The 57,549-nt window shown below is 71.4% G+C and carries 51 protein-coding genes (2 of these 51 only partly in view); 35 read left to right on the top strand and 16 right to left on the bottom strand.

Annotated elements, in window-relative coordinates; all coding sequences use genetic code 11:
• From macS to ACYVAG_RS01050, 7 genes are all read left to right on the top strand, one after another.
• Positions 1-1,062, top strand: partial view of a MacS family sensor histidine kinase gene (macS, locus tag ACYVAG_RS01080; RefSeq protein ID WP_460765376.1) — the 3' portion only. It extends 147 nt beyond the left edge of the window; the window shows 1,062 of its 1,209 coding nt (coding positions 148-1,209); its start codon lies beyond the left edge, outside the window; the stop codon is at positions 1,060-1,062.
• 105 nt (positions 1,063-1,167) lie between these two features.
• Positions 1,168-1,803, top strand: coding sequence for a response regulator (locus tag ACYVAG_RS01075; protein WP_460766790.1), 636 nt, complete (start codon positions 1,168-1,170; stop codon positions 1,801-1,803).
• A 102-nt stretch (positions 1,804-1,905) separates the two neighbouring features.
• Positions 1,906-3,291: a class II 3-deoxy-7-phosphoheptulonate synthase gene (locus tag ACYVAG_RS01070; protein ID WP_460766788.1), complete on the top strand. Its 1,386-nt coding sequence runs from the start codon at positions 1,906-1,908 to the stop codon at positions 3,289-3,291.
• A 7-nt stretch (positions 3,292-3,298) separates the two neighbouring features.
• Positions 3,299-4,345 (top strand): threonine aldolase family protein, encoded by a 1,047-nt coding sequence (locus tag ACYVAG_RS01065; RefSeq protein WP_460765374.1) that lies wholly within the window; start codon positions 3,299-3,301, stop codon positions 4,343-4,345.
• A 102-nt stretch (positions 4,346-4,447) separates the two neighbouring features.
• Positions 4,448-5,242 carry a type IV toxin-antitoxin system AbiEi family antitoxin domain-containing protein gene (locus ACYVAG_RS01060; RefSeq protein WP_460765372.1) on the top strand — a complete coding sequence of 265 codons (795 nt, stop codon included), beginning with the start codon at positions 4,448-4,450 and terminating at the stop codon, positions 5,240-5,242.
• Positions 5,229-6,218: a nucleotidyl transferase AbiEii/AbiGii toxin family protein gene (locus tag ACYVAG_RS01055; protein ID WP_460765370.1), complete on the top strand. Its 990-nt coding sequence runs from the start codon at positions 5,229-5,231 to the stop codon at positions 6,216-6,218. Before ACYVAG_RS01060 ends, ACYVAG_RS01055 begins: the two co-directional genes overlap by 14 nt.
• A gap of 9 nt (positions 6,219-6,227) precedes the next feature.
• On the top strand, positions 6,228-6,866 hold the full coding sequence (locus ACYVAG_RS01050) for an MBL fold metallo-hydrolase (protein WP_460765368.1): 639 nt from the start codon (positions 6,228-6,230) through the stop codon (positions 6,864-6,866).
• A 7-nt stretch (positions 6,867-6,873) separates the two neighbouring features.
• Here the strand turns inward: ACYVAG_RS01050 and pknB are convergent, their stop codons facing one another.
• A complete protein-coding gene (pknB, locus tag ACYVAG_RS01045) occupies positions 6,874-9,069 on the bottom strand; it encodes a Stk1 family PASTA domain-containing Ser/Thr kinase (RefSeq protein ID WP_460765366.1) in 2,196 nt (731 codons plus the stop codon).
• Positions 9,070-9,269: 200 nt separating this feature from the next.
• On the opposite strand from pknB, the gene ACYVAG_RS01040 reads away from it, so the two are divergent.
• From ACYVAG_RS01040 to ACYVAG_RS01020, 5 genes are all read left to right on the top strand, one after another.
• Positions 9,270-10,148, top strand: a complete 879-nt coding sequence (locus ACYVAG_RS01040) for a thiamine phosphate synthase (RefSeq protein WP_460765364.1) — start codon at positions 9,270-9,272, stop codon at positions 10,146-10,148.
• Positions 10,149-10,153: 5 nt separating this feature from the next.
• Positions 10,154-10,645, top strand: coding sequence for a guanyl-specific ribonuclease (locus ACYVAG_RS01035; protein ID WP_460765362.1), 492 nt, complete (start codon positions 10,154-10,156; stop codon positions 10,643-10,645).
• Complete coding sequence (locus ACYVAG_RS01030; RefSeq protein ID WP_460765360.1) at positions 10,645-11,043, top strand: barstar family protein; 399 nt, start codon at positions 10,645-10,647, stop codon at positions 11,041-11,043. Before ACYVAG_RS01035 ends, ACYVAG_RS01030 begins: the two co-directional genes overlap by 1 nt.
• A complete protein-coding gene (locus tag ACYVAG_RS01025) occupies positions 11,036-11,674 on the top strand; it encodes an HAD family hydrolase (protein ID WP_460765358.1) in 639 nt (212 codons plus the stop codon). Before ACYVAG_RS01030 ends, ACYVAG_RS01025 begins: the two co-directional genes overlap by 8 nt.
• 206 nt (positions 11,675-11,880) lie before the next feature.
• A complete protein-coding gene (locus tag ACYVAG_RS01020; protein ID WP_460765356.1) occupies positions 11,881-12,402 on the top strand; it encodes an ATP-binding cassette domain-containing protein in 522 nt (173 codons plus the stop codon).
• Between the two features lie 174 nt (positions 12,403-12,576).
• On the opposite strand, the gene ACYVAG_RS01015 is transcribed toward ACYVAG_RS01020, so the two are convergent.
• The 8 genes from ACYVAG_RS01015 to ACYVAG_RS00980 all read right to left on the bottom strand — a co-directional run bounded on the left by ACYVAG_RS01015 (position 12,577) and on the right by ACYVAG_RS00980 (position 20,760).
• Positions 12,577-13,677: a polyprenyl synthetase family protein gene (locus ACYVAG_RS01015; RefSeq protein WP_460765354.1), complete on the bottom strand. Its 1,101-nt coding sequence runs from the start codon at positions 13,675-13,677 to the stop codon at positions 12,577-12,579.
• A complete protein-coding gene (locus tag ACYVAG_RS01010; protein ID WP_460765352.1) occupies positions 13,674-15,881 on the bottom strand; it encodes a HelD family protein in 2,208 nt (735 codons plus the stop codon). Before ACYVAG_RS01010 ends, ACYVAG_RS01015 begins: the two co-directional genes overlap by 4 nt.
• Positions 15,882-15,983: 102 nt before the next feature.
• Entirely contained in the window at positions 15,984-16,934 is a 951-nt protein-coding gene (locus ACYVAG_RS01005) for a hypothetical protein (protein ID WP_460765350.1), read from the bottom strand.
• Between the two features lie 100 nt (positions 16,935-17,034).
• Entirely contained in the window at positions 17,035-17,337 is a 303-nt protein-coding gene (locus ACYVAG_RS01000; protein WP_460765348.1) for a hypothetical protein, read from the bottom strand.
• A gap of 258 nt (positions 17,338-17,595) precedes the next feature.
• Positions 17,596-17,775, bottom strand: coding sequence for a hypothetical protein (locus tag ACYVAG_RS00995; RefSeq protein ID WP_460765346.1), 180 nt, complete (start codon positions 17,773-17,775; stop codon positions 17,596-17,598).
• Positions 17,776-17,849: 74 nt separating this feature from the next.
• Positions 17,850-18,449, bottom strand: coding sequence for a DUF4126 domain-containing protein (locus ACYVAG_RS00990; protein WP_460765344.1), 600 nt, complete (start codon positions 18,447-18,449; stop codon positions 17,850-17,852).
• A 106-nt stretch (positions 18,450-18,555) separates the two neighbouring features.
• Positions 18,556-19,134, bottom strand: coding sequence for a hypothetical protein (locus tag ACYVAG_RS00985; protein WP_460765342.1), 579 nt, complete (start codon positions 19,132-19,134; stop codon positions 18,556-18,558).
• A gap of 168 nt (positions 19,135-19,302) precedes the next feature.
• Positions 19,303-20,760: a helix-turn-helix domain-containing protein gene (locus tag ACYVAG_RS00980; RefSeq protein WP_460765340.1), complete on the bottom strand. Its 1,458-nt coding sequence runs from the start codon at positions 20,758-20,760 to the stop codon at positions 19,303-19,305.
• A 146-nt stretch (positions 20,761-20,906) separates the two neighbouring features.
• On the opposite strand from ACYVAG_RS00980, the gene aceA reads away from it, so the two are divergent.
• From aceA to ACYVAG_RS00940, 8 genes are all read left to right on the top strand, one after another.
• Positions 20,907-22,190, top strand: coding sequence for an isocitrate lyase (gene aceA / locus ACYVAG_RS00975; protein ID WP_460765338.1), 1,284 nt, complete (start codon positions 20,907-20,909; stop codon positions 22,188-22,190).
• Positions 22,191-22,244: 54 nt separating this feature from the next.
• Complete coding sequence (gene aceB / locus ACYVAG_RS00970) at positions 22,245-23,975, top strand: malate synthase A (RefSeq protein WP_460765336.1); 1,731 nt, start codon at positions 22,245-22,247, stop codon at positions 23,973-23,975.
• Between the two features lie 358 nt (positions 23,976-24,333).
• Positions 24,334-24,516, top strand: coding sequence for a toxin-antitoxin system, toxin protein, HicA family (locus tag ACYVAG_RS00965; RefSeq protein ID WP_460766785.1), 183 nt, complete (start codon positions 24,334-24,336; stop codon positions 24,514-24,516).
• Positions 24,513-24,851, top strand: coding sequence for a type II toxin-antitoxin system HicB family antitoxin (locus ACYVAG_RS00960; RefSeq protein ID WP_460765334.1), 339 nt, complete (start codon positions 24,513-24,515; stop codon positions 24,849-24,851). Before ACYVAG_RS00965 ends, ACYVAG_RS00960 begins: the two co-directional genes overlap by 4 nt.
• A 162-nt stretch (positions 24,852-25,013) precedes the next feature.
• Entirely contained in the window at positions 25,014-25,250 is a 237-nt protein-coding gene (locus ACYVAG_RS00955; RefSeq protein WP_460765332.1) for a hypothetical protein, read from the top strand.
• Between the two features lie 188 nt (positions 25,251-25,438).
• Positions 25,439-25,795, top strand: a complete 357-nt coding sequence (locus ACYVAG_RS00950) for a DUF6504 family protein (RefSeq protein WP_460765330.1) — start codon at positions 25,439-25,441, stop codon at positions 25,793-25,795.
• A 12-nt stretch (positions 25,796-25,807) separates the two neighbouring features.
• Complete coding sequence (locus ACYVAG_RS00945; protein ID WP_460765328.1) at positions 25,808-26,260, top strand: SAV_6107 family HEPN domain-containing protein; 453 nt, start codon at positions 25,808-25,810, stop codon at positions 26,258-26,260.
• Positions 26,257-29,946 carry a DNA polymerase III subunit alpha gene (locus tag ACYVAG_RS00940; RefSeq protein WP_460765326.1) on the top strand — a complete coding sequence of 1,230 codons (3,690 nt, stop codon included), beginning with the start codon at positions 26,257-26,259 and terminating at the stop codon, positions 29,944-29,946. The genes ACYVAG_RS00945 and ACYVAG_RS00940 overlap by 4 nt, the downstream gene beginning before the upstream one ends.
• A 35-nt stretch (positions 29,947-29,981) precedes the next feature.
• Here ACYVAG_RS00940 and ACYVAG_RS00935 read toward each other — a convergent pair whose 3' ends face one another.
• A complete protein-coding gene (locus tag ACYVAG_RS00935) occupies positions 29,982-30,839 on the bottom strand; it encodes a hypothetical protein (protein ID WP_460765324.1) in 858 nt (285 codons plus the stop codon).
• 168 nt (positions 30,840-31,007) lie between these two features.
• On the opposite strand from ACYVAG_RS00935, the gene ACYVAG_RS00930 reads away from it, so the two are divergent.
• From ACYVAG_RS00930 to ACYVAG_RS00920, 3 genes are all read left to right on the top strand, one after another.
• A complete protein-coding gene (locus ACYVAG_RS00930) occupies positions 31,008-31,754 on the top strand; it encodes a methyltransferase domain-containing protein (protein ID WP_460765322.1) in 747 nt (248 codons plus the stop codon).
• A 49-nt stretch (positions 31,755-31,803) separates the two neighbouring features.
• Complete coding sequence (gene dinB, locus ACYVAG_RS00925; protein WP_460765320.1) at positions 31,804-32,997, top strand: DNA polymerase IV; 1,194 nt, start codon at positions 31,804-31,806, stop codon at positions 32,995-32,997.
• An 89-nt stretch (positions 32,998-33,086) separates the two neighbouring features.
• The gene (locus tag ACYVAG_RS00920; protein WP_460765318.1) at positions 33,087-33,476 is read left to right on the top strand and encodes a DUF3040 domain-containing protein; all 390 of its coding nucleotides are present in this window, start codon (positions 33,087-33,089) and stop codon (positions 33,474-33,476) included.
• Positions 33,477-33,495: 19 nt separating this feature from the next.
• On the opposite strand, the gene ACYVAG_RS00915 is transcribed toward ACYVAG_RS00920, so the two are convergent.
• Genes ACYVAG_RS00915 through metH form a run of 3 tightly spaced genes read right to left on the bottom strand, consistent with a single transcriptional unit; the run spans position 33,496 to position 38,776 of the window.
• Positions 33,496-34,482 (bottom strand): aldo/keto reductase, encoded by a 987-nt coding sequence (locus ACYVAG_RS00915; protein ID WP_460765316.1) that lies wholly within the window; start codon positions 34,480-34,482, stop codon positions 33,496-33,498.
• 17 nt (positions 34,483-34,499) lie between these two features.
• Complete coding sequence (locus tag ACYVAG_RS00910; RefSeq protein WP_460765314.1) at positions 34,500-35,189, bottom strand: DUF3253 domain-containing protein; 690 nt, start codon at positions 35,187-35,189, stop codon at positions 34,500-34,502.
• A 14-nt stretch (positions 35,190-35,203) separates the two neighbouring features.
• A complete protein-coding gene (metH, locus tag ACYVAG_RS00905; RefSeq protein WP_460765312.1) occupies positions 35,204-38,776 on the bottom strand; it encodes a methionine synthase in 3,573 nt (1,190 codons plus the stop codon).
• Between the two features lie 94 nt (positions 38,777-38,870).
• Here metH and ACYVAG_RS00900 point away from each other — a divergent pair, with 94 nt between their 5' ends.
• A complete protein-coding gene (locus ACYVAG_RS00900; protein WP_460765310.1) occupies positions 38,871-39,767 on the top strand; it encodes a methylenetetrahydrofolate reductase in 897 nt (298 codons plus the stop codon).
• A gap of 169 nt (positions 39,768-39,936) precedes the next feature.
• Positions 39,937-40,260 (top strand): hypothetical protein, encoded by a 324-nt coding sequence (locus ACYVAG_RS00895; protein WP_460765308.1) that lies wholly within the window; start codon positions 39,937-39,939, stop codon positions 40,258-40,260.
• 91 nt (positions 40,261-40,351) lie between these two features.
• Here ACYVAG_RS00895 and ACYVAG_RS00890 read toward each other — a convergent pair whose 3' ends face one another.
• The 3 genes from ACYVAG_RS00890 to ACYVAG_RS00880 are packed head-to-tail and all read right to left on the bottom strand — an operon-like array spanning position 40,352 to position 44,773.
• A complete protein-coding gene (locus ACYVAG_RS00890; protein WP_460765306.1) occupies positions 40,352-42,580 on the bottom strand; it encodes a transglutaminase family protein in 2,229 nt (742 codons plus the stop codon).
• A complete protein-coding gene (locus ACYVAG_RS00885) occupies positions 42,580-43,848 on the bottom strand; it encodes a DUF58 domain-containing protein (protein WP_460765304.1) in 1,269 nt (422 codons plus the stop codon). The genes ACYVAG_RS00890 and ACYVAG_RS00885 overlap by 1 nt, the downstream gene beginning before the upstream one ends.
• 7 nt (positions 43,849-43,855) lie before the next feature.
• Positions 43,856-44,773 carry an AAA family ATPase gene (locus ACYVAG_RS00880; RefSeq protein WP_460766783.1) on the bottom strand — a complete coding sequence of 306 codons (918 nt, stop codon included), beginning with the start codon at positions 44,771-44,773 and terminating at the stop codon, positions 43,856-43,858.
• Between the two features lie 548 nt (positions 44,774-45,321).
• Between ACYVAG_RS00880 and mraZ the strand changes: the two genes are divergently transcribed.
• The 10 genes from mraZ to murG form a co-directional block, all read left to right on the top strand.
• The gene (gene mraZ, locus ACYVAG_RS00875) at positions 45,322-45,762 is read left to right on the top strand and encodes a division/cell wall cluster transcriptional repressor MraZ (protein ID WP_460766781.1); all 441 of its coding nucleotides are present in this window, start codon (positions 45,322-45,324) and stop codon (positions 45,760-45,762) included.
• Between the two features lie 210 nt (positions 45,763-45,972).
• Positions 45,973-46,938, top strand: coding sequence for a 16S rRNA (cytosine(1402)-N(4))-methyltransferase RsmH (gene rsmH / locus ACYVAG_RS00870; protein WP_460765302.1), 966 nt, complete (start codon positions 45,973-45,975; stop codon positions 46,936-46,938).
• Positions 46,935-47,630 carry a hypothetical protein gene (locus ACYVAG_RS00865; RefSeq protein ID WP_460765300.1) on the top strand — a complete coding sequence of 232 codons (696 nt, stop codon included), beginning with the start codon at positions 46,935-46,937 and terminating at the stop codon, positions 47,628-47,630. The genes rsmH and ACYVAG_RS00865 overlap by 4 nt, the downstream gene beginning before the upstream one ends.
• Positions 47,630-49,579: a peptidoglycan D,D-transpeptidase FtsI family protein gene (locus ACYVAG_RS00860; protein ID WP_460765298.1), complete on the top strand. Its 1,950-nt coding sequence runs from the start codon at positions 47,630-47,632 to the stop codon at positions 49,577-49,579. Before ACYVAG_RS00865 ends, ACYVAG_RS00860 begins: the two co-directional genes overlap by 1 nt.
• A gap of 30 nt (positions 49,580-49,609) precedes the next feature.
• The gene (locus ACYVAG_RS00855; RefSeq protein ID WP_460765296.1) at positions 49,610-51,169 is read left to right on the top strand and encodes a UDP-N-acetylmuramoyl-L-alanyl-D-glutamate--2,6-diaminopimelate ligase; all 1,560 of its coding nucleotides are present in this window, start codon (positions 49,610-49,612) and stop codon (positions 51,167-51,169) included.
• A complete protein-coding gene (locus ACYVAG_RS00850; protein WP_460765294.1) occupies positions 51,157-52,671 on the top strand; it encodes a UDP-N-acetylmuramoyl-tripeptide--D-alanyl-D-alanine ligase in 1,515 nt (504 codons plus the stop codon). The genes ACYVAG_RS00855 and ACYVAG_RS00850 overlap by 13 nt, the downstream gene beginning before the upstream one ends.
• Positions 52,668-53,738, top strand: coding sequence for a phospho-N-acetylmuramoyl-pentapeptide-transferase (gene mraY / locus ACYVAG_RS00845; protein WP_460765292.1), 1,071 nt, complete (start codon positions 52,668-52,670; stop codon positions 53,736-53,738). Before ACYVAG_RS00850 ends, mraY begins: the two co-directional genes overlap by 4 nt.
• A gap of 35 nt (positions 53,739-53,773) precedes the next feature.
• A complete protein-coding gene (murD, locus tag ACYVAG_RS00840) occupies positions 53,774-55,258 on the top strand; it encodes a UDP-N-acetylmuramoyl-L-alanine--D-glutamate ligase (RefSeq protein WP_460766778.1) in 1,485 nt (494 codons plus the stop codon).
• A gap of 9 nt (positions 55,259-55,267) precedes the next feature.
• Positions 55,268-56,551 carry a putative lipid II flippase FtsW gene (ftsW, locus tag ACYVAG_RS00835; RefSeq protein ID WP_460765290.1) on the top strand — a complete coding sequence of 428 codons (1,284 nt, stop codon included), beginning with the start codon at positions 55,268-55,270 and terminating at the stop codon, positions 56,549-56,551.
• Positions 56,552-56,564: 13 nt separating this feature from the next.
• Positions 56,565-57,549, top strand: the 5' portion of a protein-coding gene (murG, locus tag ACYVAG_RS00830) for an undecaprenyldiphospho-muramoylpentapeptide beta-N-acetylglucosaminyltransferase (protein WP_460765288.1). It continues 134 nt past the right edge of the window; only the first 985 of its 1,119 coding nucleotides appear in the window; its start codon is at positions 56,565-56,567; its stop codon lies off the right edge, out of view.

Raw genomic sequence — 57,549 nt, 5'->3', positions numbered from 1 at the left:
CTGGGCCTCACGATCACGATGGACGTCTCGCGCCTCCACCGGGCGCTCCACCCGCCGCTGGTGATCGCGGTCTGCGTCGCCATGACCGTCACGACGGTCGTGCTGACCGTGGTCTCCGCCCGCAAGCCCCATCGCCGCCGCTGGCTGGCATGGGCCGAGGTCGCCATCGGGTTCGCGCTGGCGTTCACGACCCTCGTCGCCATGCCCCCGGACCTGCGCGTCCCCCCGATCACCGCGTTCTGGCTCGCCGCCGGCGGCCTCGCGGTCGTGCTCGCCTGCGGCTGGGTCCAGGGCATGATCGCGGCCACGCTGCTCAGCGTCGCCCTGCTGGTCGTCGCCCCGACCCCCGCCGTCGACCGCTGGGGGCTCGCCCTCGTGCTCATCGCGGCCGCCGGAGGACTCGGCTGGACCATCGACGTGATCCGCGCCTCGATCCTCGAGCGCATGCAGGTGCAGGCCACCAACGCCGCCCTCGCCGAGCGCCAGCGCCTGGCCCGCATCGTCCACGACGGCGTCCTCCAGGTGCTCGCCATGGTCGAGCGCGAGGGACGCCACCTCGGCCCGCGCGGGGCGATGCTCGCCCGCAGCGCCCACCAGCAGGAGGTCGCCCTGCGCGCGCTCATCCAGGAGACCGACATCGACCCGAACTCGCGCGACCCGCGCGATGTCACCCACCGCAACTTCGCGGTGCTGCTCGACCGCCACGCCTCCCACAACGTCTCGGTGGCCACGCCGGTCGAGCCCCTGCTGATGGAGTCGGCCCGCGCCACCGAGCTCGACGCGGCGGTGGCGGAGGCCCTGAACAACGTGGCGAAGCACGCCGGCCCGCAGGCGAAGGCCTGGGTGTTCCTCGAGATCGACGGCAACGAGGCGACGGTCTCTGTGCGCGACAACGGCGTCGGGGGCGACCCGAATCAGTTCGCGCTGGCCATGCAGAGTGGCCGCATGGGCATGAAACACTCCATCTACGGTCGCATCCACGAGCTCGGCGGCACCGCGACACTGCGGGCCGCGCCGGGCCGGGGCGTCGAGTGGGAGTTCCGCGTACCGATCGAGTTGTGACTCGACCGGGCGTACAGGCACGACATCGGGAGGAACACGGCAGTGGCGTCATATGGCAACGGGGCGTACAGCAATGGCAACGGCACGACCCGCGCTCGTCGTGTGATGCTGGTCGACGACCACCCCATGTGGATCGAGGCCATGAGCGGTGACCTCGAGGACGACGGCTTCGAGATCGTCGCCACCGCCCGCAACGGCGAGGAATGCCTGACCCGCGCCCGCGCCACGCGTCCCGAGGTCGTGATCATGGACCTCCAGATCCCCGAGCCCGACGGCGCGACCTGCACCGAGATCCTCCTCTCGGAGTTCCCCGACCTCCTCGTGCTTGTCGTGTCGGCCTCCGGCGAGCGCGGCGATGTCCTGCGCGCGGTCAAGGCCGGCGCCCGCGGCTACCTGCTGAAGTCGGCGTCGCCGGAGGAGATGATCGAGGGCGTACGCCAGACCGCCGAGGGCGAGGCGGTCTTCACCCCGAGCCTCGCGGGGCTGGTGCTGGGCGAGTTCCGCCGCATGGTCTCCAACGCCGAGGCCCACAACGACACCGGCCCGTCGCTGACCGGGCGCGAGGTCGAGGTGCTGCGCTACGTGGCGAAGGGGCTGGCCTACCGCGAGATCGCCGACCAGCTCTATGTCTCCCACCGCACGGTGCAGAACCATGTTCAGAACGTGCTGCGCAAGCTCAAGCTCCACAATCGCGTCGAGCTCGCGCTCTATGCGGTCGAGCAGGGCTACCACGAGGGCTGAGAGGCTCTGGCGAGTCCGCCCGGTGGGAGCGGCTGGGGTGATGGGGCGCGTACGCCTATCCTTGCCGTCGTGTCCGACACCACCTGGAACGAGCTCCCCACCCTGGGCTCCCTGCCCTCGCTGAGCGCGCTGCACGCGCTCAACCCGGTGCAGCAGCCGACCTATCCCGACCCCGTCGCGGTCTCCGACGTCGTGGACGGGCTGCGCTCCCGCCCGCCGCTGGTGTATGCGGGGGAGTGCGACGACCTGCGCGAGAAGCTCGCGGCGGTGTCGCGCGGTGAGGGCTTCCTGCTCCAGGGTGGCGACTGCGCCGAGACGTTCGCCGGCGTGACGGCCCAGAACGTGAAGAACAAGCTGCGGGTCATGCTCGCGATGGCCGTCGTCATGACGTACGCGGCCCAGGTCCCCGTCGTGAAGCTCGGCCGCATCGCCGGCCAGTATGCCAAGCCGCGCTCGAAGGACACCGAGACCCGCGACGGCGTGACCCTGCCGGCGTTCCGCGGCGACGCCGTGAACGGCTTCGACTTCACCCCGGAGTCCCGCATCCCCGACCCGCAGCGCCTGCTGTCGGTCTACAACGCCTCGGCCGCGACGCTGAACCTGACCCGCGCGTTCGCGGGCGGCGGCTTCGCCGACCTGCGCTCGGTCCATTCGTGGAACGCGAACTTCGTGCGCGACTCGGCGGTCGACGAGCGCTTCGAGACCGTGGCGGGCGAGATCGAGCGCGCGCTCGCGTTCATGGTCGCCTGTGGCATCGACGACGAGTCGATCCGCACCGTCGACTTCTATTCCTCCCACGAGGCGCTGCTGCTCGAATACGAGCACGCGCTGACGCGCATCGACTCGCGCTCGCAGCAGCCCTACAACACCTCGGGCCACTTCATCTGGATCGGCGAGCGTACGCGTCAGCTCGACGGCGCCCACGTCGAGCTGCTGCGCCACGTGCGCAACCCGCTCGGCATCAAGCTCGGCCCCACCACCACCGGCGCCGACGCGCTGGCGCTGGCCGACCGGCTCGACCCCGAGCGCCAGCCGGGCCGCATCACCTTCATCACCCGCATGGGCGCCGGCAAGGTCCGCGAGATCCTGCCGCAGGTCATCGAGACCGTCGAGGCCTCGGGCCGCGAGGTCGTGTGGGTGTGCGACCCGATGCACGGCAACACGTTCGAGGCCGCCAACGGCTACAAGACCCGCGCGTTCTCGCAGGTCGCCGAGGAGGTCAACGGCTGGTTCGACGTCCACGACCAGCTCGGCACCTGGCCGGGCGGCCTCCACGTCGAGCTCACCGGCGACGACGTCACCGAGTGCGTCGGCGGCGTCGGCGAGCTGGCCGAGGCCGACCTCGGCACGCGCTATGAGACCGCCTGCGACCCGCGCCTGAACCGCAACCAGTCGCTCGAACTCGCGTTCCTCGTCGCCGAGCGACTCACCAGCGGGCGCATCAACCGCCACAACCCCATCCAGCAGTTCACCCCGCTGGACTTCTGAGGCGCCCGTGACCTCGAACGAGTACGCGGACGTCGACCTCCGCTCGGACACCCTGACCAGGCCGACCCCGGCGATGCTCGAGGCGATGGCCGCGGCGCCCGTCGGCGACGACGTGTACGCCGAGGACCCGACGATCGCCGCCCTCGAGCGCCGCACGGCCGAGCTGCTCGGCCACGAGGCGGGGCTCTATTGCGTGACGGGGTCGATGACGAACCTGCTCGGCGTACGCGCGCTCGTGGCGCCGGGCCAGGAGGTCCTCTGCGACCGCGACGCCCACATCGCGCGTGCGGAGATGGGCGCCCATGGCGCGCTGCACGGCGTGACGATGCGTACGTGGCCGTCGCGCCGCGGCATCGCCGAGGTCGACGACATCGCGTCGATGCTCGCGCCCGACGCCGGGCCCTATCTGGTGTCGACCGCTGCGGTCGCGCTGGAGAACACCCACAACTTCGGCGGCGGCACGATCCAGCCACTCGACCACCTGCAGGCGGTGCACGACCTGTGCCGCGACGCCGGCGTACGCCTCCACCTGGACGGCGCGCGGCTGTGGAACGCCCACGTCGCTACGGGGGTGCCGCTGGCGGTGTATGGCGGCCTGTTCGACACCGTCAGCGTGTGCTTCTCGAAGGGCCTCGGGGCGCCCGTGGGGTCGGTGCTCGTGGGCTCGGCCGAGGCGATCGCCGGCGCGCGGGTCCAGCGCAAGCGGCTGGGCGGCGGCTGGCGGCAGGCCGGTGGGCTCGCGGCGGCCTGCCTGTTCGCGCTCGACCACCACGTCGAGCGGCTCGCCGACGACCACGCGGCGGCGCGTGTGTTCGCCGAGGCCGTGGCGGCGAAGGCACCCGGCGCGATCGACCCGGCGACGGTCGAGACCAACATCGTGGTGCTCGACACCGGCGAGCGCCGCGGCAGCGACGTGGCGATGGCGGCCGCGGAGGCCGGCGTACTGATCTCGGGGTTGGGGCCGCGCATGGTGCGCGCGGTGACGCATCTGGGCGTCGACGCGGAGGCGTGCCGCCGGGCGGGGGCGATCGTGGGGGACCTGCTGGCGCAGTGAGCGCCATGGCGGTTTCTGCAAGTGACATCACTTCTATAGACAGTTGCAGTTGCAGGTGTATAGTCAGTGCTGCGAATGTCTCTTTCAGAGGGGATGGTTCGGATGAGCGGACTCGCCATCGTCCGAGAGTTGGCAGCGGGGCAGTGGGGGATGGTGACCGCCCAGCAGGCGGCGGCCGTGGGCGTGAGTCGGCAGAGTTTGTTCCGTTGGGTCACACAGGGGGCTCTTGGCCTGGCGGGTCATGGTCTTTACAGGGTGTCCGATGCCCCCGAGACGGCTCATGAAGAACTCAAAGCTGCATGGCTCCATCTCGACCGAGGCCGTCTGGCGTGGGACCGCATCGACGGCGAGCAGGTGGAGGTCGTCTCACACGAAGCCGCCGCGGTCGTCCATGACCTCGGCACTGTCTCTGCCGACCAGGCCGTGTTCACCACCGCTCGGCGCCGCCAGTCTCGCGACCCTCGCGTCCGGTTCCATCGTGGAGAAGTCCCCGAGCGGGACCAGATGCTCGTTGACGGACTCCCCGTAACCACGCCGGCCCGCACCCTCATCGACCTCGTCGGTCGGGGCAAGGGCTGGGACGAGACCCATCTGGCCGAGGTCGCCCGCGATGTCGTCGTCGAGCACCGCGTCCGCCCCGCCGCGATCGCCGTCAGGCTTGACCCCGTCGCTGATCGGTTCGGCGCCTCCTCCGGCCAGGAACTCCTCGAGCGCTGGCTCCAGGACTCCGGTGCGAATGACGAGCTGATTGGGCTCCTGCCTGCCCCCGCGTTGCGCTCGGCGGTGGAGTCCGCGCTGGCCGATCTCACCCTGGCGCACGCTGTCCCCCAGCTGAACCGGGTCCCGCAGGGCCGGCACCATGAGGAGACAGGTGGTGGGGACGGTGGCGAAGCCTGAGCGGTACGTGACGGGGAAGGGCTTCTACGATGCGGTCAAGGACCACGCCAACAACATCAGCCAACGCACCGGGCGGAGCGCTGCCAACGTGCGGACAGAGTTCTTCCTGAAGGAGGTCCTTGCACTCCTCGCCGCCGCCGACGACGGCTGGGTCCTCAAGGGCGGCATGAGCCTGCGCTGCCGCCTTCCCGAGACCCGGACCACCGAAGACGTCGACCTCCACCTGACACACCGGACCCTCGAAGCCACCATCGACCGATTTCGCGAAGCCGTGCACCGCAAGAAGCGCGGCGAGCACCTGTCGTTCAGGGTCGACGACCGCGTCGAACGCAAGGGGTCACGCTCGGCCCGCATGAAGGTCCACGTCGAGGTTCGCGGCGTGCGTGTGCAGGAGCGGGTCGTCGTCGACCTGGCCGCTCCTGTCCAGATCACCGGTCGTACCGAGCAGATACAGCTGGCGTCACCCATTCAGGTTGCTGGTCACCCCGAGTTGCCGGCCTTCGCCCTGTACCCGCTGGCCGACCAGATAGCCGACAAGCTCTGCGCGATGTACGAGTGGCACGGGCGAGGCGGACGTACCGCAACCACCCGCTACCACGACCTGTGGGACCTCGGCGCCATCGTGCTGAATTTTCCCTTGGAGGCCGCTGCGCTCGCCGGGGCGATAGCCACCGAGACCAGCACCCGCGGACTCGACCTGCCTCACCCTCTGAGACTCCCCGAGCCCGACTCCTGCGGCCACGTACGCCAATATCTGCGCCGGCTATCCGCCACTGGACGACCGACTCCTCGACGCCCACCAGACACTGAAGATCGTCGCCCGTTGTGTGGAGCCCGTCGTAGCGGGCGGTCAGGACGGAATCTGGGAACCGAGCATCGGGGATTGGGTGTCGGACTCGCGGGCAGACGATCCGAACACAGAGAGGATGGATGCGACACCGGGGGACCTGCTCGCCTGACGCTCAGCCTGTTCTAGCGTGGACCCATGGAGATCACGCACCTGGGCCACGCTTCCGTCCTCGTCGAACTCGCCGGGAAGCGCATCCTCATCGATCCCGGCAACTTCTCCGATCGCTGGCACGGGCTGACCGACCTGGACGCCGTCGTCGTCACCCACCTGCACCCCGACCACGTCGATCCCGAGCATGTTCCGGCGCTTCTTGCCGCGAACCCGGACGCGCAAGTGTTCGTGGAGCCGGGCGTACCCAAGACCCTGGAGATCGCCGGCGCCACGCCGATCGGGCCCGATGCGACCCACCGGCTCGGCGAGGTCACCCTGTCGACCGTCGGCGGCCGGCACGCGGTGATCCATCGCGACATCCCGATGATCGGCAACGTCGGCGTCATCCTCGAGGCCGAGGGCGAGCCCCGCTTCTTCCACCCCGGCGACTCGCTCGCGACGTGCCCGCGGGGCATCGACGTGCTGGCGCTGCCGGCCATGGGTCCCTGGGCCGCGATGAAGGAGCATGTCGACTTCTGCCGCGAGGTGGGGGCGCCGAAGGCGTTCCCGGTCCACGACGGGCTGATCAACGAGCGCGGCTTCGGGTTGGTGGTGGGCCGCATGAACGAGCTCACCGACACCGAGGTCGTCGACTTCCGGGAGAAGGGCGCGCAGACGATATGAGCGGCGCTCAGACCAGGAACAGCGTGATCGTCGACCCCTCGGGGGCCTTCGACCCGGCGGCGACCTCCGAATAGGCCACGTAGCCGAGCCCGAGATAGGTGCCCGACTGCTTCGTCGCGACCTGGAAGCCGGCCTTCTTTAGCGCGTCGGTGGCCTCGGCCACGCCCATCGCGCGGGTCTGCGGCACTGCGACCATGACCGGGCCGAGCGAGCGGACCAGCGTGATGGTGTCGCCCTTCTTGGCCTGGCCCTTGTCGGGGGTCTGGGAGATGACGCGCCCGACCGGCACCTGCTTGTGGTTCTCGGTCTTCACGTCGACCTTGAGGCCCAACTTCTCGAGCGCGGCCTTCGCCTCGTCGGCCGACTTGCCGGTGAACGTCGGCACGTCGATCGGGCGGGGACCCTTCGAGACCACGAGGTCAACGCGGTCGTCGCGCTTCAGCTTGGTGCCGGGTTCCACCGACGACCGCAGCACGACGCCCGGCGCCGCCGCGTCGTCGTAGTCCTCGGTCTGGGAGCCCACGGCGAGCTTGTTCTCATCCAGCACGCGGCGCGCGTCATCGACCTTCAGGCCCACGACCTTCGGCATGTCGAACCGCTCCGGGCCCTTCGACACCACGACGGTCATCGATCCGTTGCGGGGGATGTCGGTGCCGGGCGCGGGGTCGCTCGAGATGACCGACCCGGCGGGCACGGTCTCGGAGAAGGACTCGACCCAGGCGACGCCCATCTTCTGGTCGGTCGCCACCTGCGCGGCCACGGCGCGCGGGCGGCCGACCACGTCGGGCGCGGCGACGTACTGGCCCGCGGTGAACCACCAGCCCGCCCCCGCCAGCGAGCCCAGCACGAGCAGGGTCGCCAGCACGACGACGGCGATACGGCCGCGGTGGGGCCTTCGTACGCCCGTCGCGCTCGAGCCGTGGCGCTTCGGCTTCTTCGGCCTGGCCGGCCGCGCCGGCACCGGGATCGCGGAGACGGTCTCGCGTTCGCCGGAGGGGAAGGTCTCGTACGCGTCCATCATCGACGGGCTCATCGGCGTCGCGCTCTGGGCCGAACCGGAGTGGAGCCGGCGTACACGGGTCATCGACGAGGCGGAGACGCCGGACATTCCGGACACCCCCGAGCGGGCCGAGCGCGCCGACCCCTGGACCGACTGGTTCTGGGGCGACGCGGCGATGCGGCGGCTGACGTGGAGCGCGTCGTGGGCCGGGTCGGACGAGACCGAGGGGGACAGCGGCGTGTGCCAGTCCATGGGCTCGGTCTGCTCGAGGTCGGCGAAGCCGCGGCTGAACTCGATCGTGAGGGCGGGGTCGTTCATGATGCCGGCGTCGAGCGCGGTCAGGGCCTTGCGGACCATCTGCTGCATCGCCCGCGCGTTCGCGGGGCGGCGCAGTGGGTCGCGCTGGGTCGCGGCGCGCACGAGGGCGTCGACATAGGGCGGGACGCCGTCGCGGGACGTCCGCCACGACGTCGTGAGCCGCGTCGACGGGGCCGGGATCTCGTTGTGGACGTGCGCGTACGCGACCTGGATCGGCGTCTCGCCGGTGTGGGGCTTGGAGCCGGTCAACATCTCGAACAGCACGACGCCAGCCGAATAGACGTCGGAGCGCGCGTCGGCGCGGCCGGTCGTGACGAGTTCGGGAGGGAGATAGGAGACCGTGCCGATCAGCATGCCCTGCGTCGCCGTCGCCGTCTGGGCCGTGATCGCGCGGGCGAGGCCGAAGTCGGCGACCTTCAGCTGGCCGCGGTCGGAGATCAGGATGTTCTCGGGCTTCACGTCGCGGTGGACGAGTCCGGAGTCGTGCGCGGCAGCGAGGGCCGACAGCACGTGGTCGATCATTTCGAGGCACGCGACCGGTGTCAGGGGTGCGTCGCGCGAGATCACGTTGCGCATCGTGCAGCCCGACACGAACTCCATGACGATGTAGGGCCGGTCGAGGTCGTGGCCCTGGTCGAACACCGAGACGACGTTGGGGTGGGACAGCTTGGCGGCGGCTCGGGCCTCGCGGTCGAACTTGGCCGCGAAGTCCTGGTCGTCGCCGAGGCCCTGGTGCATGACCTTGACCGCCACCTGGCGGGTCAGTCGGGTGTCGGTCGCCTCATAGACGGTCGCCATGCCGCCGCGCGCGAGTTTGCGTACGACCTCATAGCGACCGTCGAGCACGGTGCCGACCAAAGGGTCGCGGGTGCTGGTCGTGGTCACGTTCGGCGCTCCAAAACACGGGTTGGGGAAGATGGACTCGTGTCAAGCCTTGGGCGCGAGTCTAGGAGCCCCGATCCAGAATCCGGCCGCGCCGGGCCGGGGTGTCGGCAGTCCGGTGAGGAAAATGTCGGGCGGGTGTGCTAGAAGCGGCGTACGCGTCCCCTGCCCGATCGTCGGACTCCTCCACTACGCTGAGCGACGTGACTGCACTCATGGGACTCGACGTGCGCCTCAAGATGGCGCGGCTCTACCTCACCACCGACACCCGCGGGTCGCTGGACGCGTTCGCTGAGTTCGTCGAGGCCGTGTTCTCGGGGGGCGTCGACGTCGTCCAGTTGCGCCAGCCGGGGCTGTCGGTCGACGACGAGGTCGAGGCGCTCGACCTCGCCCGCACGATCTCCTATCACTATCAGGGCCTCGTCGTCGTGAGCGACCGGCCGGAGGTGGCGAAGCAGTTCGCCGCGGACGTGCTCCACCTGGGTGGCGACATGGAGGGGCGTACCGCCCGCGCGTCGCTCCACCAGTGGGGGCTGATCGGCCGGGCGGCGCAGGACGAGTCGCTGGTGAAGACGGCGCTGGCCGATCCCGAGGTCAACTTCGTGACCGTGGGCCCGGTGTTCGGGCCGGGGTCCGCCGGGCTGGGGCTGGTCGAGGCGACCGCCGCGCTGCAGGCGCCGTCCGAGCCGGCGTCGAAGCCGTGGTTCGCCGCGGGCGGCATCGATCGCGCGAACCTCGACGACGTCATCGCCGCCGGCGCGCGCCGCGCGGTGGTGGGCCGTGCCATCACGGCGGCCAAGGACCCCCAGGCGGCGGCGCGCGAGCTGAGCGACCGCCTGCGCCAGTCGTGGGACGACGACAAAGCCATGGACGCGTACGCGTGGTCGATCGTGAAGTCCGGCAACGCGAGCTTCCAGACCAACCCGGACGGCTCGATCACGCCCGACGGGACGACCAACGCGCCGGCGGCGATGCCGACGGGCGAGCAGGACGCGGTCGACCCGACGCCGGGATTCGGCTCGTCGCGCCACGAGTCGCGGGGCGACCGTAACAATGACCGCGGCTATGGCCGCGACCGCTGACCCGGGTGAAGAACAAGAAGTACGCGGCGCTCCTCGCGCTGGCGCTCGTCGCGGCGCTGATCGGGGTGGGGTGGTGGCTGAACCGGGGGACAGACGCAGGTCAGGGCTCGAGCGCGACCACGAGCCGGGCCACGTCTTCGAAGGGCGCGACGAGAGCTCCCACGCGGCAGAGCGCGCCCCCGGCGACGAGGGGCGGCGCGACCGATCCCGAGTCGGGGCTGCCGTGGATCGAACCGGCGGCGTTGCCGAAGGAGGCCCAGGACGTTCTGGCGCGCATCGACCGCGGCGGCCCCTATCAGTATGAGAAGGACGGTTCGACGTTCGGCAACCTCGAGGGCCGGCTGCCGAAGAAGGCGCGGGGGTTCTACAAGGAATACACCGTGCGTACGCCGGGGGAGTCCGACCGCGGCGCCCGCCGCATCGTCACCGGCGACAACGACAAGGTCTTCTATTGGACCGCGGACCACTATGCGAGCTTCTCGCGCGTGAGGCGATGATGGTCGGGCGTTCTGATCATGAGGCCGGCGAGGGCCTGTTCGACCTCGAACCGGGGGTCTATCGGGTGACGGCCGACCCCGGAGGCTCCCTCGTCGCGGCCTTGGAGGACGCGGGGTGGCGTACGGGGGTGGTCGAGGGGGCTGGCACCAAGCCGGAGGTGTTGGCGGCGATCGGGCGCGCGCTGTCCTTCCCTGACTACTACGGCCGCAACCTCGACGCGCTGTGGGACTGCCTCACCGACCTGGCCGAGCCCACCGCGCTGGTCTGGCGCGACTGGTCCGTGCTCGCGCTGGAACATCCCGCCGACTTCGCGGCGATCCGCGAGGTCCTTGCCGACCGCACCCGCGAGGAGCCGGTCTTCGCCCTCGTGCTCGACCAGGAGGATGACGATGAGTGACGTACGCCTGCGCGCGGTCGTGCTGGACATGGACGGCACGCTGATCGACTCGGAGCCGCTGTGCGCCGAGACGTGGACGGCGATGCTGGCCGACCACGGCTATGCGACGACGCCCGACGACCTCGCCTGGACCGTCGGGAAGACGTTCGCGCAGGGGCGCGACCACTACGCGGAGCGGCTGGCTGAATCGGGCCGTACGCTGCCCGACGCGATGGCGCTGCACGACGACTACTGGGCGCGGCTCCGGGGCGTGTTCGCCGAGCGGCTGCGGGCGTTCCCCGACGCGGTGGCGCTGGTGGAGGCGCTGCGGGAGCGGCACGTGCCGATGGCGATCGCGTCGAACTCGGTGCGCGAGCGGGTGTCGGAGTCGCTGAGCGTGGTGGGCCATGAGCTGGCGTCGATCCCGTCGGTGGCGGGCGACGAGGTGACGCGGCCCAAGCCGGCCCCCGACCTGGTGGTGGCGGCGTCGGGCCGGCTGGGCGTGCAGGCGTACGAGTGCGTGGTCGTGGAGGACTCCGACTCGGGCGAGGAGGCGGCGCGTACGGCGGGGGCGACGGTGGTGCGGGTCGACCGCGTGCGGGCCGAGGGCGGCGACCTCGTGGCCGAGGTGCTGGGGCTGTTGAGCCTCTGAGCCGTCTCCCCGGCCCCGTATTAGCGACCGTTACACACACTCAGCACGCCGTGCACGGCGTGCTGAGTGTGATCACGGGTCGCTAATTCGTGCGTACGCGGCGACCCGCAGGGGATCACCCCTAGTCCCGGGGTCGCTGACCCAGGGTCGAGTTCCGGCCCGTCGGACGATCCGATCGGACGCCTGCGCCGCCTAGCGTTGCCTGCATGACGATCACCTCCCACTCCCTGGCCCATGACACCGGTTCGGTCCCCGTCATCGCCTGCTCCGCCTTCAACGCCACGGTCGATTCCACGACCCAGTCCCGCGAGGGGCACGCCCACCCGTTGGTCGACGGCGTCAGCGTCAACCTCGAGCGCGGTTCGTTCACCGCGGTGACCGGCCGTCCGCGCTCGGGCGCCCGCGAACTCGTCCACGCGATCGCCGGCCAGCGCGCCCTCGACGCCGGCCGCATCTTCCGGACCGTCGACCGCGTCGCGTTCGTCCCGGCCCAGCTCGACGCGGCGCGCCTGTCCGACGCCGTCGCCCGCGCGCTGGCCACGGATCCCGAGATGGTCGTCGTCGACACGTTCGGCTGGGCCAACAGCCCCCACGTGCTGTCGAGCCTGCGCGCGGTCGCCCGCCAGCGCGGCATCACCGTCGTGCTCGCGACCGACGATCTCGGAACCGCGATCCAGGCCGAGCGCGTGCTCGTCATGCAGGAAGGCCGGCTGGTCGACGACCTGTGAGGCTCGAGACCGCGTACGCGCACGTGAACCAGCGAGGTCTGGACTCCGCGTACGGGGCCCGAGTCCGAGCCGGGCGTCCGCGTGGTGGTGATCCCAGCCGTCGCGTGTGCACGAGTTGGGAAACGGGCCCGGCGTGTCGACGCAACTTGTGCGGACGTGTGCACAAGTTGGGTCCTAGCGGTCTCGTCGCACCGCCGCGTACGCCAGGGCCGTCAGAGCCTCCCGGCCCTCCGGCCGCATCGGCGCCTCCAGGGCGGCCAGCGCCTCGGCCAGGCCTCGGTCGATCGTGGCCTCGACCCGCTCCAACGCACCTGACGCGCGGATGAGCCCCCGCGCCTGTTCGACCTCGTCGGGCGACAGGTCGCGACCGAGTAGCCCCTGCAGCCGCGTACGCCCGGCCTCGTCGGACCCCGCCATGGCCTCGGCCACCAGTACGGTCCGCTTGCCCTCGCGCAGGTCGTCGCCCGCGGGCTTGCCGGTGGTCGCCTCGTCGCCGAACACCCCGAGCACGTCGTCGCGGAACTGGAAGGCCCGGCCCAGCGGCGACCCGTACGCGGCCAGTGCCGCCAGCAGCTCGTCGGACGCGCCGCCGAGGGCCGCCCCGAACTGGCACGGCCGCTGCACGGTGTAGCGCGCGGTCTTGTGCTCCACCACCTGGTGGGCCCGCGCGACCAGGGCGGCCGGGTCGTCCCACGGCAGGTGCTGGGCCAGCACGTCGAGGTATTGCCCGCACGTGACCTCGGTACGCATCGCCTCGACGACCGCCCGGCCCCGCGCGAGCGCGTCGGCCGGGAGCCCCGAGCGCTCCAACATCTCGACCGACCACATCACCAGCAGGTCGCCCAGCAGGATCGCCCCGGCGTGGCCGAACTTCTCGCCCGACCCGAGCAGCGCGCGCTCGGCGTGCTGGGCCTCGAACTGGCGGTGTGCCGCGGGCACGCCGCGGCGGGTGTCGGACCCGTCCATCACGTCGTCGTGGACCAGCGCCGACACGTGCAGCACGTCGAGGCTGGCGCAGGCGCCGACCAGCGCGTCCAACTCAGAACCCTCCGGCAGGCCCGCCGCCGCCGCGTACCCCCACAGCCCGAACGCCGGCCGCAGCCTCTTGCCGCCGTCGGTGAACAGGGCCGCGAGGTCGGCCATCGTCGCCAGCTCGTCGCCCATGGCCGCGAGGACGGGCCGCTGGCCGTCGATGAACGCGGCGATGGATGCGGACACCGCCGAGCGGACCGATCCCGACAGGGGGTCGCGCGGGTCGAGCACGGGGGTGCTCACGGCCGCCACGCCTCGCCCACGACGTCGAGCGTCACGAGCCGCTGCGTGGGACGCGTCAGCGCGACATAGAGCACGCTCACCCCACCGGGCGATTCGCGCACGATCTCGTCGGGTGACACGACGAGCGCCGCGTCATATTCCAGGCCCTTGCACTCCAGCGGGTTGACCAGCGCGATGCGCTCGGCGAGCGGGCCGAGGTCGGCCGATTCCAGCGCCCGCGAGACCTGACCCATGCGGCTGGGTGGGCAGATGATGCCGACCGAGCCGGCCACCTCGGCGCCCAGACGCCGCGCCTCGGCGACGACATCGGCGTCCAGCGCCTCGACGGAGGAGCGCTCCAGCCGCGGCTCGACGCCGACCGAGCGTACGGCCTGGGGCAGGTCGGCCTCGGGGAAGGCCGCGACCACGACCTTGGCCGCGAGGTTGAACACTTCGGCGGGGGAGCGATAGTTCGTCGACATGCGGAACGTACGCCGCGGCGCCGACCCGATCAGGTCCTCGAGCGCGCGCTCGGTCTCCGAGCGGTCGGGCCACGACGACTGGGCCGGGTCGCCCACGATCGTCCACGAGGCCTGCGAGCCGCGCCGCCGCAGCATGCGCCACTGCATCGGCGTGATGTCCTGCGCCTCGTCGACCAGCACGTGGGTGTAGGTCTCGTGCTGGTCGGCGTCCGGGTCGACCTCGGGCCGCAGCCGGTCGCGGTCATAGGTCGTGACGACCTCCGACACGTTCGACCCCTCGGTGAGGAACAGCGTCGGGTCGGTGTCCTCCTCCTCGACCACGCGGCCGAGCAAGTGGGCGAGCTCGTCGAGCAGCGCGGTGTCGGCGACCGACCAGCCCTGGCTCTCCGCGTACGACGCCGACAGCGACGCGATCTCCGACTCGCTCAGCAGGTCACCGGCGATGCGGGCGGTGAGCCGGGGGTCGGCGAGGCGCCCCAGCACGTCGGTCGCCCGCAGCGACGGCCACCAGGCCGCCAGGAACACCTTGTACGCCGCCTGGTCGGTCACCCGCTCGTCGAACTCGTCGCGCTCGATCTCGACCTCGTCGGACAGTCGGTCCCACAGCGCGTCCAGCAGGGCGCGCGCGGCCGCGGGGCGGCCGGCGTTGACCTTCGTGTGGCGCAGCACGCCCTGGCGGATGCGCAGCAGCGTGGGTCCGTCGAGCGTCAGGACCTCGCCCTTGATCGACACGCGGAGGCGGGCGGCGTCCATTTCTTCCACGCTCTCCGAGCCAGCGTCAGCGAGTCGAGGAGGGAACGGTTCGTTCACCAGCCGCCGCAGCAGCGGCACCATGCGCGTCGACCCCTTGATCACGTGGGTGCGCGCGGAGTCGACCCGCTCGGCCCGGAACCCCAGCACGTCGGAGGCGATCGAGCCGACCGCGCGCAGCGTCACCGAGTCCTCACCCAGGCTCGGCAGCACCCGCTCGATGTAGTTCATGAACACCCGGCTCGGCCCGCAGACCAGCACACCGCCGGCCTCGAAGCGCTTGCGGTGGGAATAGAGGAGGTAGGCGGCCCGGTGCAGCGCCACGACGGTCTTGCCGGTGCCGGGGCCGCCGCTGATCATGGTCACGCCCTGGTAGGGCGCGCGGATCGCCTCGTCCTGTTCGGCCTGGATCGTTGCGACGATGTCGCGCATCTGCGGCCCGCGGGCGCGCGCGAGCGCTGCCATCAGCGCGCCCTCGCCGACCACGACGATGTCGTCGGGGGCCTGCTCGCCGTCGAGGAGGTCGTCCTCGATGCCGATCACGCGGTCACCGCGGCACCGGAGTACGCGGCGGCGTACGACCTCCATCGGGCTCGTCGGCGTCGCGCGATAGAACGGCTCGGCGGCGCGGGCGCGCCAGTCGATCACCAGCGGCTCGTAGTCGTCGTCGCGTACGCCGATGCGCCCGATGTAGCGGATCTCCCCGTCGGTGCGGTCGAGCCGTCCGAAGACCAGCCCCTCATGTTCGGAGTCGAGGACCGCGAGGCGCTTGGCGGCCTGGAACGCGAACACGTCGCGCTCGAACAGGCCGGTGCCGTCCTCCTCGCGCGCCCAGCTCATGCGGTCGCCCTGATAGAGGGAACGCCCCTCGGTGGCGACCTGCTGGGCCGACCGGGTGGCCTCGGCCAGCCGGTCATACACGGCGTCGACGTGGGCCTGCTCGATCGCGATCTCGCGCTCGACGGTCGAACCCGTGGAGTCCTGTGCGCTCAAACCATCAGTCCTAACCTGCGGAAACGGACCCTTGAGTGTACGCCGCCGCGCGGGCCACGGCTCGCCGGGCCGAATCCGCGGGCGGATCTGTTCGCCCGATGTTCACCGGCGGCGACGGTTGAGGTCCTTGTTGGTGGGGTGGATGTCCTCGCCGGTGAGGTCGGCGTGGACCGCGTACGCCGCCAGCGCGGCCGACAGCAGCTGCCCCTGCACCGAGGTTCCGGCCGCGGTGTGGGCGCCGCAGGTGAAACGGCGCTCGCCGGTGCGCGACCCGGTGCGGCGCCACCAGGGACGCGGACGCCCGAGCAGGGTCGTGGGGAGGGTCCCGGTGGCCTCGACGGTGGCGTCGGCCCGGTCGGGCGGGCTGTCGGCGAGGGTGACCCCCCGCGTACGCAGGCGCTCGCGGAGGACGTCGACGAGGGCTCCGGTGCCGGCGGGCTCCTCGGATGTGTCGACCACGCGCCACAGCCCGAACGTGCGCTCGACCGACAGCCAGACGCAGTCGGTGGCGGGGGACCGGCGCGGGTCGCCCTCGGCGGCGGCGCGGATCACCGCCGACAGCACCGGGTGGTCGAACCGCCGCGCGACCTGCTCGACGGTGCGGTCGGCCCAGAGGTCGCGGCGGTGGGACCTCGCGTACGCGGGGTCGTGCTCGAACTCGAGGCCGAGGCGGCGGCGGTGCTGCCAGACGTCGTCGAGCCTGTCGAGGAGGTCGCGCCAGCGGGCGGCGACGTCGGCGCCGAAGGCCGACTCGAGGACGGTCCACTGGGCGCCGCGCTCGCTGGGGAGGTCGAGGGGGCCGTCGGAGGTGGCGATGGGACGCGTGACGACGGGTGCGAGGGCGAGGCCGGCGCGGGTCAGCTCGGCGTCGAACGCGCGGCCGGACTTCTTGAGGAGGTCGCGCCACGGGGCGGGGAAGGTGAAGACCTCGGGGAGGTTGGCGGGGGCGGCGCCGGGCACGGTGACCAGCGCGACGTCGTGGCCGGCCTTGGCGAGCCGGGCGGCGACGGCCATGCCGGCGAGGGAGTCGCCGAGGACCGTCACGAGGGGCATGGGAGCAATCTAGTGCGACACATCGCACGCGATCGGCGACCTCGAGGCCGTGAGCCCCGAGACCGCCGATCGGGTGAGATTCGTCGCGGTCAGCGGCAGGTCAGAAATCGCCGCCGAGATCTCCGCCGAAGTCGCCACAGCCGAAGTCGCCGCCGCCGAAGTCGCCCCCGCCGAAGTCGCCGCCACCGAAGTCGCCGCCACCGAAGTCGCCGCCCTGGTCGGCGAAGCCCTGCTCGCCGCCCTGGTCCATGCCGCCCTGGTCCATGGCCTGGTCGCCGCCGAAGTCGTTGTTGTCGCCGAACCCGTTGCCGTCACCGTCGAACATGTCGCCCATCGAGTGGGCGATGGAGGTGCCGATGAACGCGCCCGCGACGCCGGCGAGCAGTCCGCCGCCGATGCCCATGCCATGCCGCCCATGCCGCCTCCGCCGAACGCGCGGTTCAGCGAGCCGGGCTGCTGGACCTCCATGCGCGTGGCGCTGCGGGCCAGCGTCTGGGGCGAGTCGTCGGGGATCTGCTCGCCCGACTGCGCGCTCAGCTTCTGCAGCACCTGCGAGCGCTGCTCCGGGGTGAGCTTGGCGAACGCCTCGGCGTGGGCCTGCTCGATCTTGTCCGGCGGGGCGGTTTTGAGGAGGTACTGGTAGCGCTCGATGGCCTGCTGGTCACCGGCGGCCGGCTGCCCTGCGGCCGGCTGTCCGCCCGGTGCCGGCTGCCCGGCGGCCAGCTGGGCCTGCGGGGGGCTGGGCGTACTGCTGTTGGGGGGCCGGCTGCTGCGCGTACTGCTGCTGCCCCGCGTCGGGCTGGGGGGTGGTGCGTCCCAGGAGTCGATCGAGGAATCCCATGGTCCATCCTTCGGTTCGCTGGCAGGTGGTCACCTCCATGGTGGCAGGCGCCCCCAACGCCGCGGTCAGCGCGGTCAGGCCGGAGCTGCGGATCGCCGGGCGTCCCACCAGGCGCGCACGCGCCGCAGGCCCCTGCGTACGCGGGCGGCGAGATAGATCGCGAGCACGATGCCGGCCAGCAGGATCACGCCGGTGAGGATCGCGATCGGGACGGGGTAGGCGGCCGCGAGGGTGAGCAGGCCGACGACCGCCACGTTCTCGGTCGACGACACCGCGATGTTGGTGAAGGGCTCCGGCGAGGTGTTCACCGCGAGCCGTGTGGACGCCTTGGTGAGGTGGGCGAGCAGGGCGGTCACGCCGCCGACGGCCGCGAGGGTGATGGTCGCCAGGTCGCCGTGGGCGCCGGCCATCAGGGCGCCGATCGTCGCCCCGGCGATGGGTCTCACGATGGTCGACGGCGTGTCCCACAGCGAGTCGACGTAGGGGATCTTGTCGGCCACGAGCTCGATGGCGGCGAGGATGGCGGCGATGACGAGCACGTCGGTGCGCTGGAGCCCCGCCGGGATCTGCTCGAGCCCGGCGAAGCGGCCGAGCAGGCCGAGGACCAGCACGGTGGCGTACGCGTTGAGGCCCGAGGCCCAGCCCGAGGTGAACGCCAGCGGCAGCATCTCCATGGGCGACAGCGTAGGGGCGTGACGGGGTAAGGGTGCGGGGCCGCGCCGGTGGCGCGGCCCCGCGGGGGGTGGGTGGGTCTGGGGCGGCCCGCTCAGGCCGGCTGGCTCACTTGCTGTCGTTCAGCGCCGACTGCGCCAGGTCCTTGAGCTGCTGAGGGGTGGAGCCGTGCTTCGACTCGACGAGGAGGTTGAACGAGTGGACGCCGTTGTGGCCGGTGATACGCGCGCCGGCGGGCGTGCCCTGACCGTCGGGGCGGACGCGGATCGTGGCCTCGCCGCCGTTGGTGCCGCGGACGACCCAGCCGTTCTGGTAGCCCGGCCACCCCTCGGCGCCCTGCTCTCCGCGCTCGAGCTCGGCGTCGATGCGCCGGTAGTCGGCGGTCGCCTGCTCAGCGGTGGCCGCCTTGGCCTGGTAGTAGGTCCCGGTGTCGCCGTCGCGACCGGGGAAGGCCTTGGCCGCCGACACGTTCGGCACCAGGTCGATCATCTTCGCGTTGCTGGCCTCGCTGACGGTGATCTCCGAAGAGATGGTGGAGCTGGAGTGTCCCTCCATGTGGAAGCCCGCCTGGCGGAAGGACTCCTGCTGGAGATAGTCGGTGGCGGCGTTGGCCTGCGTGGCCGCGGCGCCTCCGGCGAGGGCGGCGGCGGTGCCGATGGCGGCGATCGTGCGGGTGAAGTTCCTCATGTCGTTCCTCTCATCGGTTCGGTGCGTCAGTCGTCCTGACACCTACTCGATTCCGGCGGGCGGTCAGATGTTCCCGATGAGGCGAAGAGATGTCACGAAATGACCACTCGACCGCCCCGAACGGCCGAAATCGGCCTCACGGGCCGTCGAGTGGCCATTTCGTGACACTCACCCGTGGGCGGCGAGGAACGCGTAGACCTCGGTCTCGTCGACGCCCGGGAACGCGCCCGGCGGGAGGGCCGCGAGGAGGTGCGAATGGGCGCGGGCCGACGGCCAGGCCTTGCCGGACCACTCCCGAGCGAGCTCGACCGGCGGGCGGCGGCAGCACGTCGGGTCGGGGCACTGCGACTTCGAGCGCTCCTTGGTGCCGCGCCCGCGGAACCACTTGGCCTGCACGTAGGGGACGCCGATGCAGGTCGAGAAGTCCTTCTCGACGCGCGCGGTGCACCAGAACGTGCCGGCGGGGGTGTCGGTGTATTGGTCGAAGGCGTTGAACTTGTCCTCGGCGTCGAACACCTGGCGGCTGGTCCAGTAGCGGCACACCGGCTGGCCCTCGATCGCGCCGGTGTGGTCGGCGGGGAAGCTCACGCCGTCGTTCTCGTAGGCCTTGTAGATGATCCCCGACTCGTGGACCTTCTGGAAGTGCACGGGGATGTCGAGGTGGTGGGTGATCAGGTTGGTGATGCGGTGGCTGGCAGCCTCGTAGGACACCGCGTAGGCGTCGCGCAGGTCCTCGACGGCGAGCTGTTTCTCCTTCTTGGCCAGCGAAAGGAACTCCACGGTCGTCGACTCCGGCATCAGCAGGGCGGCCGCGAAATAGTTCGTCTCGATGCGCTGGCGCAGGAACTCGCCATAGCTGTCGGGGGTCTTGTGGCCGAGCACGTGATGGCCCAACGCCTGCAGCAGAACCGATCGCGGGTCGTGGTCGCCGCCCGAGGAGCGTGGAAGGTAGATGCGCATCTGCTTGAGGTCGGTCACCGAGCGCGTCGAGTGGGGGAGGTCGCCGACGTGGTGGAGGGTGAACCCGAGGTGTTCGGTGATCGCGCCGATCTCGTGCTGGGACAGGGGTCCGCGGCGATAGCCGGCCTTCGCGAGCAGGGCGGCGGCCTGCTGCTCGAGCTCGGGGAAGTAGTTGTTATGGGCCTTCATCTCCAGCCGCAGGGCGGTGTTCGCGCGGCGGGCCTCTTCCGGCGTCGCGACCTGCTCCTCGGCCTGGCGCGCGAGCTCGCGGTGGAGGGCGACGAGACCTTCGAGGACGTCCATCGGCATGCGGGGGGAGATGCGTACGCGGGGCAGGCTGCGCTGTTGGGCCAGCGGTGAGCGCATCGCCTTCTCCAGCTCGATCTCGAGCATCGTGCGGCGGCTCGGCACCTCGTTGAGGAAGTCGTCGATCGTGACGTCGTAGGCCTTCGCCAGCTTCTGCAGCACCGAGACCTTGCCCTCGCGCTTGCCGTTCTCCAGCATGGACAGGTGGGACGTGGCGATGCCCGTGGCCTCGGTCACCTGGGCGAGGGTCAGTTCGCGCTCCTTGCGGAGCTCCCGCAGGCGTCGGCCCAGTGAAAACGGGTCGAAAACCGACTCGGCCTCGGGGGCCTTGCGGCGGCGCTGCCAATCGGATCCGGTCACTCTTCCAGTCTAGTGAAAATCTTCACTTCTTTCACCTAGAAACCTCTCCCAACCGCTCGAAACTTCCCGGACAGTTGTCTCAACGGCCGGCGGAGACCCCGCCGTGAGGTCGAGAAGAAGACTCAACGTAGAGAAGGAGCCGAACCATGACCGCGAACATCCCGATGAGCGCCGAGCAGCTGCAGCAGGACTGGAAGGACAGCCCCCGCTGGAAGGGCGTCCGCCGCGACTACTCCGCAGGCGACATCGTCCGGCTGCGCGGTCGTGTCCAGGAGGAGCACACGCTCGCCCGCCGCGGGTCCGAGCAGCTGTGGGACAAGCTCCACACCGAGGACTTCGTGAACTCGCTCGGCGCGCTGACCGGCAACCAGGCCGTCCAGCAGGTCAAGGCCGGCCTCAAGGCCATCTATCTCTCTGGCTGGCAGGTCGCCGCCGACGCGAACCTGTCGGGCCACACCTACCCCGACCAGTCGCTCTATCCGGCCAACTCGGTGCCGCAGGTCGTGCGCCGCATCAACAACGCGCTGCTGCGCGCCGACCAGATCGAGTGCGCCGAGGGCATCTCGACCGTCGACGAGTGGCTCGTGCCGATCGTCGCCGACGCCGAGGCCGGCTTCGGCGGCCCGCTGAACGCCTACGAGCTGATGAAGGCCATGATCGCCGCCGGCGCCTCGGGCGTGCACTGGGAGGACCAGCTGGCCAGCGAGAAGAAGTGCGGCCACCTCGGCGGCAAGGTGCTCATCCCCACCAAGCAGCACGAGCGCACGCTCAACGCCGCCCGCCTCGCGGCCGACGTCGCCGGCGTCCCGTCGCTGATCATCGCCCGCACCGACGCCGAGGCCGCCACGCTGATCACGTCCGACGTCGACGAGCGCGACCAGGAGTTCATCACCGGTGAGCGCACCGGCGAGGGCTTCTACAAGGTCCGCAACGGCATCGAGCCCTGCATCGCCCGCGGCCGTGCGTACGCCGACTATGCGGACCTGCTGTGGATGGAGACCGGTACGCCGGACCTCGAGCTCGCCAAGCAGTTCGCCGACGCCATCCACGAGACCCACCCCGACCAGATGCTCGCGTACAACTGCTCGCCGTCGTTCAACTGGAAGAAGCACCTCGACGACGCGACGATCGCGAAGTTCCAGCGCGAGCTGGGCGCGATGGGCTACAAGTTCCAGTTCATCACCCTGGCAGGGTTCCACGCCCTCAACCACTCGATGTTCGACCTGGCCCACGGCTATGCCCGCGAGCAGATGACGGCGTACGTCGAGCTGCAGGAGGCCGAGTTCGCGTCGGAGGCGCGCGGCTACACCGCGACCAAGCACCAGCGCGAGGTCGGCACGGGCTACTTCGACCAGATCGCCCAGGCCGTCAACCCGACCAGCTCGACGACCGCGCTCGCGGGGTCGACCGAGTCGGCGCAGTTCCACTGAGCCGGCACCGAACCCCGACACGAACGACAAGCCAATCCAGGAAGGGATTGCACGATGACTGACACCCTGCAGGCCGACAGCCCGCGCGCGGCCACGACGGATCGCATCAAGGTCCGTGCCGCCCACCCCCACCCGCAGCAGGACGAGATCCTCACCCCCGAGGCGCTCGACTTCCTCGTCACGCTGCACAACATCGCCCACGACCGTCGCCAGGAGCTTCTCCACGCGCGACGCGAACGCCGCAACGAGATCGCGTCGGGTCGTGACCCGCGGTTCCTCGAGGAGACGCGCCACATCCGCGAGGACGACTCGTGGCGCGTGGCGCCGATCGGACCGGGACTGGAGGACCGTCGCGTCGAGATCACGGGCCCGACCGACCGCAAGATGACCATCAACGCGATGAACTCGGGCGCTAAGGTCTGGCTCGCCGACCAGGAGGACGCGAACACGCCGTCGTGGCGCAACATGATCGGCGGGCAGGTCAACCTGCGCGACGCGATCCGCGGAGAGTGCGAGTTCACCTCGCCGGAAGGCAAGGAATACAAGGTTTCGGCGGAGCGTACGCCGACGATCGTGATGCGCCCGCGCGGCTGGCACCTGGCCGAGAAACACATCCTGGTCGACGGCCACGCGATGGCCGGCGGCGTGGTCGACTTCGGCCTGTATTTCTTCCACAACGCCCGCGAACTCATCGAGCGCGGCAGGGGGCCGTACTTCTATCTGCCGAAGACGGAGTCCCACCAGGAGGCGCGCCTGTGGAACGACCTGTTCGTTGCGGCGCAGGACGCGCTCGGCATCCCGCAGGGCACGATCCGTGCCACGGTGCTGATCGAGACGATCACGGCCGCGTTCGAGATGGAGGAGATCCTCTATGAGCTGCGCGACCACTCGGGCGGCCTGAACGCCGGTCGCTGGGACTACATCTTCTCGGTGATCAAGAACTTCCGGAAGCGCGGGCCGCGGTTCGTGCTGCCGGACCGGTCGCAGGTCACGATGACGACGCCGTTCATGCGGGCCTACACCGAGCAGCTCGTGCGGGCGTGCCACCGGCGCGGCGCGCACGCGATCGGCGGCATGAGCGCGTTCATCCCGAACCGCCGCGATCCCGAGGCCACGAAGGAAGCGCTCGAGGCGGTGCGCGCCGACAAGACGCGCGAGGCCGGCGACGGCTTCGACGGCTCGTGGGTGGCCCACCCCGACCTGGTGCCGGTGTGCCAGGAGGTCTTCGACGGCGTGCTCGGCGAGAAGCCGAACCAGATCGACCGCCTGCGCGAGGACGTCGTGCCGGACGATCGCGCGCTGATCGACCTGGAGATCCCCGGGTCGTCGATCACCGAGAAGGGCGTGCGGACGAACGTCGACGTCGGCATCCGCTACATCGAGTCGTGGTTGCGCGGCAACGGCGCGGCGGCGCTGAACAACCTGATGGAGGACGCCGCCACCGCCGAGATCTCGCGCTCGCAGATCTGGCAGTGGATCTATGCGGAGTCGAAGACCGACGACGGCCGCCTGATCACCGCCGAGTGGGTCAGCGACGTCATCGGCGAGGAGTTCGCCAAGCTCGAGCGCTTCGACGGTGACAAGTTCGACCTGGCGCGCCGCCTGTTCGAGGAGGTCGCGCTGGAGGAGGACTATCCGACGTTCCTGACGATCCCCGCGTACGTCCGCTATCTGTGCGAGACCCACGCGCCGGATCGCGACGAGACGAAGGACGAGGCGGAGTCGTCGGACGCGATGACGCCGAAGCGCATCCCGACGCCGACGAGCCCGCACAGCCCGATCTGATTCTCGGGCCCGGCCTGTGGAAAGTGCACACGTGTGCTCGACACGCGGGTGTGGGGGTCGTTCGGCCTGTGGAATGGGCACACGTGTGCTCGACACGCGGGTTTGGGGGGCGTTCGGCCTGCCAAAACTGCGCACCTGTGCACTTTTCACCCCTCTCAGGCCCCGAACAGGGTATGGCTCGCCCCGTTCGGTCGCAGGCACGGACCCCTGGTCGCTCACCCGCGACCAGGGGTCTTGTGCGTACGAAGGCGAAGGCCATTCCAAGGCGGTACTGTCAGTGGTACCATAAAGCGTGCCGTCCATCGCGAAGATCCTGGACTCGACGCGGACCAATCCTCGCAATGTGCGGTACGAGGACCTGGCCAAGGTCTGCGAGCACCACTTCGGTCCTGCGCGAACTCGCGGCGGGTCGCACGCGGTGTTCAAGACTCCTTGGCCCGGTGACCCCCGCGTGAACATCCAGAACGACCACGGCAAGGCCAAGACCTATCAGGTCCGTCAAGTCTTGGCGGCGATCGACAAGAAGGAGGCGCAGCGATGACCACCATTGACATCACCCACTACGGCTATCGCGTCACCTGGTCCGCCGAAGACCAAGAGTTTGTTGCCACCTGCTTGGAAATGCCGTCGCTCTCCTGGCTGGCCGACACCCAGGAGGGAGCGTTGTCGGGGCTCCGTGATCTGGTGGGTGAGGTCGTTGATGACCTGACCCGGGCGGGCGAGTCGGTCCCTGAGCCGTTTGCGACTCGCGCCTACTCGGGCAAGTTCAACGTCCGCGTCGGCGAGCACCTCCACCGCCAGTTGTCCATGAACGCTGCCCAGGAGCACCTCAGCCTCAACCAATACCTCGTACGCCGCCTCTCAGACGCTTCCTGAATCAGCTCGCGGCGAGGTCGACGGCGTACGCGATGCTCGACATGCTTGCCTGGTCCGCCAGATTCAGGTCCGGAAGCTCGACGGGCAGGAACCAACGCAGGTCGTCGTGCTCCTCGGCGCGGCGTTGACCGGCTCTCCCTCCCGCCGAGTGACGAGGAGTGCATGCATGGAGAGTGTTGGGTCGCTGAACGTCATCGGGATGGGCGTGGAGGTCGTTCGGCCTGCGGAAAGTGCACACGTGTGCCCAACACGCGGGCGTGGAGGTCGTTCGGCCTGCGGAAAGTGCACACGTGTGCCCAACACGCGGGCGTGGAGGTCGTTCGGCCTGCGGAAAGTGCACACGTGTGGGGTCTTGTGCGTCTCGACGCCTCCGCCGCGGGCGACACGCCCTTCCCTTGACTTCCTGTCGGAGGGCATGGCTATAGTTCTTCTTGTTCGAACACCTGTTCGATCGGCGCTTGGGGAAGAGCCGGTCCGCGACGGGGTCCGGACAGCAGGGCCAGTCCGGCGGGAGACCTCGACCCCTCCCGCCGGGCTTCCCGGGTCGAATCTGTGTCTGTGTCCGGCGGTGACCACGGGGAGTGTCCATGCGTGTCTATGAAGAACCCATCGCTGTCTCTCGGGGGCTGATCGGCGCCCTCGAGGGGCCGGCCGAGTTCCGCTGGCGGGGCCGGATCTGGCGGGTCACCGAGATCGAGTCACGCTGGGTGACCACGGGCGCCTGGTGGGACTCGCCAGCTGCTCGGGCCGTGCGTACCGGCGGCCTCGAGGCCGACCCGACCGCCGACATCCTCGACGAGGAAGAGGTCTGGCGCGTGATGGCCGGGCGTCGTGTCTCCGTCCCCGCGGGTGCCGACGCCGAACTCGGCGAGCGGTCGGGCGTCTTCGAGCTCACCCATCGGCTGGCGTCGGGCGACTGGCGCCTGACCCGCGTGCTGGACTGAGGGGAGCGGGCGATGCAGCGCACCGACCTGGTGTTCACCGATCTTGCGACGGCCGAGCTGGCCGACCATCCCGCCGACCGCTACCTCGCGGCCCACCGGGCCGCCCTACGCGCGACCAGCGTCGTGCTGGGCGTGCGGGCGCCGCGGCACACGGGCCGGCGCAACGCGTGGCAGCTCGTGGCCGAGGTCGCCCCCGAACTCGCCGAGTGGGCGGGGTTCTTCCTCGCCACCCAGACGAAACGCGAGGCCGTCGAGGCCGGCGTACGCATGGTCGTGACCGAGCGCGAGGCCGACGACATGCTGCGCGATGCGCAGCACTTCTGCGCGGTGGTGGAGGCGTGGTGTGTGCGGCAGGCTCCTCGACTCGCTGGCGCTCGCTCGGAGAACGTGGGGGAGCGGGCTCGCTCGGCTCCTCGACTCGCTGGCGCTCGCTCGGAGAACGTGGGGGAGGCGCGCAGCTCATGAGCGATCCCTTCGTCCATCTGAGGGTCGCCTCGGGCTATTCGCTGCGCTATGGCGCGTCCCAGCCCGCCGCCCTGGTCGCCGCCGCGGCCGATGCCGACATGGACACCCTCGCCCTCACCGACCGCGACGGTCTCTATGGCGCGGTGCGGTTCGCGAAGGCCTGCGCCAAGGCGGGCGTCGCGCCCGTCCTCGGCGTCGACCTCGCGGTGCTGCCCTCCCCGTCCCATCGCAGCGTCCATCGCTCCGAGAACGCCTCCGCCGACCGCGCACGCCGCGCGGCCCGCGGCGGCGAGGTGCGCGACCTGCGGCTGCCGCGGGTGGTGGTGTACGCGACCTCCCGCCCGGGCTGGGCCGCGCTGTGCCGGCTGACCTCGGAGGTCCACCTGACCGGCGAGCGGGGCGTACCCGTGGCGACCGAGCAACAGGTCGTCGCGGCCGCGGCGTCCGGAGAGCTCGTGGTGATGCTGGGCGCCGACTCCGAGCTCGGCGTCCACGCGGCGAGTGGTCGGCGCGACCTCGCCGAGGAGACCCTCCTGCGCTGGCGCTCGGCTGTCCCCGACCTGGTGGTGGGGGTGACCGACCACCAGGTGCCGGGGTCGGGCGCGGGCTCGCTCGACCAGGCGGGCCGCCTGCTGGCGCTGGCCGACGCCCACCGCGTGCCCGTCGTGCTGACCAACGCCGTACGCATGGCCGAGCCCGGCCTCGCCCCGACCGTCGACGTGCTCGACGCGTCGCGGCGGCTGGTGCCGCTCGACCATCGCAACGTCGACCGCCGCAACGCCGAGGCCTGGCTCAAGCCCGGCAAGCAGATGCTCGAGATCGCCGACCTCGTCGCGCGGCGCGGCGGACGCGGTCCCGGCGGCGCGGAGCGGCTGCTCGGCGAGACCCGCGCGCTGGCGATCCGCTGCCGGCTCGACCCGCGGGCCGACCTCGGGCTCGGCGAGATCCACCTGCCCGAGCTCGACGTGCTGTCGGGGGAGGGCGCGAGCGCCCAGGAGGTGCTCGAGAAGCGTTGTGAGGCAGGGATCGCGTGGCGCTACGGCGCGGGCGACGATCGCGTACGCCGGCGCCTGGCCGACGAGCTCGACGTCATCGCCCAGCTGGGTTTCGCGTCCTATTTCCTGACCGTCGCCGATGTGGTCGACACCGTGCGGGAGATGGGAATCCGTTGCGCCGCACGCGGTTCCGGGGCGGGGTCGCTGGTGAACTTCCTGCTCGGGGTGTCCGGGGTCGACCCGATCCGCTACGGCCTGATCATGGAGCGTTTCCTGTCCCCGTTGAGAAAGGCGCTGCCCGACATCGACCTCGACGTCGAGTCGGCACGTCGCACCGAGATCTATGAGCGCGTCCTCGCGGACTTCGGCGGCGAGCGCGTGGCGTGCGTGGCGATGCTCGAGACCTACCGTGTGCGCCACGCGGTGCGCGATGTCGGGGCCGCCCTGAGCCTGCCGCCCGCCGAGGTCGACGCCATCGCGAAGGCATTCCCCCACATCCGGGCGCGCGACGCCCGCGCCGCGCTGCGCGACCTGCCGGAGCTGCGTGCCGCCGGGCTCGCCGAACGCCGCCTCGACCTGCTGTTCGAGCTCGTCGAGTCGCTCGACGGGCTGCCGCGCCACGTCGCGCTCCACCCGTGCGGCGTGATCCTGTCCGACCGCACGCTGCTCGACCGCACCCCGGTGGAGGCGAGCTTCGGCGGCTTCCCGATGAGCCAGTTCGACAAGGACGACGTGGAAGACATCGGGCTGCTCAAGCTCGACGTGCTCGGCATCCGCATGCAGTCGTCCATGGCCCACGCGGTCGCCGAGATCCACCGCACCACAGGGGAATCCGTCGATCTTGACGCGCTCGCCGACGACCACTTCTCCGACGCCGACACCTACGACCTGATCGCCAGCGCCCACACGCTCGGCTGCTTCCAGATCGAGTCGCCGGGCCAGCGCGAGCTGATCGGCAAGTTCGGCCCGGCCGACTTCACCGACATCATCATCGACATCTCGCTGTTCCGCCCGGGTCCGGTGAAGTCCGACATGATCCGTCCGTTCCTCAACGCCCGCCAGGGATATGCCCCGCCGATCCGCATCCACCCCGACCTCGAGCCGTTCCTCGCCGAGACCGAGGGCGTCGTGGTCTTCCACGAGCAGATCATCCAGATCATCGCGACCATGACGGGCTGCTCGCTGGCGCAGGGCGACGAGGCCCGCCGCGCGCTCGGCGACCTCGACGGCCGGGCCGACGTGAAGGCGTGGTTCCACGCCCGCACGCGCGACCGCGGCTATGCCGAGCACGTCATCGCGAAGGCGTGGGACGTCCTGGAATCCTTTGCCTCGTTCGGTTTCTGCAAGGCCCACGCCGCCGCGTTCGCGTTGCCGACCTACCAGTCGGCGTGGCTGAAGACCCACTGGCCGGCCCACTTCCTGTCCGGCATCCTCACCCACGACCCCGGCATGTATCCGAAACGCCTCATCCTCGAAGAGGCCCGCCGCTGCGAGATCGCGGTGCTCGGGCTCGACGTGAACCGCTCGGGGAAGGCGTACGCGGTGGAGCGGCTCGACGACGCGCCGGCCTGGGGCATCCGCCTCTCGCTCGCCGACGTGAAAGGCATCAGCGAGGCCGAGGTCGACCGCCTGGTCGCCGGCCAGCCCTACCGCTCGCTGTCCGACCTGTGGTCGCGCGCGGGCGTCAGCGCCCCCGTCGTCGAGCGGCTCATCCTCGCGGGCGGGTTCGACGCGGTCCACGGCATCGGCCGCTCCGAACACATCCAGCGCCGCGGCCGGCTCACCCGCCGCGACCTGCTGCTCGCGCTGGCCGACCTGCAGCGCGACGAGCGCGCCGACCGACGTGCGGCCTCACGCGCCCGGGGGCTGCGGCGGCCGCGTACGCACACAGCGGCCGCGCAGGGCGACCCCCGCGACCGCGCCGCCGCCCAGGCCCGCACCGCGGCGCCGGTCGCGGCCCAGGAGGTGCAGCTGCCCCTCGACCTCGGCGACCGCGACGAGCTCGTCGCCTCGGGGCTGCCCGAGATGTCCGACGGCGAACGCGTCCGCGCCGAGCTCAGCGTGCTCGGGCTCGACGTGAGCCGCCACGTCGCCGACTTCTATCGGCCGCTGCTCGAGGCGCTGGGCGTCACGTGGTCGAAGGACCTGCTGGAGACCCGCACGCGCAGCGACCTGCTCGTCGCCGGTGTGAAGGTCGCCACCCAGACCCCGCCGATCCGCTCGGGCCGCCGCGTCGTCTTCCTCACCCTCGACGACACCACCGGCCCGGTCGACGCGACGTTCTTCGAGGACGTCCAGGGGCCCTACGCGAAGACGCTGTTCGACTCGTGGATGCTGCTCGTGCGCGGCGACCTGCGCCGCACCGGCCCGCGCGGCGTCTCCCTGCTGGCCAAGGGATGCTGGGACCTCGGCTCGCTGTTCCAGGTGTGGTCGCGCGAACTCGAGCTCACCGGTTCGGCCGACCGCGCGATCGCCGCGGTCCACGACGTCCTCGCCGTCGAACCCGAGGGGTACGCGTCCACCGAGCCCCAGCGCGTCCTCGTCCACCCGACGGGGTTCCGCCAGTCGCCGTACGCCGACATCAAGCCCGGCGGCGTGGGCGCGCTGGGCCAGGGGCCGCTGCCGAACGCGAGCGGGCAGGACGCGCCGCGCAAGCTGTGGCACTCCAGCCCGGGGAGCTCGGGCCGATGAGCGCGGCATTGAGGAGCAGGAGCCGTACGCAGCCCTCAGGCCACGGCGACCTTCGCGGTCGCCGGAGCCCGGTCGGCCGTGCCCGCGTACGCGATCTCGACCTCGCGTACGCCCGGGGGCAGCTCGAGGTCGAGGGCGAACCCGCCGTCGGCCGCGGTCTGGGCCTGGCCCGTGACCGTTCCGGCCCGCCAGGTGAGCGGGGCGCCCCGCACGGGGCGGCCGTCGCCGGCGGTGATCAGACGGCCCTCGACGTGGGCCTTCGTGCCGGTGAGGGTGGCGCGGGGCGTCCCGGTGCCGTCGGGGTCGGTGAGCGCGACGGGGCGCTGCGCGACGGCAGGAGTCGGCGTCGCCGACGGCGCGACGGTGGGCGTGGGCCTCGCCGTCGTGGGGGGAGCGGTCGTCGGCTTCGGGACCCCGCGACGCAGCGCGAACGTGCCGGGAGCGGTGGAGGTGTCGCCGCGATAGTGCATCATCAGCGTCGCCTCGGGCGGCAACTCGACGGTGGTGAAGGTCGAGGCGAACGTGCCGTCGACCCTGGTCGCATAGCTCTGCACCAGGTTCTGCGGCGAGCCCTCGATGAAGAAGTCGCCGACCGCGCCCACGATCGGGCGCTTCTCGGCGTCGAGCAGTTTGGCGCTGACCTGGATCTTGCCGCCGCTCTCGGTGATCCTGACGTCGGTGACCTCGGCCTGGGGGAGGGCCTGGGCCGACGACTCCGCAGTGGCCGTCGGCGCGGCCGTCGTGACGGCGTGGTTGGTGGCCACGGCCGTGGCCGGGCGGGAGGCGGCCACCAAGGTGGGCGCGGCGGTCGGGGCGGCGGCGCCCTTCGACCCGCAGCCCGCGGCGGCCAGCACGGCGAACGCCGCGGCGGTCAGGCGGAGGTGACGATTCATCGAGCGATCCCCAGTTGGTCGGTGGTCCGGGCCCAACCTAGGCCTGCGCTCCACGAGCGGCAACTCACCCAGGCCCGTCATCGACTCACCCGGTCCTGTCAGTCGCAGTCGCTAGGCTCCTCCACACGAGCAGGTGGCCCACCGCAGGGCCCAGACGGAAGGCGTGCCATGACCAGTTCCGAGAAGTCACCCGTGTCCCGGCGCCGCCGCTCGGTCTCCCAGCGGGCGCTCATCGACCTGCTCACCGAGGCGCTCGCGGGCGAGGCCCCGAGCGCCACCTCGGGAGGTCCTCGCGACCCCTCAGGCCTCCGCGTGGTCGACCTCGGCGGCGGCACCGGCGGGGTCGCCGCGACGCTCGCCGCTGCCGGCCACCACGTGCTCGTCGTCGATCCGAGCCCCGATGCCCTCGCCGCGACCGAGCGCCGCGCCGCCGAGCACGGTCTCGGTGACCGGCTGACCGCCCGCCAGGGCGACACCACCACCCTCGCGGAGGTCGTCGACGACGGCTCGGTCGACGTCGTGCTGTGCCACCTCGTGCTCGACCGCGCCACCGGCACCGCCGAGGCGCTCACGGCGATGGCCCGCGCGCTGAAGCCGGGCGGGGCGCTCAGCATCGTGATCGGCCAGCGCTACGCCAGGGTGCTCAAGCAGGCCATGGCCGGCTCGATCCCGGCCGCCTCCGCCCTCCTCGCCGACACCGACCTGCTCGACCGGCCCGCGCTGCTGCGCCTGTTGGGTGAGGCGGGCTGCGTCGTCGAGTCCGAGCAGGGCGTCGGTGTGATCGCCGACCACGTCGGCGAAGACGCGGCCGAGGGCCACGCCGACGCGCTGCTCGCGCTCGAGCGTGCCTGCGCCGAGAACCCCGCCTGGCTCGAGACCGCGACCCGCCTCCACGTCCTCGCCCGCCGGGAGTGACATGGCCCTACCTGTGACCGAGGGCGCGTCTGTGACCGAGGGCGCGTCCGTGACCGAGCCGGTCCCCGCGGGCGGCGTACGCCCCACCCCGGTGATCATGCACGTCGACATGGACGCGTTCTATGCGTCGGTCGAGCTGCGCCGGCGCCCCGAGCTGCGTGACCTTCCCGTCATGGTGGGCGGGGCGACGCGCGGCGTGGTGCTGTCGGCGACCTACGAGGCTCGCGCCCACGGGGTGTCGGGGGGAATGCCGATGACCCGCGCCCGGCGGCTGTGCCCCCAGGCGGTCGTCGTGCCGCCCGACTTCGAGGCCTACACCGAGGCGTCCCGCGGGGTCTTCGCGATCTTCGAGTCGGTCACCGCGACGGTCGAGCACGCCTCGATCGACGAGGCGTTCTGCGACATCACCGGGTCGCTGCGCCGCCTCGGCACCCCGCGCCAGATCGGCGAGCTCGTCCGCGCCCAGGTCGCCGACGAGCAGGGCATCACCTGCTCGGTCGGCCTCGGGCCCACCAAGTTCGTCGCGAAGCTCGCCTCGACCGCCGCGAAGCCCGACGGCCTGCGCGAGGTGCCGCCCGGCGACATCGTCGCGTTCCTCCACCCCCTGGCGGTCGAGAAGATGTGGGGCGTCGGCGAGGCGACCGCCGAGAAGCTCCACCGCCTCGGCCTCCACACCGTCGCCGACCTCGCCCACCTGCCTCCGGCGACCCTCCAGCGCGCGTTCGGGCCCCACCAGGGCCGCCTGCTCCACGACCTCGCCTGGGGCCGCGACCCCCGCCCCGTCATCGGCCACGTGGCCGAGCGCAGCGTCGGGTCCGAACAGACCTTCGGCCGCGACACCGACGACCCCGACGTCGTCTGCCGCGAGCTGCTCCGCATGGCCGACCGCACCGCGTCCCGCATGCGGGCGTCCGGCGTCATGGGGCGCACCGTCGTGATCACCCTCCGGTTCTCCGACTTCACCCAGATCACCCGGTCGGCGACGCTGCGTACGCCCACCGACGCCACCGGCGACATCCACGCCCAGGCGATCGCCCTGTGGGAGAAGCTGGGGCTCCAGCGGGCCCGCATTCGCAAGGTCGGCGTACGCGTCGAGGGGCTCGTCGACGCGGGCGACGCCCACTGGCAGCCCGAGCTCACCGAACCCGACCGCGGGTGGCGTGAGGCCGAGCAGGCGATGGACGCCGCGATCCGCCGATTCGGCCCTCGGGCGGTGAGTCGGGCGTCTCTCACCGAACGTTGATCTGGAACGGGTTTCGCTGGCCCCGGTTCCGACCTAGACTTGACATGTCCCCGACGGTGGGGGCGAACCAACACGCGGGAGGAGGGGCGATGTCGCTGTCAGATGAGGAGCGCAAGCTGCTCGAACAGATGGAGGCCGCCCTCGCGGCCGAAGACCCTCGTCTCGCGAACACGCTGCGGGGCAATGCCTCGAACCGTCGACTGCGTCGCCGCCGCGCGGCCCTCGCCGGGCTCGGCTTCGTCATCGGCGCGGGCCTGCTCGTGGCCGGCATGCAGACCCACTGGGTCGTCTCGATCCTCGGCTTCCTCGCCATGCTCGGCGCGACCGTCGTAGCGCTGACCTCGTTCGAGAAGATCGACGGCCCCACCCCGAAGCCCGACACGCCCCCCGCGACGCGGACGCCCGGCGGAGGCCAGGGCACGCCCTTCATGGACAAGATGGAAGAGCGCTGGAAGCGGCGTCAGGACGAGGGGCTCTGAGCCCGCCCTCCGGGTCTCCTCAGAGACCCACCATCGACATCCCCGCGGCGTCGTAGCGCTCGCCGGACACGCCGACGCGGTCGGCCAGCCCGTTGAGGTCGGCGACGTCGTCCGCCGACAGGGCGACCGCGGTGGAGCCCGCGTTCTCGACGATGCGCTCGCGGCGCCGCGTGCCCGGGATGGGCACGATGAAGGGCTGCTGGGCGAGCAGCCACGCCAGCGCGACCTGACCGGGCGTGGCCCCGCGCTCGTCCGCCAGCCCGCGCACGTGGTCGACGAGGGCTTGGTTCGCCGCGAGGTTTTCGGCCTCGAAGCGCGGCACCCGCCCCCGGATCTCGCCCTCCCCGAACGTCGTCCCCGGGGTGACGGTGCCCGTCAGGAAACCCTTGCCGAGGGGGCTGAACGGCACGAACCCGATGCCGAGCTCGGCGCACGTGGGCAACACCTCGGGCTCCGGGTCGCGGGTCCACAGGGAATATTCGCTCTGGACCGCCGTGACCGGATGGACCGCGTGGGCGCGACGGATCGTGGAGGCGCCCGCCTCCGACAGCCCGAAGTGCTTCACCTTGCCCTCGGCGACGAGTTCGCCGACGGCGCCGGCCACCTCCTCGATCGGCACGTTGGGGTCCACCCGGTGCTGATAGAACAGGTCGATCACGTCGACGCCCAGCCGCTGCAGCGAGCCCTCCGCCACGCGGCGGATCTGTTCGGGGCGGGAGTCGGTGCCGCGCATCTGCCCGTCCACGATGTTCCAGCCGAACTTCGTCGCGACCACGACCTGGTCGCGGATCGGCGCGACGGCCTCGCCCACGAGCTCCTCGTTCGCGTACGGCCCGTAGACCTCCGCGGTGTCGATGAACGTCACGCCGTGCTCCACTGCATACCGCAGCACGGCGACCATCTCGTCGCGGTCGCCCGGGTTCGGCCCGTAGCTCATCGACATGCCCATGGCGCCCAGCCCGACGGCGGACACCTCGAGTCCCTGTCCCAACGTCCTGGTGTGCATGGCAACCCCCTGGCTCGTCACTCCTCGATGAGGGCAGCGTACGCCGCGTCCAGCACCCGGGTCGCGGCCCCACCTGCGCGGCACACAGACATCGGCACCTGGCCGAAGGCGCTGCGGGGGAGCGGACGCCGTCCCAGCTCCTCGGTCCGCGGCGCGTCCCAGGCGACGAGGACGAACCAGGCGCCGGCCTCCTGCACGACCTCGCGGACCGCACCCACGGCGCACAGCTCCTGGCGCTGCGACAGGTAGGCCCAGATCGTGTCCCCCGGGCGCATCGTGCGGAAGCCGGTCCGCAGGCACCACCGGTCGACTGCCTGTGACTCCCCGACGGCCCGCCACACCGGACCGGCGTCGGGGCGTTCCCGCCAGTCGGCGGGCAGGTGCGCGGCGTGGGCCGCGGGATTGACGGGCAGCAGCCAGTGGGGACGGTCGCCGCCGGCCGCACCCTGCCGCTCGGCCCACCGTGGTCCGCGCCGCAGCCGCACCGGACCCCGGGCCGTGCGCACGTCGACCACCCCGCCGCGTTGGGTCACCTCGACGACGCCCGCGTCGGCCAGGCGCGCGGCGGCCTCGCGCACCGGCGACATCAGATCGCGCCACGCCTCGCCCCCGACGCCGCGGGCGACCTCGGAGGGACAGATCGTCGCGCCGGCGTCCCGCTCGCCGATGAGGCCGAGGATCGCTCGGTCAAGGTCGAGCGCGGACATGGCGTACGCCGGCTTCAGCGCGCGTTGAAGTAGTACGCCTGCGGGTGGTGCACGACCATCGCATCGGTCGACTGCTCCGGGTGGAGCTGCAGCTCCTCCGACAGCTCGACGCCGATGCGCTCCGGTTCCAGCAGGCGGGTCAGCGTACGCCGGTCCTCGAGCTCCGGGCACGCCGGATAGCCGAACGAATAGCGACATCCGCGGTAGGCCTGGTCACGCACCATCACGTCCACGTCGCCGTCGTCGGCGGCGCCCAGCCCCAACTCGTCGCGGACCCGCGCGTGCCACATCTCCGCCAGCGCCTCGGTCAGCTGCACCGACAGGCCGTGCAGCTCGAGGTAGTCCCGATAGGAGTCGCCCGCGAACAGCTCGCCGGTGACCTTGGCGACCTGCGCGCCCATCGTGACCAGCTGCAGGGGGAGCACGTCGAAGCCCTCGGCCTCGGCGGCCTCCCGCGTACGGAAGTAGTCGGCGAGGCAGAGGCGGTCGCCGCGGCGCTGGCGGGGGAAGGTAAAGCGGGCGAGCTCCTCGACTCGTCGCTGCGCTCCTCGCTCGGAGAGCGTTCCGGGGTCCTGCGCTCCTCGCTCGGAGAGCGTGTCCTCCAGCGACTCCGGGTTCACCAGCACCAGCGTGTTCCCCTCGGCATAGCAGGGGAAATAGCCGTAGACGACAGCGAACTCCGCGATCTTCTCGCGGTGGATGCGGTCGAGCCACGCGCGCAGCCGCGGGCGGCCCTCGGTCTCGACGAGTTCCTCGTACGACACCCCGCCCCGCGTGCCCTTCAGGCCCCACTGGCCCATGAACGTCGCGCGCTCGTCGAGCCAGGTCGCGACGTCGGCGAGCTTGATGCCCTTGACGACCCGGGTGCCCCAGAACGGCGGCGTCGGCAAGTCGGCCGGCTCGACCGCGGCCGACCGCTCGGTCGACTCCTCGACCTCGAGGTCGGGGGTCGTCGCCTTGACCCGGCGTACGCGGGGCTCCGGGAGCGCCGCCCCCGGTACACCGCGCTTCACGCCCATCACCGCGTCCATGAGGCGCAGCCCCTCGAAGGCGTCGCGGGCATACCGGACCTCCCCGGCGTACAGCTCGAGGAGGTCCTGCTCCACGTACGCCCGCGTGAGCGCGGCCCCGCCGAGCAGCACCGGATATTGCGCGGCGACGCCGCGCGCGTTGAGTTCCTCGAGGTTCTCCTTCATCACGACGGTCGACTTCACGAGCAGGCCGGACATGCCGATCGCGTCGGCGCGGTGCTCCGCGGCGGCGTCGAGGATGGCGTTGACCGGCTGCTTGATGCCGAGGTTGACCACCGTGTAGCCGTTGTTGGTCAGGATGATGTCGACGAGGTTCTTGCCGATGTCGTGGACGTCGCCCTTGACCGTGGCGAGCACGATCGTGCCCTTGCCCTGGTCATCGGCCTTCTCCATGTGGGGCTCGAGGTGGGCGACGGCCTTCTTCATCACCTGCGCCGACTGGAGCACGAACGGCAGCTGCATCGTGCCGTTGCCGAACAGCTCGCCGACGACCTTCATGCCGGCCAGCAGGTCGTCGTTGACGATCTCGAGCGCCTTCTTGTCCGCCAGCGCCTCGTCGAGGTCGGCCTCGAGGCCCTTCTCCTCGCCGTCGATGATGCGGCGCTGCAGGCGCTCGGCGACCGGGAGACCGGCCAGCTCGGCGGCCCGCTCGGCCTTCGCGTCGGCCGTGGTGACGCCCTCGAACAGCTCGAGGAACCGCGTCAGCGGGTCATAGCCCTCGCGGCGGCGGTCGTGGACGAGGTCGAGCGCGACCTCGCGCTGCTCGTCGGGGATGCGGTTCATCGGCTGGATGCGTGCGGTGTGGACGATCGCCGAGTCGAGCCCGGCCTCCACGCACTCGTGCAGGAACACCGAGTTCAACACCACGCGCGCGGCCGGGTTGAGCCCGAACGACACGTTGGACACGCCCAGGGTGGTGCGTACGCCGGGGTAGGCGGCCTTCAGGCGCCGGATGGCCTCGATGGTCTCGAGGCCGTCGCGGCGGGTCTCCTCCTGGCCGGTGGCGATGGGGAAGGTGAGGCAGTCGACGATGATGTCGCCGACGTCCATGCCCCAGTTGCCGGTGAGGTCGTCGATGAGGCGCGAGGCGACGCGGACCTTCCAGTCGGCGGTGCGGGCCTGGCCCTCCTCGTCGATGGTCAGCGCGACGACGGCGGCGCCGTGCTCCATGACCAGCGGCATGATGCGGGCGAAGCGGGAGTCGGGCCCGTCGCCGTCCTCGTAGTTCACCGAGTTGATGACGCACCGCCCGGCCAGCCGCTCGAGCCCGGCCCGGATGACGGGCGGCTCGGTCGAGTCGAGCACGATGGGCAGCGTGCAGGCCGTCGCGAGGCGCGCGGCGATCTCGTCCATGTCGGCGACGCCGTCGCGGCCGACGTAGTCGATGCAGAGGTCGAGCAGGTGGGCGCCGTCCTTGACCTGCTCGCGCGCGATCTCGACGCACTCGTCGATGTTGCCGGCGAGCATCGCCTCGCGGAACGCCTTCGAGCCGTTCGCATTGGTGCGCTCGCCGATCGAGAGGTAGGACACGTCCTGGGCGAGGGGGACCTCGGCGTACAGGGAGGAGACGGCGCTGACCGGCTCGACCTTGCGTACGCCGCGCTCCGGCGCCTCGCCGAGCGCCGCGACGAGGCGCGAGATGTGCTCCGGCGTGGTGCCGCAGCAGCCGCCGACCAGCGCGAGGCCGTGGTCGCGGACGAAGCCCGTCATGGCCTCGGCGAACGCGTCGGGGCCCAGCGGATAGCGGGCGCCGTCGGAGGTCAGCTCGGGCAGGCCGGCGTTCGGCATGCAGCCGACCTGGATGCGGGCGTGGCGCGCGAGGTGGCGCAGGTGCTCGCCCATCTCGGCAGGGCCGGTGGCGCAGTTGAGGCCGAGGACGTCGATGCCGAGCGGCTCGAGCGCGGTGAGCGCGGCGCCGATCTCCGAGCCGAGCAGCATCGTGCCGGTCGTCTCGACGGTCACGTTGACGATGAGCGGCACGTCGCGGCCGGTCGCGCCGATGGCGTCGCGCGCGCCGATGATCGCGGCCTTGGCCTGCAGCAGGTCCTGGCAGGTCTCGACCAGCACGCCGTCGACGCCGCCGGCGACCATGGCCTCGACCTGGGTGCGGTAGGCCTCGCGGAGCTCGGAGAAGCGCACGTGGCCGAGCGTCGGCAGCTTGGTGCCGGGGCCGACGGAGCCGAGGACCCAGCGGGGGGCGTCGTCGGTGGAGTGACGGTCGGCGGCGGCGCGGGCGATGCGGGCGGCGGCGCCGGCGAGCTCGGCGATGCGGTCGGCGATGCCATATTCGCCCAGGGCCGCGAGGTTCGTGCCGAACGTGTTGGTCTCGATGGCGCGGGCGCCCGCGGCCAGATAGGCCTCGTGGATCGCGTCGACGATGTCGGGCCGCGTCACCGACAGCACCTCGTTGCAGCCGTCGTGGCCCTCGAAGTCGTCGAGTGTCAGCTCATAGCCCTGCAGCATCGTCCCCATCGCCCCGTCGGCCACGACGACGGAGTCGGTCAGGGCGGTGCGCAGGGACGAGGGTGCCGGGCGTACGGACGTGGTTGGGCTCACCGGGGCAATGTACGGCGCGTCACACCCGACCGTCACCTCGTCCACAGCCTGAACGCGGCCGGGCGTACGCGGGCACCTGTGACACCGTGACCCCATGACACCGCGCACCACGATCACCGAAGACCTGGTCTCGGCGGCGCGCCCCATGATGTCCTTCGAATATTTCCCGCCGCGCAACGTCGCCGAGGCCTGGGACCTCCAGTCGACCGTCCTCGACCTCGCGCCGATGGAGCCCGACTTCGTGGCCGTCACCTATGGCGCGAACGGGTCGAACCGCGACCGCACCGTCGAGACCATCACCGCGCTGGCGCGGCGCGACGACGTCCGCGTGATGGGCCACCTCACGTGCACCGACCAGTCGCGGTCCGAGCTCGAGCACGTCATCGACGCGTACGCCGCCGCCGGCGTCCGCCACGTGCTGGCCATCCGCGGCGACGCGCCGGCGGGGGAGCCGGTCTGGAGGGCCCACCCCGAGGGACTGTCGAGCGCGACGGAGCTGGTCGAGCTCGTGCGCTCGCGCGGCGATTTCTGTGTGGGCGTCGCGGCGTTCCCGCACGGCCATCCGGAGGGCGACGCCGACCTCGACGCGCGCATCCTCAAGGCGAAGTGCGACGCGGGCGCGGAGTTCGCGATCACGCAGTTGCTGTTCGACGCGGACGCGTACGCGGAGCTGGTCGACCGGTCGCGGGCGGCGGGGTGTGACATCCCGATCCTGCCGGGCATCATGCCGCTGACGTCGCTCAAGCAGATCACGCGGTTCGAGGGGCTGGCGGGCGCGCCGCTGCCGGCGGCGATGGTCGAGCGCGTGCAGGCGGCTGGGGACGACCCCGCGGAGGTACGCCGGGTCGGCATCGGCCTGGCCGTGGAACTCTGCGAGCGGCTGCTGGAACTGGGGGCCCCCGGCCTGCACTTCTTCACGCTGAACCGCTCGCGGGCGACGCGGGAGATCCACGAGCACCTGGTGGCGAAGGGATCGCCGGCGGCGCGGTGAGGGTCACTCCCGAGCTAATCAGGTCAACTGTCCACGATGGTTCCGGCAATCGTTTCCGGCTCGCTTTCCTGTGGTAAAAGGTGTGCTTTTCGGAGTCGTTTTCACCTTTGGACATTCCTCATTTCAGGGGGATGATCCAAGGGAGAACACCCTCGAGAAAGGCATCGCCATGACCCACACCCAGGCCGAGACGCACACCCACACCCACGGACCCGACTGCGGCCACGAGGCGGTCATCCACCTCGACCACGTCGACTACCTCCACGACGGCCACGCCCACCGCGAGCACACCGACGGCGGCGCGGTGCACTACGACGAGTGCGCCACCTGCTCGTGCAACGACTGCGACGACGTGTGTGCAACCTGCACGTGCGCGGACTGCACCTGTGCGACCTGCAACCACAACACCTGCGAGTGCGCGAACTGCTCCGACTCCTGCGCGAACTGCTCGTGCAAGGACTGCACCTGCAGCTCGTGCAGCCACGCTGCCTGATTCAGCACGCCCAACGCGCCCCCACCCTCGACAGGTGGGGGCGCCTTCGCATGTGTGGGCACGAGCGGGGTGCGCCCGTGCCCCGCGCTGGCTACAGCTTGCCGAACAGCCTCGCCCACAGCGACTTCGGCCACCACGTCGCCAGCAGTCGGTCGCCCGGCTCCGCCTGGTCGATCACGCCGGCCCGGACCTGGTCGGTCAGGGCGGCGAGGTCGGTGTTGAGCTCGAGGGACCGCGCGTACCGCGCCCGTTCCACCTGGAGCGCCAGCACCCGCATCGACTTCGCCGAGGTCGGGTCCAGGTCGTGGGCCAGCACGGCGCCGATCACGCGCGGTGAGCCCGCCGGCCAGCGGCCCCCGTGGTCGATGACGGTGTCCTTGACCTCGGCCCAGGCGCGCTCCACCCGCTCGGCGGGCTCGCCGCCGTCGGCGAGGCGCGCGTCACGGCGACGTGAGCGCACGAGCATCGGCGCGGCTGCGAGCGCCGCGGCCAGGGCCACGAGCAGCGCGGCGAGGCCGGCACGCTTCCACGGGAAGCCCGGCTCGGCCGGGGGCACGGGCACCTGCGAGGGCTCCGGCTCCGGGGTCGGGGTCGGTTCCTGCGACGGTGCGACGGTCTCGGCCGGCGCGGGCGAGGGCGAGGCGCCCGGGTTGTTCGAGCTGCCGGTGTTGGAGGTCACCGTCCATGCGGGCGGGGACGCCACCGAGGGAGTCGGCTCGAACCGCACCCAGCCATAGCCGTCGAACCACAGTTCCGGCCAGGCGTGCATGTCGCGGATCTGGACCTCGTACTGGTCACCGTTGCGCTGGCCCGGCAGGAAGCCGACCGAGACGCGCGACGGGATGCCGGCGATGCGGGCCATCATCGCCATCGACGTGGCGAACTGCTCGCAATAGCCCTTCTTGTCGCGGAACAGGAAGTTCTCGATGGCCTGGTAGCCCGAGCCCGGCTGGGGTTCGGTCGAATACTGGAACTCCGAGCTCCGCAGGTAGGCCTGGATCGCCGCCGCCTTCAACGCCGGGGTCGACTGGTTGTTCGTCAGCTCGAGGGTCTTGTTGATCAGGCTGTCGGGCAGGTCCTGGGGGATCGGCATCGTCAGCTGGGCGTCGGGCGGGTTGCCGGCCGGGGCGGACGCCAACCCGGGCCCGTCGGGCTCGATGTCATAGCTGGTCACCGAATAGCCCAGGCCCGAGAGCTGCTGCATGCGGTCGGCCCCGGTGGCCAGCACGACCAGCGAGTCGCGGTCATAGCTCCACTCGCCCCTGGCGTCGAAGCTGTCGGTCGCGAACGGCAGCGGGAGATATTCCGCGCGGAAGTCAGACACCTGGATCTGGGTCCTGCGTACCTTCTGGGTCGCCGTGGTCTTCACACCTGGCGCCGGCGGCAGGTCGGTGCCGCCGGTCAACTGCATGGCGGCGTTCTGCCAGCCCGCGTTGCTGAACACGGGCAGCGAGGCCATGCGGAGGTACGCGCCGCTCGGCTGGTCGGTGCGGTAGGTGATGACCGTCCGGTTCTCCGGCTGGTTCAGGTTGCGGCGCAGGTCGAGGGTCGGGTCCTGCAGCGTCAGGGGGCCGTCGTGCCCCTTCGGCTTGGTCAGGCCCCAGCCCTGCGACGTGAGGATCGGCACGGCGCTGCCGAGCAGCATCGTCAGGATCACCGCGGGCACGGCGACCAGGCCCGCCAGTCGCCACGCGAGGGGACCGGCGCTGAGGTCGGCCGAGCTGCGGCGTACGCCCCGCGGCCAACGCTCGGCGGTGTTGATGCCCTCGGCCAACAGGATGGCGAGATAGCCGACCCCGATGAGGACGAAGTTGAGGATGCCGACGTCGTCGCGCAGGCCCAGGGCCGGCCCGAGGAACAGGAACGACAGGGGAGCGAGCGCCCACACCGGACGGTCGATGCCCTGCACCATCATGTCGGTGACGATGAAGATGATGCCGACGGCGGTGACGAAGAGCATGCGTACGCCGGGGTGTTCCGGCATCGGGGCCGCCATCGTCCGCATGTGGTCGATGGCGCCGCGGAAGAGGTCGAGGAAGCGGCTGAGGATGTTGGCCGACTCGCCGCCGCCGACGCCGAGCGAGACGGCGAACACGAACCCGAGCAGCACGAGCAGGCTCACCCCGAGGACGAGGCCCTCGCCGAGGCGGAGGCGGCGCAGCACGACGCCGACCGCGCCGAGCGCGATGACGAGGATGACCGACAGGACCAGATAGGACCAGTCGACGGTGAAGGGCTTGAGGGTGAACGCCGCGAGGATGACCGCGAAGACGGTCGCGATCGTGTAGCGGTCGGAGATCTTGAGGGTCGGACGTGCCATCAGCTCAGCCCTCCCATGCGCTCGAGGTCGCGCCAGGCATCGGCGAGGTCGGTGGTGCGGCGCACTTCGACGACGCGCCACAGGTGGTGCTTCAGGGTGGCGATCGCTTCGTCGTGGGCCGCCTGCTGGTCGGCATCGGCGCGCTCGCGGCGGGGCACGAACGAGTCGACGTCGACCACCATCGCGAGTCCCTGGGCGCGGTGGCGCCGCGTACGCAGGAGCACCTCGGCGTCCTGGGGCGTCAGCCGACCGGTCACGGCCACGATGAGCTGGCCCTGGGCGCCGAGCATGCTCGCCTGGAGGCCCTGCGACAGGAGGCGGGCCTTCGACGTGCGGGCGTCGGTGAACGTCGTCAGGACGTGCTGGTGGGTGGTCTGGAAGGAGCGATCGGCCTCCGGGGCCATCATGGCGCCGTCGGCGTCGAACAGTTCGACGTTGAAGCCGTCGTCGAGGAAGTGCATGGCGACCGACGCAGCCGCGGAGACCGCGTACTCGAACGAGGAGTCGTGGCCCACGCCGCCGTGGGCCGAGGCGCGCGAGTCGAGGACGAGCGTGACCGCCGGGTCCCAGGCCTGCTCCTCGCGGCGCACCATCAGCTCGCCGCGGCGCGCGGTCGAGCGCCAGTGGACGCGGCGCACGTCGTCGCCCTGGCGGTATTCGCGCACCAGCACGTCGTCGTGGCCGATCACACCGACCTTCTGGGGCCGCGATTCGCCCTGCGAGCCGCCGCCGGTGATGTTGCTCATGGACGTGAGGGCGTGGACCTTCGGCGTCACCATCACCTCGGAGGTCGCGGTGAACTGGCGGTCGAACTTCACCAGGCCGAAGGTGTCGGTCGAGCGGACCAGCAGCGGGCCGATCGTGAACCGGCCGCGCTGGTGGCCGGTGATCGGATAGTTGATGTCGCGTTCCCACGCGCCCGCGGTGTTGTTCACCGAGAACCGCGGCCGGCGGCCGAGCTCCGGCGGCACGTGCTCCTCGAACTTGAGCATGCCGGCCGGGAGGTTGCCGCGCTTGGTCAGCTTCAGGCGCCCCTCGAGGGCCTGGCCGATCTCGATCTGGCCCTGCTCGAAGCCGCGCTCGCAGGCGAGCCGGAGCCGCGTACGCGCGATCAGGAGCAGCGCGACGGCCGGCAGGAGCACGAGCAGGGCGCCGAGCCAGAGCACGTCACGCTGACCCAGGAGCATCGCCCCACCGACGAGGCCGAGGCCGACGAGCAGGAAGAACTTGCCCCTGGGTGTGAGGAGGTTCCACGGGTTGCGCTTCAACAGCCGCTCACTTGTCGGGGACGGGGACCGACCGGACGATCGCCGCGATGATGTCGTTCACCGAGTGGCGCGCCAGCTGGGCGTCGGTCGAGGGCAGGACGCGGTGGGACAGCACCGGGCCGGAGAGGAAGGCCACGTCGTCGGGGCTCACGTAGTCGCGGCCCTGCAGGGCGGCGTGGGCGCGCGAGGCGCGGAGGAGCTGGAGCGACGAACGCGGCGAGGCGCCGAGGCGCAGCTCGCGCGACTGGCGGGTCGCAGACACGACCTCGATGAGGTATTCCTTCACCGCGGGGGCCACATAGACGGTCTTGCAGGCGTCGATGAGGCCCTGGATCGACGCGGCGTCGGTGACGGGCTTGAGGACGCGCAGCGGGTCCTTCGAGCCGTGGTGTTCGAGCATGTCGAGCTCGGAGCTCTTGGTGGGGTAGCCCATCTGGATGCGGGCCATGAAACGGTCGCGCTGGGCCTCGGGGAGGGGATAGGTGCCCTCCATCTCGATGGGGTTCTGGGTCGCGACGACCATGAAGGGGAGCTCGAGCTCATAGGTGATGCCGTCGACCGACACCTGGCGCTCCTCCATTGACTCGAGGAGGGCCGACTGGGTCTTCGGCGAGGCGCGGTTGATCTCGTCGCCCACGACGATGTTCGCGAAGATGCCGCCCGGCTTGAACTCGAACTCGCGCCGCTCCTGGTTGTAGACCGAGACGCCGGTGATGTCCGACGGCAGCAGGTCGGGCGTGAACTGGATGCGGCGGACCGAGGAGTCGATCGACTTGCCGATCGCCTTGGCCAGCATTGTCTTGCCGACGCCGGGGACGTCCTCGAGCAGCAGGTGTCCCTCGGCCAGGAGCACGACCAGGGCGATGTCGATGGGCTCGCGCTTGCCCTCGATGACCGATTCGATGGCCTCGCGGACGCGGCCCATCACGGTCACGACGTCCTGGATGCTGCCCTGGCGGGGGCCGGCGCCGCGGCGTCCGATGATCGGGTTCGACGCGGTGTGCGGGCCAGACTCGTGGCGATCGCCCGGGTGGGTGGAGCTCAACTCGTCCTCCGTTTTGACTCGACTGGTTCTGGGCGCGCCGCGCCGGGGGCGTGGCGTCCGAGGCCCCACCCTACGCGGTCGGTCGAAAGATAACGATTCGGGATCGGCGGGGGGCGGTCGGTGCTCCCCGGCGCTCCACCGGACGCTCCCTTTCGCTCCACCGGGGGTGTGAAAAGTGCGCAGGTGTGCGGATTTCGCGGCTTGGGGTGGCGTGCGCGGGGCGTGTTGGGCGCAGGTGTGCGCATTTCGCGGCTCGGGGCGGGGTACCCCCGGCGTGTTGGGCGCACCTGTGCACTTTTCACACCCCGGCCCCCCCGACACGACCCGAATCACCCGAGAAACTTGCCCAAAGTGGGGGGAAGTGGAGTACGGTGGAGCGCAGTGGAGCGAGATGGCTCGACTCGGGGAGCGGGGAGGTGACCTCAGAGATGTTTTTGGGGACCCACCAACCGAAGCTCGACGAGAAGGGTCGCTTCTTCCTCCCGGCGAAGTTCCGCGAGGAGCTCGCCGAGGGTCTGGTCATCAGCCGCGGTCAGGACCGCTGTCTGGCGATCTATCCCGAGGCGACGTTCCTGGACATCGCCCGCAAGATGGCGTCCGGTCCCTCGACCGTGAAGGGTGTCCGCGACTTCCAGCGCATGCTGGCGGCCGGGGCGTCCAACGAGGTCCCGGACAAGCAGGGCCGCCTGACGGTGCCGCCCCAGCTCCGCGCGTACGCGGGGTTGGACAAGGACATCGTCGTGGTCGGTGCCATCGACCGGGTCGAGGTGTGGGACTCGGCGGCGTGGGAGCACTACTCCGCGGAGCAGGAATCGGTGTTCGCCGAGATGAACGAAGAGGTCTTCCCGGGACTCGCCCTCGGCGAGTGAACGGGACGGTCCATGGGGTGAGGCTTCGGCCCGAGAGACGAGTGAGCTGGCGCACCTTCCCCGGTGCCAGATCACACTTCCCGCGTCTTTCGGGACGAAACCTGGCCCCATGGCCCGGCCGTGGCGCCTGAGCCGCGGCCAGGTCGCGACGAGGACGGTCAACCAGCACGAGCTCCAGCACCACCGGCACGGAACCAGGGGAGGGTCGAGATGCAGCAGCAGCCCGCGGCGCGCCACGTGCCGGTCATGTGCGCCCGCATCGTCGACCTGCTGGAGCCCGCGCTCGCCGAGCCGGGCTCTGTCCACGTCGACTGCACCCTCGGCCTCGGCGGCCACGTGGAAGCGGTCCTCGAGCGCTGCCCGCAGGCCCGCGTCATCGGCATCGACCGCGACCCCCAGGCCATCGCCCACGCCACCGAGCGCCTCGCCCGCTTCGGCGACCGCTTCACCGCGGTCGAGGCCGTCTATGACGAGCTCCCCGACGTGCTCGCGGAACTGGGCGTACGCCGGGTCCAGGGCGTCCTGGCCGACCTCGGCCTCAGCTCGCTGCAGATCGACCGCGCGGACCGCGGCTTCGCGTACGCCCACGACGCGCCGCTCGACATGCGCATGGACAGCCAGCAGGACGTCACGGCCGCGACGTTGGTGAACACTTGGTCGGCCGGCGAGCTCGCCCGCATCCTCAAGTGGTGGGGCGAGGAGCGCTTCGCCGATCGCATCGCCCGCCGCATCGTCGCCGCCCGCGAGGCCGACGGCCCGTTCGAGACCTCGGCGCGCCTGGTGCAGGTCATCGCCGACGCCATCCCGATGGCCGCCCGCAAGACCGGCGGACACCCGGCCAAGCGCACCTTCCAGGCCCTGCGCATCGAGGTGAACCGCGAGCTCGAGGTGCTCGACCGCTATCTCCCCGCCGCGGTCGGCAGCCTCGCCGTGGGCGGGCGCATCGCCGTGCTGGCCTATCACTCCCTCGAGGACCGCGCCGTCAAGACGGTCCTGCGCAAGGGGTCCGAGAGCCGCGCCCCCCGCAACCTCCCGGTCGTGCCGCCCGGCATGGGCCCCGAGCTCCGCCTGGTCACCCGCGGCGCCGAGAAGCCCGACGACGACGAGGTCGCCACCAACCCCCGCGCGGCGTCCGCCCGGCTCCGCGTCGCCGAACGCATCGAGGAGGCATCATGAGCGCCCTGCACCAGACCGAGCACCCCGTCGACCGCGCCCCGCGGACGTTCCTGCGACTGGTGCCGCGGCCGCGTACGCAGGTCGGGCGCACGCCGTTCCTCCTCATCGTCGCCGGCATCCTCGCCGTCGGCATGGTGGGGCTGCTGCTCCTCAACACCCACCTGCAGAACCAGGCGTTCGAGGCCAACCGGCTCAAGCGCGAGACGGCGGCCCTCGCGTATCAGGAGGGTGAACTCGAACAGGCGCTCGTGGTGGCCTCGTCGACCACCGAGCTGACCCGCCGGGCGACGGCGCTCGGCCTGCGGCCCAACCGCGGCATCGCCTACGTCAACCTCGCCGACGGCAAGATCGCCGGCTACCCGATGAAGGAGGACGGCCTCTATCTCCCCGAAGCGCTCGAGCTGTCGCCCGAGGAGCGTCGCGCCAACAACGAGAAGGAGGCGACGAACGCGGCCGACCACCGGCGCGATGTCGAGCAGAAGGCCGTCGAGGCCGCCCGGCAGCGCCTGCTGGACGCGCGCGCGAAGGCCGAGGCCGAGGCGCGCGCCAAGGCGGAGGCCGACGCCCGTGCCCGCGGCCAGGCCAACCCGCCCCAGGCCAACCAGCCCCCCGCCAACCAGCCCCAGGCCAACCAGCCGGCCAACGCCCCACGGACCAACCAGCCCCAGATGAACGCCGCGGGAGGCCGCTGATGGAACGTCGTACGCCCGACCGCGCCGCGCGTCCCGCTCGTCGGCCCGCCCCCCGCCCATCACGGACGCCCGACCGCGCCCGTACGCCCGACCGCGCCCGGACGCCCGACCGCGCCCGCGCCGCGGCCCGGATCCGCGCCGCGCGGCGCGGCCACCGCCCGCCGATGCGCATCCCGCTGGCGAGCGGGGCCCATCGGGTGCGGATCGTCCTGATCGCCTTCGCCGTCGTCGTGTCGCTCTGCGGCGGCCGCCTGCTCCAGCTGCAGGGCTTCGACTCTGACGCCAACGCGGCCACCGCCGCCAGCAAGATGACCCAGACCGTCAAGTTGCCCCCGTCGCGGGGCACCGTGACCGACCGGTTCGGCACCATCTACGCCGAGACCGCCCCGGCCGTCCTCGTCTTCTGCGACCCGACCCTCATCAATCCTGCCCCCGGCACCCTGGGTGCGAACGGGAAGCCGATGCCGAACCACGTCGACACCGTGGCCGACCTGTTGATGAAGCACGTCGGGGGCGTCCGCGACGACTACGTCAAGGCCCTCACCAAGGGGGGCGGCTCCCGCTACTCCGTCGTGGCGCGCAAGGTTCCCGCGGCCTCCTACCAGCGGCTGGCGGCCGACCTCGCCGCCGCCAAGATCTATGGCATCGCCCGCGAGTCCGACCCCATCCGCATCTATCCGGAGAAGCAGTCGGCGGCGTCGATCATCGGTTTCGTCGGCGCCGACAACAAAGGTCTGGACGGGCTCGAGTTCTCCATGAACCGTGAGATGTCGGGTGTCGAGGGCCAGGAGATCTTCGAGGCGTCGCAGGGCTATCGAATCCCGCTCGGCACGAACGTCGTCATGCCGCCGCGGAACGGCGTCAACTACCAGCTCACGCTCGACGCCGAGCTGCAGGCCGTCGCCGAGCGCGCGATCGCCGACGCCGTCAAGGGCTCCCAGGCCAAGTCCGGCACGGCCATCACCATGAACATCAAGACCGGCGAGGTCCTCGCCATGGCCAACGCGCCGTCGTTCGACCCCAACGCGCCCGCCTCCGCCCGCACCGAGGACCTGTCGAACCGCGCCGTGACGCAGGCCTTCGAGCCGGGATCGGTCCAGAAGGTCCTGACCATGGCGGCCCTCGTCGACGCCGGCCACACCTCGGCCGACACGCGCCTCGTGGTGCCCCCGAACATCAGCTCGGGCGGCGCGACGGTCAAGGACGTCTGGCCGCACGGGTACGCCAACCTGACCGCCCGCGGCGTGCTGATGTATTCGTCGAACATCGGCACGATCATGCTGGCGCGCCAGATGGAGACCGAGCGCTACCGCGCGTACCTCGCGTCGTTCGGGCTCGGCCAGAAGACCGGCATCGAGCTCCCCGGCGAGGCCACCGGCTTCCTGCCGGAGAAGATGACCGGGGCGCAGCGCGACCAGATCTCGTTCGGGCAGGGCCTCTCGGTGACCGCGCTGCAGAACGCCGCGGCTGTCGCCGGCGTGCTCAACGGAGGCGTCTACAACCCGCCGACCATCCTCCGCTCCGCCACCGACGCCGACGGCAACAAGGTCGACCTGCCGGCCCGCCAGCCGCAGCGCCGGGTGGTCTCCGAGGCGACGTCGAAGGAGGTCGCCTCCATGATGGAGACCGTGGTCGCCCCCGACGGCTTCGCGCGGGATTTCAAGTTCGCCGAATACCGCATGGGCGGCAAGACGGGAACGTCGGAGAACTTCGACGTCAAGGCGGGCAAATACTCGGGCTACACCGCGTCGTTCATCGGCATGGCGCCGGCCGACGACCCCCAGATCCTCACCTACATCGTCGTCAACGAGCCCCTCAACGGCCACACCGGCGGCGGCGTCGCCGGACCTCCCTATTACGACATCATGCGCACCGCCCTGCCGCGCTACGGCGTACCCCTCCAGTCGACGCCGCCGTCGCGCGCCGTCACCAAGGGCTACACGTGGTGAGGGTGTCGCCGACCACACGATGCCGCCGACTTGGATAGCGTCGACACCGTGACCGTCCAACCCCTGCGTCCCGACCGCCGCCCCCTGCCACTGGGGACCGCCGTCGGGCTCGCGGACGTCCCCGCCGTCCACGTCAGCGGCGCGACCCTGGACTCGCGACTCGTGTGCCCCGGCGACCTCTACATCGCCCTCCCCGGAACGCGGGTCCACGGGGCGGCGTACGCGGACGAGGCCGTCGCCCGCGGTGCGGCCGCGATCCTCACCGACGCGGCGGGGCGTACGCAGGTCTCCGCCGACGTGCCCGTCGTCGTCGTCGACGACCCGCGCGGCGCCATGGCGCGCGCGGCGGCGACGATCTACGGCGACCCGGCCGAGGAACTGACGATGTTCGGCGTGACCGGCACCAACGGCAAGACCACCACCGCGTTCATGGTCGCCGACGCGCTGCGGGCGACGGGCCGGAGCGTCGGGACCATCGGCACGATCGGCTTCCTCCTCGACGGGGTGGCGCTCGAGGGGGCGCGCACCACGGTGACGACGCCCGAGTCGCCCGAGCTGCAGGCCCTCCTGGCCGTCATGGCCGAGCGCGGCGCCGACGCCGTCGCGATGGAGGTGTCGTCACACGCCATGGCGCTCCACCGCGCCGACGCGATCACCTTCGACGTCGCCGGTTTCACCAACCTGGGCCGCGACCACCTCGACTTCCACGGCACGATGGAGGACTACTTCGCGGCCAAGGCGTCCCTGTTCACCGCCGAACACGCGCGGTCGGGCGTCATCAATGCCGACGACGCGTGGGGCGTACGCCTGCTCGACCAGGTGCGCCGGTCCGGCGACGTCGCCGCCCACAGCTGCGGCTGGGAGTCCGAGGCCGACTACCGCGTACGCGAGGTCGGCGCCCGGGGCGACGGCCGCCTCGACGTGGTCCTGACCACCCCGTCCGGCGACCTCGGCTTCGTGCTCGGGCTGCCGGGCGACCACAACGTGCGGAACGCGGCGACGACGCTGGCCATGGTCGACGTCGCCGGGCTCGACGCCCGTGCCGCCAGCCTCGGCCTCGCCGACGTCACCGTCCCGGGCCGCCTCCAGCGCATCGGGCTGGGCGAGGGCGCGCCCGAGGCGTACGTCGACTTCGCCCACACCCCCCAGGCCGTGACGGCCGCGGTCGACGCGTTCGCCGGGGCCCGTGCCCAGGGGCGCCGCCTCGTCGTGGTCGTGGGGTGCGGCGGCGACCGCGACGCCACCAAGCGGGGACCGATGGGCGCGGCCGCGGCGCGCGCCGACGTCGCCGTGGTCACCGACGACAACCCGCGGTCGGAGGACCCGGCCGCGATCCGCTCGGCGACGCTGGCGGGAGCACGCGAGGCGGCCTCCGGCGCCGAGGTCGTCGACGGCGGCGACCGGCGCTCGGCGATCGCGTACGCGCTCGAGGCCGCCGGACCCGACGGCATCGTGGCGGTGCTGGGCAAGGGCCACGAGCAGGGCCAGGACATCGGCGGCGTCGTGACGCCGTTCGACGACGTGGCCGTCATCACCGAGGAATGGGCGCGCCTGCGCGGCCAGGAAGGGGAGTCCCCGTGGAAACGCTGACCCTCGCCGAGCTGGCCCGCATAGTCGGCGCCTCCGTCCCCGACGGGGGAGGAGCCGATCGCCCGGTCGGGCCCGACGTCTGCATCGACTCCCGGCAGGCCACGCCCGGCTCCCTGTTCGTCGCGTTCGCCGGTGAGCACGTCGACGGCCACGACTACATCGCGGCCGCCGCCGCCGGCGGCGCCGCCGCCTCCCTCTGCCAGCGCGTGCCCGACGGGCTCGCCGCCGACGTCGCCGCCGGATGCCTCGTGGTCGACGACCCCCAGGCCGCGCTCGGCCGGCTCGCCCGCCACGTCGTGGACGCCACGGCCGGCCTCACGGTCGTCGGGGTCACCGGCTCGGCCGGCAAGACCTCCACCAAGGACCTCATCGCCCAGATCCTAGAGCCCGCGGGGGAGACCGTCGCGCCCGTCGGCTCGTTCAACAACGAGATCGGCCTCCCGCTGACCGCGACCCGCGTGGGCGCCTCGACGCGCTTCCTCGTCGCCGAGATGGGAGCGCGCGGGCTGGGCCACATCGCCCACCTCTGCACGCTGACCCCGCCGAAGATCGGGGTCGTGCTCAACGTGGGCCAGGCCCACGTCGGCGAGTTCGGTTCGCAGGAGAAGATCGCCGTGGCCAAGGGCGAGCTCGTCGAGGCCCTGCCGGCCGACGGCTGGGCCGTCCTCAACGGCACCGACCCGCTCGTGGCGGCCATGGCCGGGCGTACGCGGGCCCGGGTGGCACTGTTCTCCGCCGGCGGCCAGCCCGACGAGGGCGCCGACCTGGCCGTGTGGGCTTCCGACGTGGAGGCCGACGACCTCGACCGGCACGCGTTCACGCTGAACGTGCGGGGCGGCGACTCCGCGCCTCCAACGGGGGATGCCGTACGCACCGCGCGGGTCCAGCTGCAGCTGGTCGGCCGTCACCAGGCCGACCCCGCGACGGCCGCCGACGCCGCCGCGCTCGCCGCCGGACTCGACCTCGGGGCCATCGCCGCGGCGCTGGCCGCGGCCCGGCCCCGCTCGCGCTGGCGCATGGAGGTCTCCGAGCGCGCCGACGGCGCCGTGGTCATCAACGACGCCTACAACGCCAACCCTGACTCGATGATCGCCGCGGTCGAGACGCTCGCGGCGATGGGGCGCTCGCGCCGGCGTACGCGCCCGGGCGCCGAGACCTGGGCGGTGCTCGGCCAGATGCACGAGCTGGGCGACACCGCCGCGGCCGAGCACGAGGCCACGGGACGCGCCGTGGGCTCGCTCCAGATCGACCATCTGGTGGCCTTGGGGGAGAATGCTGGGGACATGGTGTCCGGGGCGACCTCGGCCGGCTGCCCCGACGCCCGTGTCGTGGCCGACCGCGACGCCGTGGCCGGACAGCTCGACCTCGGGCCCGACGACATCGTGCTCGTGAAGGCCTCGCGCGCGGTGGGGCTGGAGAAGGTGGCCGAGGTCCTCCTGGCGGAGGGCGCGACCGCGGACGAGACGCGAACGAACGAGACACGAACGGGAGACGCAGAGTGAAGACGATCCTGCTCGCGGCGGCGCTGGCGATGATCTTCACGCTGCTCGGCACCCGCCTGGCGATCGGCATCCTCGTGAAGAACGGCTACGGCCAGTTCATCCGCGACGACGGCCCGACCGGCCACCACACCAAGCGCGGTACGCCGACCATGGGCGGCATCGTCGTCATGATCGCCGTCGTGCTGGCCTATTTCCTGGCCCACCTCTTCACGTGGCGGCCGCCGACGGCGTCCGGCCTGCTGGTGCTCTATCTGTTCCTCGGCACCGGCATCATCGGCTTCCTCGACGACTGGACGAAGATCTCGAAGCAGCGCTCGCTCGGGCTCGACTCGAGGGCCAAGCTCATCGGCCAGTCGGTCGTGGCGGCGTCGTTCGGCTGGTTCGCCCTGCAGTTCCCTGACGAGCGTGGCGTGACGCCGGCCTCGCAGTTCATCTCGTTCCTCGACGACATCCCGCTGCTGAAGCTGCACTGGTTGCTCGCCATCGCCTGGATCATGCTCCTGGTCGCGGCCGCCTCGAACGCGGTGAACCTCACCGACGGCCTCGACGGGCTCGCCACCGGCGCCTGCACGATGGTGTTCGGCGCCTACACGCTGGTCAACATCTGGCAGTACAACCAGTCGTGCGCGTCCCTCGACTCGGCGGGTCCCAAGTGCTACGAGGTGCGCGACCCCTATGACCTCGCGGTGGTCTCGGTGGCGCTCGCCGGGGCCTGCTTCGGCTTCCTGTGGTGGAACACCAAGCCCGCGAAGATCTTCATGGGCGACTCGGGCTCGCTGTCGCTCGGCGGCGCGCTGGCCGGGCTCGCGATCTTCACCCGCACCGAGCTGCTGCTCGTCATCCTCGGCGGCCTGTTCGTGATCATCACGCTGTCGGTGATCCTGCAGGTCGGCTATTTCAAGCTCACCAGGGGCAAGCGGCTGTTCAAGATGGCGCCGCTGCAGCACCACTTCGAGCTGATGGGGTGGGGGGAGTCGACGATCGTCGTGCGCTTCTGGATCATCTGCGGGATCTGCGTGTGCCTGGGCCTCGGCATGTTCTATGCGGAGTGGGTGGCGGCGCAGTGACCTCTTCTTTTTCTTCTTCTTCTTCCCACTCGCCCCTGGACCCCGCCAACCGGCCCCAGCTCAACCGCGCCCCGGTCGAGCACCGGCTGTGTGTCGTGGTGGGCCTCGGCCGGTCGGGCCTCGCCGCCGCCGACGGGCTGCTCGAGGCCGGGGCGCGCGTGATCGTGCTCGACGACGCCGACACCGAGGGCAACCGCGACAAGGGCAACCTGCTGACCGAGCTCGGCGCCGAGGTGCGCCTCGGGCCGGGCTCGACCGACGCGCTGCCGGAGGGGGCCGAGCTCGTCGTGGCCTCGCCGGGGTTGCGCCCGGTCACGCCGATCCTGCGCGCGGCCGCGGAGTCCGGCGTACCGGTGTGGTCGGAGGTGGAGCTCGCCTGGCAGCTCTCGTCGGCCCACCTGCCGCCCGCCGAGCGCATCCCGTGGGTCGGCGTCACCGGCACCAACGGCAAGACGACGACGGTCCAGATGACCGAGTCGATCCTGACCGCCGCCGGCCTGTCGGTCGCGCTCGTCGGCAACGTCGGCCGGCCCGTGATGGAGGCGGTGCTCGACAGCGACACGCGCTATGACGCGTACGTCGTCGAGCTGTCGAGCTTCCAGCTCCACTCGACCCACTCGCTGCAGCTCCACTCGGCGGCCGTGCTGAACCTCCAGCCCGACCACCTGGAGTGGCACGCCTCGCTGGAGGAGTACGCGGCCGACAAGGCCCGGATCTTCGAGCGCGTCACCCACGCCTGCGTCTACAACGTCGACGACCCGGCCACCGAGCGCATGGTCGAGGACGCCGACGTCACCGAGGGCGCCCGCGCGATCGGGTTCACGCTCGGCTCGCCGGGGCTGTCGATGCTGGGGGTCGTGGACGACCTCCTGGTCGACCGCGCCTTCATCGAGCAGCGCCAGAACTCGGCGCTCGAGCTGGCCAAGGTCGACGACGTCCAGCCGTACGCCCCCCACAACGTCGCGAACGCCCTGGCGGCGGCGGCCCTGGCGCGCAGCCTCGGCGTACCCGCGTCGGCGGTGGCGCGCGGCCTGCGCGACCTGCGCCTGGGCGGCCACCGCATCGAGACCGTGGCCGAGATCGGGGGCGTGACCTACGTCGACGACTCCAAGGCGACCAACCCCGCCGCCGCGGCGTCGTCGATGAAGGCGTTCGACTCGATCGTGTGGGTCGCCGGTGGCCAGGCCAAGGGCACGTCGTTCGACGAGCTCGTCCCGGCGATGGCGAAGCGCCTGCGGGGTGCGGTGCTGCTCGGCGTCGACCGCGGCGTGGTCAAGGACGCACTTGACCGACACGCGCCCGACGTCCCCGTCATCGTCGTCGACGCTGGCGATGATGGGGCCATGACCGAGGCCGTCACGGCCGCCGCGTCGCTGGCCTCGCCCGGCGACACGGTCCTGCTGGCCCCCGGCTGCGCCTCACTCGACATGTTCGCGGGCTACGGCGCCCGCGGCGACGCATTCGCCGCCGCGGTGAGGGCGCTGGACACGAGCAGGAACACGACGGACACGAGCGACTAAGGAGGGCTGGTGGCGATCCTCACTTCCCCGGGAGCGTCAGCCGACCAGGACGACACGACCACGCGTACGCGGGACCGCCGCACGCGGTCGGCGTCGCGGTCGACGTCCGACCTGGTGCGCAGCGTCCTCGACACGCCGCTCGCCGACTTCTATCTCATCGTCGGCTCCGCGGCGCTGCTGATCGGGCTCGGCCTGATGATGGTGTTGTCGGCCTCGAGCGTGATGGCCTACAAGATCTACGACGACTCCTACTACTTCATCAAGCGCCAGGCGGTGTTCTGCGTGCTGGGCGTGGTCGCCGGGGTCTCCATCGTGGTGCTGGGCGTACGCCGGGTCCGTCTCTTCGCCTGGCCGGCGCTCGGCCTGGGCGCGCTGCTGCTGGCCGCGACCTATGTCGTGGGACGCAACGTCAACGGCAACCAGAACTGGCTCGTCATCGGCTCGTTCAGCCTCCAGCCGTCGGAGTTCGCCAAGCTCGCGATGATCCTGTGGGGCGCCCACATCCTCGCGGTCAAGGAGAAGGTGCTCGACCGGCCCAGCCACCTGCTGGTGCCGTTCCTGCCGTTCACCGGGCTGGTGGTCCTGCTGGTGGTGTTCCAGGGCGACATGGGCACCGCGGTGATCATGGCCGGCATCCTCGCCGGCATCCTGTTCACGGTCGGGACCCCGCTCCGCGTGCTGGCCACCATGGGCCTGGCCGGGACGGCCGGCGTCGCCGCGCTGACACTCATGTCGGCCAACCGCATGCGCCGCCTCAGGGCGTTCCTCGACCCCCACGCCGACCAGCTGTCGACCAACCTGCAGGCCACCGTCGGTGTGTACGCGCTGGCCACCGGCGGCTGGTGGGGCGTCGGCCTCGGGGCGTCGCGCCAGAAGTGGGGCGCCCTTCCGGAGGCCCACACCGACTACATCTTCGCGGTGATCGGCGAGGAGCTGGGCCTCGTCGGGTCGCTGGTCGTGCTCGGCCTCATCCTCGTGCTGGGCGTGGCCGGCTTCCGCGTGGCCCTGCGCTCCGACGACCTGTTCTGCCGCCTCGCCGCGGCCGGGGTGACCACGTGGTTCATGTTCCAGGCCGTCGTCAACCTCGGCGTCGTGCTGCGCATGCTGCCGGTCATGGGCGTGCCGCTTCCGATGGTGTCGTACGGTGGGTCCGCACTTCTCGCCAACATGATGGCCCTGGGTCTTCTGGTCGCCTGTGCGCGCCACGAGCCCGAGGTCCGCGCGTTGGCGGGCACGAAGCGGCGTGCGCCGCAGCCGAAGATGACGACCGTGGTGGGCAGCCGCCGCGGCTGACGACAGGACACCCATGGTCAACATCGCCCTCGCCGGTGGCGGCACCGCCGGCCACACCTCGCCGCTCATCGCCACGGCCGACGCCCTGCGCGCCGCCGACCCGTCGGTGAACCTGATCGCCATCGGCACGCCCAGGGGGCTGGAGTCGCGCGTGATCCCGGCCGCCGGGCTCGAGCTCGCGATGATCCCGCCGGTGCCGATGCCCCGCAAGCCGTCCGTCGACCTCGCCCTCGTCGGGCCGCGCCTGGCCGGCGCGGTGGGCGAGGCGCGCAAGGTCCTCCGGCGCCACCGCGCCGACGTCCTCGTCGGGTTCGGCGGCTATGTGTCGATGCCCGCGTACCTCGCGGCGAAGTCGCTCAAGCTGCCCATCGTGATCCACGAGCAGAACGCGGTCCCCGGGCTCGCCAACCGGGCGGCCGCGAACCTGACCGACGAGGTCTACACCTCGTTCGCCGGCACCCCGCTGAAGAACTCGACGTTCATCGGGCTGCCCGTGCGCCGCTCGATCACCGGTCTCGACCGCGCCGCCCGCCGGGCCGAGGCGCGCGCGAAGTTCGGCCTCGACGCCGACCGCTCCACGCTGCTCGTCTCGGGGGGCTCGCAGGGGGCGCGCTCCATCAACGAGGCCGTCCGCGGCGCGAAGGAGGAGCTGCTCGCCCAGAACGTGCAGGTGCTCCACGTGCTCGGCCAGAAGAACTTCACCGACGCGATGCTGTCGGAGACCAACGACGACACCGGTGCGACCTACCTCCCGGTGGCCTACGTCGAAGCGATGGAGGACGCGTACGCCGCCGCCGACCTGATGATCGCGCGCTCCGGCGCCGGCACGGTCGTCGAGACCGCGGTCATCGGCCTGCCCACCATCCTCGTCCCGCTGCCGCACGGCAACGGCGAGCAGGCCCGCAACGCCGAGTCGCTGGTCCAGGCCGGGGGAGCCCGCCTCCTGGCCGACGACGCGTGCTCGGCGGCGTGGGTCCGCAACGAGGTCCCCGCCCTCA

This window comes from Mariniluteicoccus flavus (assembly GCF_054776655.1).
This window is presented reverse-complemented; position numbering and strand designations above follow the sequence as displayed.

What these genes read in the sequence shown, in the direction of transcription:
- ACYVAG_RS01075 (WP_460766790.1), top strand. Translation starts at nt 1,168, where the DNA reads ATGCTGGTCGACGACCACCCCATGTGGATCGAGGCCATGAGCGGTGAC.
- ACYVAG_RS01060 (WP_460765372.1), top strand. Translation starts at nt 4,448, where the DNA reads ATGAGCGGACTCGCCATCGTCCGAGAGTTGGCAGCGGGGCAGTGGGGG.
- ACYVAG_RS01050 (WP_460765368.1), top strand. Translation starts at nt 6,228, where the DNA reads ATGGAGATCACGCACCTGGGCCACGCTTCCGTCCTCGTCGAACTCGCC.
- ACYVAG_RS01030 (WP_460765360.1), top strand. Translation starts at nt 10,645, where the DNA reads ATGGTCGGGCGTTCTGATCATGAGGCCGGCGAGGGCCTGTTCGACCTC.
- ACYVAG_RS01025 (WP_460765358.1), top strand. Translation starts at nt 11,036, where the DNA reads ATGAGTGACGTACGCCTGCGCGCGGTCGTGCTGGACATGGACGGCACG.
- ACYVAG_RS01020 (WP_460765356.1), top strand. Translation starts at nt 11,881, where the DNA reads ATGACGATCACCTCCCACTCCCTGGCCCATGACACCGGTTCGGTCCCC.
- ACYVAG_RS01005 (WP_460765350.1), bottom strand. Translation starts at nt 16,934, where the DNA reads ATGCCCCTCGTGACGGTCCTCGGCGACTCCCTCGCCGGCATGGCCGTC.
- ACYVAG_RS01000 (WP_460765348.1), bottom strand. Translation starts at nt 17,337, where the DNA reads ATGGGCATCGGCGGCGGACTGCTCGCCGGCGTCGCGGGCGCGTTCATC.
- ACYVAG_RS00995 (WP_460765346.1), bottom strand. Translation starts at nt 17,775, where the DNA reads ATGGGATTCCTCGATCGACTCCTGGGACGCACCACCCCCCAGCCCGAC.
- ACYVAG_RS00990 (WP_460765344.1), bottom strand. Translation starts at nt 18,449, where the DNA reads ATGGAGATGCTGCCGCTGGCGTTCACCTCGGGCTGGGCCTCGGGCCTC.
- ACYVAG_RS00985 (WP_460765342.1), bottom strand. Translation starts at nt 19,134, where the DNA reads ATGAGGAACTTCACCCGCACGATCGCCGCCATCGGCACCGCCGCCGCC.
- aceA (WP_460765338.1), top strand. Translation starts at nt 20,907, where the DNA reads ATGACCGCGAACATCCCGATGAGCGCCGAGCAGCTGCAGCAGGACTGG.
- aceB (WP_460765336.1), top strand. Translation starts at nt 22,245, where the DNA reads ATGACTGACACCCTGCAGGCCGACAGCCCGCGCGCGGCCACGACGGAT.
- ACYVAG_RS00960 (WP_460765334.1), top strand. Translation starts at nt 24,513, where the DNA reads ATGACCACCATTGACATCACCCACTACGGCTATCGCGTCACCTGGTCC.
- ACYVAG_RS00955 (WP_460765332.1), top strand. Translation starts at nt 25,014, where the DNA reads ATGCATGGAGAGTGTTGGGTCGCTGAACGTCATCGGGATGGGCGTGGA.
- ACYVAG_RS00950 (WP_460765330.1), top strand. Translation starts at nt 25,439, where the DNA reads ATGCGTGTCTATGAAGAACCCATCGCTGTCTCTCGGGGGCTGATCGGC.
- ACYVAG_RS00945 (WP_460765328.1), top strand. Translation starts at nt 25,808, where the DNA reads ATGCAGCGCACCGACCTGGTGTTCACCGATCTTGCGACGGCCGAGCTG.
- ACYVAG_RS00940 (WP_460765326.1), top strand. Translation starts at nt 26,257, where the DNA reads ATGAGCGATCCCTTCGTCCATCTGAGGGTCGCCTCGGGCTATTCGCTG.
- ACYVAG_RS00935 (WP_460765324.1), bottom strand. Translation starts at nt 30,839, where the DNA reads ATGAATCGTCACCTCCGCCTGACCGCCGCGGCGTTCGCCGTGCTGGCC.
- ACYVAG_RS00930 (WP_460765322.1), top strand. Translation starts at nt 31,008, where the DNA reads ATGACCAGTTCCGAGAAGTCACCCGTGTCCCGGCGCCGCCGCTCGGTC.
- ACYVAG_RS00920 (WP_460765318.1), top strand. Translation starts at nt 33,087, where the DNA reads ATGTCGCTGTCAGATGAGGAGCGCAAGCTGCTCGAACAGATGGAGGCC.
- ACYVAG_RS00915 (WP_460765316.1), bottom strand. Translation starts at nt 34,482, where the DNA reads ATGCACACCAGGACGTTGGGACAGGGACTCGAGGTGTCCGCCGTCGGG.
- ACYVAG_RS00910 (WP_460765314.1), bottom strand. Translation starts at nt 35,189, where the DNA reads ATGTCCGCGCTCGACCTTGACCGAGCGATCCTCGGCCTCATCGGCGAG.
- ACYVAG_RS00900 (WP_460765310.1), top strand. Translation starts at nt 38,871, where the DNA reads ATGACACCGCGCACCACGATCACCGAAGACCTGGTCTCGGCGGCGCGC.
- ACYVAG_RS00895 (WP_460765308.1), top strand. Translation starts at nt 39,937, where the DNA reads ATGACCCACACCCAGGCCGAGACGCACACCCACACCCACGGACCCGAC.
- ACYVAG_RS00890 (WP_460765306.1), bottom strand. Translation starts at nt 42,580, where the DNA reads ATGGCACGTCCGACCCTCAAGATCTCCGACCGCTACACGATCGCGACC.
- ACYVAG_RS00880 (WP_460766783.1), bottom strand. Translation starts at nt 44,773, where the DNA reads ATGGGCCGCGTCCGCGAGGCCATCGAATCGGTCATCGAGGGCAAGCGC.
- mraZ (WP_460766781.1), top strand. Translation starts at nt 45,322, where the DNA reads ATGTTTTTGGGGACCCACCAACCGAAGCTCGACGAGAAGGGTCGCTTC.
- rsmH (WP_460765302.1), top strand. Translation starts at nt 45,973, where the DNA reads ATGCAGCAGCAGCCCGCGGCGCGCCACGTGCCGGTCATGTGCGCCCGC.
- ACYVAG_RS00865 (WP_460765300.1), top strand. Translation starts at nt 46,935, where the DNA reads ATGAGCGCCCTGCACCAGACCGAGCACCCCGTCGACCGCGCCCCGCGG.
- ACYVAG_RS00860 (WP_460765298.1), top strand. Translation starts at nt 47,630, where the DNA reads ATGGAACGTCGTACGCCCGACCGCGCCGCGCGTCCCGCTCGTCGGCCC.